This window comes from Gemmiger sp. An194 (assembly GCF_002160145.1).
Lineage (GTDB): Bacteria > Bacillota > Clostridia > Oscillospirales > Ruminococcaceae > Allofournierella.
The window spans coordinates 1-55,672 of the sequence record NZ_NFKA01000014.1 but is presented as its reverse complement, the minus strand read 5'-3'; the positions used below and the strand labels follow the sequence as shown (position 1 = coordinate 55,672).

The window sequence follows — 55,672 nt, the reverse complement described above, 5'->3', positions numbered from 1 at the left end:
GATCATGGGGATCTCGGTGAAGTCGATCTCAACGCCCATGTCGCCGCGGGCAACCATGACGCCGTCGGCAGCAGCCAGGATCTCGTCGATGTTGTCGATACCCTCACGGTTCTCGATCTTGGCGATGATGCGGATGTTGGACTTGTGCTCGTTCAGCAGGCGGCGGATATCCTGGATGTCCTGGGCGCTGCGGGTGAAGCTGGCGGCGATGAAGTCGTAGCCGTTCTGGATGCCGAACAGGATGTCCTCCTTGTCCTTCTGGCTCAGGTAGGGCATGGACAGGGAAACGCCGGGCACGTTAACGCCCTTGTTGTTGCTGATGGGGCCGCTGTTGTTTACCAGGCACTCGATGTCGGTGTTGGTCACAGCGGTAACGGTCATGCTGATCAGGCCGTCGGCCAGCAGCACGGTGCTGCCCACGGAAACATCGCTGGGCAGGTCCTGATAGGTGATGGAGCAGATGTCCTTGTTGCCTTCCACGTCACGGGTGGTCAGGGTGAACTTCTGGCCGGCTTCCAGCTTGGTCTTGCCGCCGGCGAACTGCTTCAGACGGATCTCGGGACCCTTGGTGTCCAGCAGAGCAGCCACGGGGCGGCCCAGCTCCTCACGCAGAGCCTTCAGCTTGTCCAGACGGCCCTTGTGCTCTTCGTAGTCGCCGTGGGAAAAGTTGAAACGGGCAATGTTCATGCCGGCCAGGATCAATTCGCGCATTACGCCCTCTTTATCGGTAGAGGGGCCTAAGGTGCAGATGATTTTCGTCTTACGCATTCGTAAAATCCTCCTAAATACTCTCTTCTCAAATATCTATCCACAACGTCTCCGAAGCGGAGACGGGGTCGCTTTTTTGCTCGCCGCCCCTATTATATAATAAAAAAACATTTCGTGAAAGGGGTCCCGGCAAGCTTTCGGAAAAGTATATGCAATCGTACCAATTAAATAAAAATTTAACAGAATATTTTAATGCATTTTTCAACAAAGCTGGTGGGATATACTTAACTTTTTGGGGCAAATACGCTATAATGAAACAACACCCTACAGCCAACGAAAAGGAGGCACGAACAATATGGCAAAACGAGTGTTTTTAGTAGTACTGGACAGCTTCGGCGTAGGCGCCGAGCCGGATGCGGATAAATTTGGTGATGTGGGCGCCAATACCCTGGCGTCCATCGCCGCCAGCAAGGCGTTCGATACCCCTAATATGAAGAAGATGGGCCTGTTCAATCTGGACGGCGTAAGCTGCGGCGAGCCCGTGGCCCAGGTACTGGGCACCTGCGCCCGCCTGCAGGAGGCAAGCAACGGCAAGGATACCACCATCGGTCACTGGGAGATCGCGGGCGTGGAGAGCGAACGCGCTCTGCCCACCTACCCCAACGGCTTCCCGCCGGAGGTCATCGAGGAGTTTGAAAAGCGCACCGGCCGCAAGGTGATCTGCAACGCCACCTATTCCGGCACCGAGGTGCTGAAGGATTACGGCGAGGAGCACATGCGCACCGGCGCACTGATCGTGTACACCTCGGCGGACAGCGTGTTCCAGGTGGCCGCTCACGAGGAGATCGTGCCGGTGGCGCAGCTGTATGAATACTGCCAGATCGCCCGGGATATGCTCAAGGGCGAGCACGGCGTGGGCCGCGTGATCGCCCGGCCCTTCGTGGGCACCTGCGCGGCGGACTTCCAGCGCACTCCCCGCCGCCACGACTACTCTCTCAAGCCCCCCAAGAAGACCATGCTGGACGCGCTCAGCGCTGCCGGCAAGGCTGTGATCGGCGTGGGCAAGATCTACGATATCTTTGACGGCGAAGGCGTCACCGAGACCATCCGAACCTCCGGCAACACCGAGGGCATCCGGGTGATGCTGGACCTGGCCGACCGGGACTTCGAGGGCCTGGCCTTCATCAACCTGGTGGACTTTGATATGGTCTACGGCCACCGCCGCAACATCGACGGCTATGCCGCCGCGGCCACCGAGTTTGACCAGGGCCTGGGCGAGATGCTCAAAAAGCTGCGTCCGGACGATCTGCTCATCATCACCGCCGACCACGGCTGTGACCCCGGCTTCACCAAGACCACCGACCACACCCGGGAATATGTTCCCATGCTGGCGGCGGGCAGCAGCGTGAAGGAGAACAACAACCTGGGCACCGTGCTGGGCTTCGGTGCCATCGGCAAGACCATCTGCGCCTATCTGGGTGTGGATGCCGAGCTGGCAGGTCAGGACCTGAGCGAGCGGATGTTTGTCTGATCAAAAATTGCGGTAAAGCAGAATTTTTCAAGTCTTTTTAAATTTTCTAAATTTTTTTGAAAAAATTGCAATAAAAAACCGCGTGATATCGTTTATATTATGGCGGCCGCGGAGCGTTGCTCCGCGGCCTGTTTGTTAACAGGGAAAGTATGAAGCAGTATGGAAAGGGCATTGTGAATATCAAGCTGATCGTTGTGTGGGTGCTGGCGGTATATTTTCTTGCAGACAGTATTGTCCGCTCGCTGCGCTCCAATTTCAATTTCGGCATGCTTATAATGTATGCCATCACGGCCGGGCTGTGGATCTATGGGCTGTTTCACCGGCAGATCGATGCATTTTGCGCCGCCGGTGTGGGCCGGGTGCTGCGCATCGGCTTTTTCTGCGGGGTGGGCGTGTTCTGTGCGCTGCTGGCCTTCGTGGCCCTCAGCGGCTATAGCGACCAGCCCCAGGGGGATGAGAAGGCGGTGGTGGTGCTGGGCGCCGGCCTGCGCAAGGATGTGCCCAGCAAGCTGCTGGTCCGGCGGCTGGAAAAGGCGCTGGAGTATCACGAGGAAAATCCGGACGCGGTGATCGTGGTCACCGGCGGCCAGGGACCGGGCGAGACCATCCCGGAAGGGGTGGCCATGGCCAGATGGCTGGCCGAGCGGGGTGTGCCGGAAGAGCAGATTATCGTGGAGGACAAAAGCACCTCCACCGAGGAGAATCTGCTGTTTGCCCGCCGTCTTCTGGAGGAGCGGGGCATTGCGGCCAGTGAGCCCATCGTGGTGGTGACCAATGCCTTCCATTGTTACCGGGGCGGAGAATACGCCCGTATGGTGGGCTTCACCGATGTGGATGCGCTGCCCGCGTCCATCGGGCTCAACTCCATTATGCCCTGCTATTTCCGCGAGGTATTCGCGGTGCTGTATTATTGGGTCTTCAAAAGCAGCCGCACCGGCTGGATGCTGCAGTTTGTGGGCATCTTCTGACGGTAAGCTGCAATCAGATAAAATGAAGAGGTGAAATCATGGCGCCAATTATCCGTGTGGAGCATCTGCGTAAGGTTTACCGGGTGGGCCACGAAAAGGTCATTGCGCTGAACGATGTGAACCTGGCCATAGAGCCGGGAGAGGTCTGCTGCATCGTGGGCCCCTCCGGCAGCGGCAAATCCACCCTGCTCAATCAGCTGGCAGGGCTGGAAAAGCCCACCAAGGGGCATGTGTTCATCGGCAAGCACGACATCAGCGAGATGACCGAAAACGAGCTGGCAAAATTCCGCCAGGAGCATCTGGGCTTTATCTTCCAGAGCTACAATCTGCTGCCAAATCTGACGGCGGCGGAAAATGTGGCCCTGCCGCTGATGTTCAAGGGTGTGGGGCGCAAGGAGCGGCTCAAGCTTGCCACCCAGGAGCTGAAAAAGATGGGCCTGGGCAAGCGGGCAGGCCACAAACCCACCGAGATGAGCGGCGGCCAGCAGCAGCGGGTGGGCATTGCCCGCGCCTTTGTGGCCAAGCCCAAGGTTATTTTTGCGGACGAACCCACCGGCAACCTGGACAGTCAGACCACCAAGCAGGTGCTGTACCGGATGCTGAACATGGCGAAGGAGAACAACATCACCTTTGTCATGGTTACTCACGAGCGGGACCTGGCGGCAGTGGCGGACCGGGTGGTCACCATCAAGGACGGCAAGGTGGAGAGCGACGTGGTGATGGATGCCGAGGCCAAGGCGGCAGCCATGGCCGAGATGTTCAGCGATATTATGGAACAGGAGGCTCCGGCGGAACCCAATACCACGGTGCCTCTGAATAGCGAAAAACAGTGAGGAGAAGAAAACCATGAAACAGAGCATCAAACGGATCAGCGCCGTTCTGGCCATGGCCATGGCACTGAGCGCATTCAGCGCCTTCGGCGTATTCGCCGAGGGCGAGAGCACCGCCCCGGCCAGCGCCCCCCAGAGCACCAGCACTTCGCAAATTGCAAATGTAGAGCAACAGACAGAAAGTGTCTCTCAGGGAAATGGCGATGGCTCTTCTAACGAAGAGTCGGAGGGAAACAGTGGTAGCAGTGAGGCGGAACCCACTCCGCTGCCTTCGCAGTTGGAAATCGGAAGCTACAATGTGGATTTTAAGGACTATGGAAGCCGGGACAGCATGTGGGAGTGGGGCGAAAAGGCCGATGTGTCGATCTCTCTGAACCTGCTGGAAGGCGAAAGCGTTCTGAGTTCCCGCTTTATCAATTCCGGTGCGTTCACTGCGGACAGCATGAACATCAACGGCAGTGTAAACGGCAACACCGTTACCTTCCCCCATGTGACCTACAATGGCGGCGGCAACGAGCTCTCGTTTGAGATCACCACCAATCTGCGTGGTGTGCTGACGGGCACACAGCTCATTGCACAGTGCCTGGATGTGAACCCCAATCCGCCGGAGGCCACCCCCACCCCGGCCCCCGCTCCCACCGAGAAGCCGGAATATGACTACCCGAAGATCCTGGTCAAGGACTTCTCCTTCGGCGGCAACAGCGTGGAGGCCGGCAAGGAGTTCACCCTGCAGCTGACCCTCTTCACCACCAGCGGCAATGCCAACCTGCAGGATGTGATGGTGGGCCTGAACTTCGGCGAGCTGAAGGGCGTTTCTCTGGCCAGCGGCAGCATGAATACTTATGTGGGCGAGATGGCCCCCAACACCACCAAGACCATCAGCTACAAGATCATCACCGATGCCACCATTGAGCCGGGCGCCATCAGCATCAATGTGAACCTGAGCAGCAAGAACGGCGAGGCTGCCACCTCTCCCATCTCCATTCCGGTGACCCAGCCCGAGCGGTTCGACATCACCAACATGGAGGCCCCCGAGACCATCATGATGGGCGAGGAGGGCTACCTGTCCGTCACCTTCGTGAACAAGGGCAAGAGCGCCATCAACAACCTTTCCGCCGAGATCCAGGGCGACAATCTGGCCAACCCCGGCCAGAGCCAGTTCCTGGGCAACATTGCCGCCGGCACCGAGAACTCGGTGGACTTCAGCGTTATGGCTGCGGCCGAGGGCACTATCAACGGCAAGGTCATCCTGAGCTATGAGGATGCCAAGGGCGAAGTGAAGACCCTGGAGAAGGAGTTCTCCTGCACCGTGGAGCCCATGCCGGAAATGGACTTTGATCCCATGGACCCGGGCATGATGGACCCCACCATGACGGATACCGCTCCCGGCATGCCCATCTGGGGCTGGGCGCTCATCGTTGTGGGCGTTGTGGCTGTGGTCGTTGTGGTCGTGGTTGTGGTCAAGAAGAAGCAGAAAGCAAAGAAACTGGCTCAGTTGGAGGATGAAGATGAAGATATCTGATCTGCTGCGTCTCAGCACGGATAATCTTCGCCGCCGCAAAGGCCGCACCGCACTGACGGTGATCGGCGTGGTGGTGGGCACCTTTTCCATCATCGTAATGATCAGCCTGGGCATTGCCAGCAATGCCCAGAACGAAGCCATGCTGCAAAGCTGGGGTGATCTGACCCAGATCACCATCAACAACTACCAGTGGGGCGCGGCCAGCGGTGATGTGCCGGTGCTGGACGATAAAATGCTGGATCAGCTGCGCAGCTATGAGCATGTGGTGGCAGTGACCCCCATGTATCAGGACAACAGCCTGAACGCCCAGATCTACGCGGGCAAAAACGACCGCTATGAAGCCTATGCCTGGAATATGTACGGCGTGGATATGGATGCCCTGCAGGCCATGGATTATCAGCTGATCAGCGGCAGCTTTGTGGCAAGTGATACCAATCTGGGCAAAAAGAAGATCCCGGTGCTGGTCGGCGAACATTTTGCTTACGAATTCCAGGATACCCGTAAGAGCCCAAACAGCGGTAAGCGTCAGCGTTACTGGGGCGAGACCGATGCCCTGGGCAATCCGGTGGAGCCCTTCTTTGACATTCAGAAGGAGAAGCTTACCCTGCGTCTGACCGCTTATGACAGCAACGGCAAAGAAAAGACCGAGGATTACCAGCTGGTGGTGATGGGCGTGTTCCAGCAGGACGACGCCAAGCAGTATTTCACCAATTCCGGCATCGCCATGCGCGTTTCGGATATGCAGATGCTGAGCAAGGCATATCAGAAGCTTTCCGGCAATAAGCAGAGCAGCGGCGGCAGCTATATGATCACCAGCAACGGCCAGCAGCTCAAGCAGAAAGACAACGGCTACGAGAACGTCTACGTGAAGGTGGACGATGTGGACAATGTAAGCGATGTGGAGCAGCAGATCAAGGACCTGGGCTACGAGACCTATTCCATGACTCAGATCCGTGAGGAGATGCAGGCCAATGTGGCCAAGAGCCAGATGATTCTGGGCGGCACCGCCGCTGTGGCCCTTCTGGTTGCAGCGCTGAACATCGCCAATACCATGATGATGTCCATCTACGAGCGGACCAAGGAGATCGGCGTGATGAAGGTGCTGGGCTGCGAGGTGCGCAAGATCCGCAACATGTTCCTGGTGGAGGCCGGTGCCATCGGCCTGCTGGGCGGCGTGATCGGTGTGGCACTCAGCTATGCGGCCAGCGCGATTCTGAACAACCTGACCATGATCGCGGCGCTGTTCGGCGGCTCGATCGATCTGAGCGGCCTGATGGGCAGCTTTGGCGGCGGTTATTATTATGGTATGGACGGCGGCAGTGCTGCCATCTCCATGATCCCGCCCTGGCTGGTGCTGCTGGGTCTGGGCTTCTCCACTCTGGTGGGTGTGCTCAGCGGCCTGTGGCCCGCCATCCGCGCCACCAAGATCAGCGCGCTGGAGGCCATCCGGCACGAGTGATTTTCCCAAAAGCGCAGAATACAAAACAAAAAGCTTCGGAGTGCTCATGCACCCCGAAGCTTTTTTATGTTCCGAGAGAAAATGTGGCTCAATAACGGGCTACCACCAGGGTGTCGCCCGCCTGTACGCCGGTGTCACCGGTGGGGATGATGGTCTGGCCATCCCGCTGCACCATTACCACAAGCGTGCCGGGGGCAGGAGGTGCGTCCCGCAATTGCTTGCCGCACAGCTTGTGAGAGGCGTCGATGCTTACCTCCTGCAGGGTCAGGTTTGCCCGGTTCTCAAATTCCCGGGCGGCAATGACCAGAAGATCGCCCGCCAGCATCCGGGTGGAGCCGCTGGGCACCAGAACGCCCTCGCCCCGGCGGATGATCAGGCTGACCAAAAAGTCCGGCGGGGTCACGATCTCCCGCAGAAGCTTACCCGCCCAGGGGTGGCCTTCGTCCAGATGAAGCTTGATGAAGCAGATGTCGTTTTCCTCCTGGTAGTCGTTGAAGGTGCGGCGCACGTCCGCGTTGTCGTCGATCATGGAAACGTGGTGGGCCATGTGGGGCAGCAGGGTGCCCTGAATGCCCATGGAGAGCAGCACGATGCAGAATACCAGATCAAACAGGTCGTAGGTGAGCGGCGCGTTGTGCAGCACCGCGTAGATGGCGAACACGATGGAGGCTGCGCCGCGCAGGCCTGCCCAGGAGACCAGCGCGATCTGCCCGGCCTTGGGCCGGAACGGGGCCAGCAGGGCCGCCACCGCCACCGGCCGCCCCACCAGGGTGAGAAAGGCCAGGATGCACAGCGCAGGCACAAAGACCCGGGGCAGCTGGGCCGGTGTGACCAGAAGGCCCAGCAGAAAGAAGATCATCATCTGGGTGATGCCGGTGACCGCGTCAAAAAAACGCACCAGATCCCGCTTCTGGGCAATGGGCGCGTTGCCCATCAAAATGCCGCACAGATACACGCTCAGGTAACCGTTGCCGCCCAGCATGGAGGGCAGTGCATAGGCGATGAGGGCGGCGGCAAACACGAATATGGTGTCGCCCTGGGCCATGGTGGCATGGGTACGCCGCAGCAGAAAAGCGGCCGCAAAGCCGATGCACACGCCGAACAGGATGCCGAACACCAGCTGCTTTGCCAGCACCAGCGGCACTGAGATGTCGCCGCCGGTCATCAGGGTCACCAGCACCACCGTGAGCATGTAGGACATGGGGTCGTTGGAGCCGGATTCCAGCTCCAGCAGGCTGGCCGTGTTGAATTTCAGGTTCAGGCTGCGGGAACGCAGAATATTGAACACCGAGGCCGCGTCGGTGGAGGCGATCACCGAGCCGATGAGCAGGCTCTCCAGCCAGGAAAGCCGCAGCACCAGATGGATGAACGAGCCGGTAAGCCCGGCGGTGAGCAGCACCCCCAGGGTGGACAGCAGCACCGACTGCACCGCCACCGGCCGGGCGGCCCTCCAGTTGGTGCCGAAGCCGCCGTAATACATGATGAAGATCAGACACACCGAGCAGACGGTTTCAGCCAGGGAATAGTCGTTGAATCGGATGCGAAACAACCCGTTCTCTCCGAACAGCATACCCAGGCCGATGAATACCAATAGAGTGGGGATGGGCAGCTTTTCAGTAAAGCGATGAGCCAGGATGCAGGCCAGGATTACCACCCCGGTCAGCAGAAGAATTCCGTTCAAGGGCATACCTCCTTTTCAGATGCAGGAAACAAAGCCGGCGCCATGAAATAATTTATGCACAGGCGGGCGGAAAGAGCCGCGAAAACAGGCCAAGTGAAGAAAAAGCGCGGGTCGTGTGGCTGGCCCGCGCAAAAGCCGTATGCTGTAATCAGAAGCCATAGGGGTAGCCGATGGCCTGACGCACCGCTTCGGCGGCATCCGCGCCGCAGAGCCGCCGCACCAGCGCCAGAGAGAAGGGGATAGCCGCGCCCAGGCCCCAGCCGGTGATGATGTCGCCGTCCTCCACCACAGGCTCCTTGACCACGGTGGCCCCGGCCAGCTGATCGGTGAAGGAGGGATAGGCGGTGGCCTTCTTGCCCTGCAGCAGGCCGAAGGCAGCCAGCGCGCTGGGAGCGGCGCAGATGGCGGCCACCAGCTTGCCGGCAGCGACTGCCTGCTGGCAGACGGCCTTCACAAATTCATTTTCCTTCAGATTAATGGTACCGGGCATGCCGCCGGGCAGCACGATCAGATCAAAGCTGTCCGCCTGGATGTCCGCCGCAATCGCGTCGGTGTCCATGCGCACATTGTGGCTGGAAAGAATCTCCGGCTTCTGGTTCACCGATGCGGTGACTACCTCTACCCCGGCACGGCGCAGAATGTCCACCGTGAGCAGGGCCTCACATTCCTCGGTTCCATTTGCCATAAATACACAGGCACGTTTCATTGCAAAAACCTCACTTTCCCGGGCCCGGAATCCGGGCCTGATGCTTTTTGTATGGTCAGCGGCTGGCGGGCTGCCCGTCTCTGGCCGGGGCGACCCGGCAGACGGTGAGCACACCATCGCTTACGGTGAATTTGACTTCCAGCCCGGCGAAGGTCAGGCCGTAGACCCGGTCCGGGTCATCCTGATAGGAGGGGCGGGGGTCCTGCGCCAGCACGCCCTGCAGGGCGCTGCGCTTGGCCTCAGGCACCCGGTCCAGCCATTGCTGGGGGAAGACCACCTCCAGATGATAATCCCGCACCGGACCCGCGAAGCCGCTCAGTGCCTCAGGATGGCAGTCCGCCGCGGGCAGATAGGGCTTGATGTCAAAGATGGGGGTGCCGTCCAGCAGGTCCGCACCCAGCACATGGATCACCGGCCCCAGCTCCGGGTGAAGCTCCACCCGGTCCAGCTTCACGCAGGAAAGGCCGATGGCATTGGGCCGGAAGGGGGAGCGGGTGGCGAATACGCCCATCCGGGTGTTGCCGCCCAGCCGGGGCGGGCGCACCGTGGGCGACCAGGTCTGGCGCACCGCCTGGGAGAACTGCCAGATGAGCCACAAGTGAGAAAAATCCTCCAGGCCGCGCAGGGCATTGGGGTCCCGGTATTCCGGCTCGAACACGATCACGGCCTGCAGGCTTTCCACCAGGCCGCTCTGGCGGGGAATACCGAATTTGCTGGTAAAATCACTGTGAATGCGGGCAATCACCCGCATGGGAATGGTATCACTCATAAAAGGTCCTTTCGGGCGTTGAATATTTCAAAGAAAACCGGGAGTATGGCCCGGGACTTTACTGCCTTATTATATCACAAAGAAGCCGGATGGAGCCAGAGCTTTCCGCGGGAAGTGCGGAAAATGGCTATTTGGCAAAACGTAAAAGGACCGAATTTAAAATGCAAAATGACAAAGATATAACTTGGAATGTGAAAAAAATTATTGCACATTTTGACGAATTATGGTATACTTTACTCAAACAAAGTCCATGGGCTCAGGCTGGTGGACATGAAGGAGGAATTAAGCTATGGCATATTGTAAAAACTGCGGAACACAAATCGATGATAAGGCTGTGGTATGCCCGGCATGCGGTGTGCCCCAGCAGGATAAGCCGACTGTGGTAGACAGCGGAAGCATCGGTTGGGCCATTCTGGGTTGCTGTATTCCTCTGGTTGGTCTGATTCTGTTCCTGGTCTGGAAGGACCAGAAGCCCAATACGGCGAAGAAGGCTGGTATCGGTGCGCTGGTTGGTGTGATCTGCATTGTGATTTACTATGTGGTTGTGGTCGCTGCCGGTGTAGGCATGGCCATGATGGGATGATCTCCTGGCTGTATGTCTGGCTGCCCCGTTTCTGCGGCTGCCATTGCAGGGATGACCGGTCGTTCCACTATCGCGGACGGCGCTTCCCGGTTTGCGCCCGCTGTACCGGCGAACTGGTGGGAATCCTGGCTGCGGCTCTATGTTATCCGTTTTTTCATTTGAGTGTGGCCTGGGCGGCTGCTTCCATGATCCCTATGGTTCTGGATGGCGGCATTCAGGCGCTGAGCAGCTATGAAAGCACGAATGGCCGCCGGTTCGTTACCGGTCTGCTGTTTGGCTGCGGATTGCTGTCCCTGTTTTTCACCAGCACGCTGTTTGCATTTCGCTGGGGCGTGCAGCTGGGAATGGGATTGTCCATCACCTGAAAAGAATATCCGAAATGAAAAGCCCGAATCCGTTTGGCTGCGCATGGCGCAGACGGATTCGGGCTTTTTGTGTGGTCTATGGTGACTGTTATTTGGACAAAAGAACGACCGTTTCCACATGCTCGGTGTGGGGGAACAGGTCTACCGGCTGGATGAAGCTTGCCTTCCAGCCCCGGGCGGTCAGATAGTCCAGGTCCCGGCGCTGGGTCTCGGGATTGCAGGAGATGTACACCACCCGCTTCGGATTCAGCTGGCAGACCGCCTGCAGAAATTCCGGGGTGCTGCCTGCTCGGGGCGGGTCCAGGAAGACCACATCCACACGCTCGCCCTGCTGGGCCATGCGCTGGATGGCGCTGGTGGCGTCCGCGCAGAGGAAGCGGGCGTTGGCAATGCCGTTGGACCTGGCGTTCTGGATGGCGCAGTTCACCGCGCTGCGGTTCAGCTCCACGCCCAGCACCGATTTTGCCCTGGCGGCACTGGCCAGGCCGATGGTGCCCACGCCGCAGTAGGCGTCCAGTACGGTCTGACTGCCGTCCAGCCCGGCGGCTTCGATGGCTGCCTGATACAGCCGCTCGGTCTGCACCGGGTTTACCTGATAAAAGCTTGCGGCAGAAAGCCGGAATTTTACTCCGCACAGGGTATCCTCAATGTACCCCCTGCCGTACAGCAGCTTTTCGGCGCTGCCCAGCACCGCGCTGGAATGGCGGGGGTTGATGTTTTGGACTACAGTGCTCACCGCCGGGCACAGCTGGCGCAGCTTTGTTACAAAAGCCTTGGAGCCGGGCAGAGCCGCCTGGGCGGTGACCAGGCAGACCAGCACCTGACCGGTGGCCCGGCTGTGGCGTACCAGCACGTGGCGGATCAGACCGGTGCGCCGGTCCTCGTTGAAGGGTTCATAACGGCAGGCGGCCGCGGCAGTGCGTACCGCTGCGATGGCCTCATCCAGAGCGGGGTTGTGCAGCAGGCATTCCTCCACCGGGATCACCCGGTGGGTACCCTGGGCGTAGATACCGCTTTGCAGGCTGCGTCCCGGTCCGGCGCAGAAGGTGGACACCGCCTTGTTCCGGTAGTGCCAGGGGTCCTCCATGCCCAGAATGGGCTGTACCGGGCCGAACTTGCCCAGCAGCTTTTCCACAGCCTTCTGCTTCTGGGCCAGCTGCTCCGGGTAGGGCAAAGCAAGCAGCGGGCAGCCGCCGCAGCCCTTTTTGCGGCAGGAACAGGTGTTTTTCATGGCATCAATTCCCCCCGGAGCACTTGGCTGCGTCGATGGCCAGCACGATCATCAGACAGAGCAGGGCATCCTCATCCCGCGCAATGTCCATCACATAGGTGTCGGTCCAGTTGAACAGCTCCTTGCTGGCGGTCATCACGGTACGGCCCTGGCTGTCGGTCACCTGATAGTCCCATTCCAGCCAGTCGCCGCTCACCTGCCAGTCCCGGAAGTCCAGCGTGAAGCTGGGCTTGAAAAAGGTGAACTCCTTTTTGATCTGGCCGATGTACTCCTCACCCAGATACAGCGCAAACCGGGGCAGGAAGGTGAGTACCTCCTCTTTTACGGTGCCCAGATGACGGCCGGCCGGGTCCAGAATTTCCAGCTTATGGCCCCAGGCCAGCTTGCCCTCCACGGTGAAGGCGGTCTCGCCGTGTTCGTTGTAAATATCGTAGCTGTCCAGCCAGGAGAACAGACGCTGTTTGAAAAGCAGTTTCATGGTTGGCGATCCCCTTTCGTTTGGTTTGCATCAGCCGATGCCGCCGTACACAAAGCCCAGCAGCAGCACCAGCACGGTGAGCGGAACATACACGTATTTTGCCACCCGGCCGAAGAGCTCGGGCAGCGGCTTGTCACGGCCGGTCTCCAGCTCCTGACGGATGCGGGGCCAGCCCAGCACGTAATAGATGGAGATGGCACCCAGCACCGCACCGATGGGCACGATCACGATGGTCACAAAGTCCAGCCAGCTGCCCACCACCGGCTCAGCCTCCAGGAAAACGCCCACACCGAAGGTGAGGCCGCCGCACAGGGCCACCGCGATGCGGCGGTCCAGCTTGAAGCGGTTCTGCCAGCTTTCGATCACGGCCTCAAACATATTGATCAGCGAGGTGATGCCCGCAAAAGCCACCGACACGAAGAAGAACACCGCGAACACCCGGCCCAGCGGCATGCGCTGGAACACGGTGGGCAGGGCGATGAACATGAGCGAGGGGCCGCGGGTCACATCCACCCCGAAAGCAAACACGGCGGGCATGATGGCGAGGCCGCTGAGCAGGGCGGCCAGGGTGTCGAAGAAGGCGGTGCGCAGCGAAGCCTGGGGAATATCCGCATCTTTGCCCAGATACGCACCGTATACGATCATGCCGGACCCGGTGATGGACAGCGAGAAGAAGGCCTGGCCCATGGCCATGACCCAGGTGTCCACATTCAGAAGGGCCTCCCATTTGGGCACGAACAGAAAACGGTAGCCCTCGGCCGCGCCGGGCAGGAAGGCCACCCAGGCAGCCAGTGCCAGAAAGAGCACGAAGAACAGGGGCATGAGCACCTTGCTCACCTTTTCAATGCCCCGGGCCACGCCCAGCAGCATCACCACAGAGACCAGAAGCACGATGGCCGCATGCCAGCCCACACTGCCGAAGCTGCCGGTGGCCTGGTGGAAGAAGGTCTCCGGATCAGAGCCCAGCAGTGTGCCGGTGACCGAGCCTGCCAGACTGCGCAGCACCCAGCCCAGAATGACCGCATAGCCGATGGCGATGCCCAGCGAACCCAGCAGGGGAATCCAGCTGAGGACAGAGCCGACCATCTTTTTGCCCCGGGAACCGAAGCAGTATTCATAGGCGCCGATGGTGCCGGTGCGGGCCAGACGGCCCACGCCGAACTCAGCGGAAAGACCCACCCAGCCGAACAGGAAGGTGAACAGCAGATAGGGAATCAGAAAGGCGGCGCCGCCGTACTGGCCCACCCGATAGGGGAACATCCAGATGTTGCCCAGGCCCACCGCGGAGCCCACGCAGGCGATCACGAAACCAATGGAAGAACTGAAGCCCCCGTTCTTGTGGCGGGGGGAGTTGTTTTGACGCATGATTGACCTCACTTTCCGGCCGAAGGGCCGGGGATACTGGGCTTTATTGTATCATATCGGCGCGCCGGAATCCAGCATGGCAGCAGCTTTTGTGAAAACGATATGCACAAAAATATCCAAACCTGGTGGGGAAAACCGTGCGAAGCGGTGGAATTCAAATACAGGTGGGCAAAAAGATTGCGCGCGCAAATGAATTTTTGTATAATATTGTTTGAGAAAATCAGATAAAAGGAGCGAAAGAGCGCCATGAAGCTTATCAAATGGATCTCGGTCACCGACCGGTACAACAAGATCCATCTGGACCGGATGCTTGCCCCCTTCGGGCTGAACAGCAGCCAGCACATGTATGTTCTGCGCATCTGCGAGGTGCCGGGCATCACCCAGGACAAGTTCAACACCCTGTTCTACATCAACCCCAGCAACATCACCCGCTCGGTGACGGCACTGGAGAAGATGGGCTATCTGGAGCGGCGGCCCAACGAAAAGGACAAGCGTACCTGCTGTTTGTACCCCACCGAAAAGGCGAAGGCGGCCTACCAACCGATTCGCAGCATCTGTGACGACTGGAACCAGCGCATTACCAGTGGTCTTACCGAGGAGGAGCGAGTCCAGTTCATGCGTCTGCTGGAGAAGGTGGGCGAAGCCGCGGTGGAACAGAACCGGCTGGAGCTGGAAGCAATGAACCGGGAACGGGAGGAGTAAATTTATATGGCAATGAAAACGGAGCAGGGGGCCAATCCCCTGGGCTATGAACCGCTGCCCAAGCTGCTGCGGGGTTATGCGATTCCCAGTGTGATTGCCATGCTGGTGAGCTCGCTGTACAACATCGTGGACCAGATCTTCATCGGCCAGGGTGTGGGCTATCTGGGAAACGCGGCCACCAACGTGGCCTATCCGCTCACCACCATCTGCATGGCGATCGCGCTGCTCATCGGCATCGGCAGCGCCTCCCGCTTTTCACTGGAGCTGGGGGCCGGGCATAAGGAAAACGCGGAAAAGGCGGTGGGTACCGCCATTACCATGATGTTCACCCTGGGTATTGTGTATGTGGTGGTCATCCAGCTGTTCCTGCATCCGCTGCTGCGGGCCTTCGGCGCCACCGCAGAGGTTATGCCCTATGCGGAAAGCTACACCCGCATCACCGCTCTGGGCATGCCGCTGCTGATTGTGACCAACGCCATGAGCAATCTGGCCCGGGCGGACGGCAGCCCCAAATATTCCATGACCTGTATGCTGGTGGGCGCCATCACCAACACCATTTTGGACCCCATCTTTATTTTCGTGTTCCAGATGGGCGTGGCAGGCGCGGCCTGGGCTACGGTGATCGGCCAGCTGCTTTCCTTCCTGATGGCCATCAACTATGCCCGGTGCTTCCGCCACATTCATCTGCAGCCCCATCACTTCGGCTACCGGCTGCGGGAGTGGGCCCAGATCGCCAGCCTGGGGATGAGCAACAGCCTGAACCAGGTGGCCATTACCTTTGTGCAGATCGTGCTGAACAACTCGCTGACCTATTATGGAGCCATGACGGAATACGGCAGCTCCATTCCGCTGGCGGCCTGCGGCATCGTGATCAAGACCAACGCCATTCTGCTGTCCATCATCATCGGCATTTCGCAGGGGTCTCAGCCCATTGTGGGCTTCAACTACGGCGCAAAGCAGTACGCCCGGGTGCGGGGTATTTACAAGCTGGCCATCAGCTGTAACCTGGTGGTGTCTGCCATCGGATTTATCCTGTTCCAGGTGTTCCCGCGGCAGATCATCTCCATTTTCGGTACCGGTGACGTGCTGTACTTTGAGTTTGCGGTACGCTTTATGCGCATCTTCCTGTTCATGGTACTGGTAAACGGTGTGCAGCTGATCTCCTCCAACTTCTTTGCGGCCATCGGTAAACCCATCAAGGGTGTGATTCTGTCGCTGACCCGTCAGGTGTTCTTCCTGGTGCCGCTGCTGCTGATCCTGCCCCTGTTCATGGGAATCGACGGCATTCTGTTTGCCGGACCCATTGCGGACACCGTAGCCTTTGTGACTACCGTGCTGCTGATCCGCCGGGAGATGAAGCACATCCGTCGGCTGGAGCAGCAGGCGGCGTAACAGGCGTTTCTTCTTAAAAAATCAAGGCCGCTGCCCTTCCCGCAAAAGGAGAAAGGGCAGCGGCCTTTTTATGCGATTTTACAGCGTTAATTCTTCGCCGGCCGTTCCGTTCTGGGCGGCCCGGGCGGCGGCAATTTCGCCCAGCAAGGCGTTTTCGGTGTCCGCGAAAAGCAGGTCCTTGTTGTGGGCAAAGTAGGCCTCGCAGCCGAAGGTCTCGATGTACCAGGAGGTATAGAAGCCGGTGGTCAGCTCGGTGGCGAAGATCACCAGCTCCTGGCTGCCGGGCAGGCTCTCGTCCAGGAAAGCGAAGGCGTTGGCCAGATAGCTGCCGGTTTCATCGGCGGCAGCGGCCCGCTGCTCGAGGGTTTCAGCGAACAGCTCCTTGAGCCGGTCGAAGGGCTCGGCGGGGGCCTCCAGCTCCAACGTGTGCAGGTAGCCCTCTAGGGTGCGGGCGGCCTGGTTCAGCAGCTGCATGCCCTGCCGGTCGGCGCTGCCTGCTTCCTTTTTGGCGGCAATCTGCCGGTCCAGTCCCGCCAGCTCGGCGGTCAGGATCTGGGCGGCGGGGGTCTGGCCCAGCGCGGCCTTCACCCGCAGCAGGCTCTCATGCACAAGCCCCGCCAGCTGATCCAGCTGCCAGGCGGCGCGGGCGCTCTCGTTCAGGCGGGAGAGCACCAGACCCAGTACGCTGAGCTTTTCGTCAAAGGGGGCGGCGGCCAGCTCCCGGGCCCGCAGGGCCTCCCAGCTGCCGTTCAAAATTTCCTCCACCCGGTAGACCCGGCGGTACTTGGCATACAGCTCCAGATAGTTGGCGAAGTCTTTGGCGATGGCGGGCATCTGTAAATACTGGCCCACCACCTCCCGGTCGGCGGTAAGGCCCAGGGCCTCGTAGGTGTGCAGGATCTCGGAAAGGTCCTCCCAGCCGCGAGCGGTGACGAACTGCATGCCCTCCGGCCCGGCCTCCACCTTGTAGAAATGGTCCTTGCGGATATCCAGATAGGAGAGGATGGCTCCATGGATGCCCCGGCGCAGGGCGTACTCCTTCCAGGCGGCGTAGTCCTCCTTCACATCGATGCGCTTGACCCGGTCCAGCGTCACCACATCGAACTCCCGCACCGACTTGTTGTACTCCGGCGGGTTGCCCGCGGCGGCGATGATCCAGCCCTCCGGCAGCCGCTGGTTGCCGAAGGTCTTGCACTGCAAAAATTGCAGCATCATGGGGGCCAGCGTCTCCGAGATGCAGTTCACCTCGTCCAGAAACAGAATGCCCTCCTTGCGGCCGCTGCGCTCCATGGCCTGCCAGACCGCCGCAAGAATCTCACTCATGGTGTACTCGGTCACGGCGTATTCTCTGCCGCCGAAGCTGCGGTGCTCGATGAAGGGCAGGCCCAGCGCGCTCTGGCGGGTGTGGTGGGTGATGGTGTAGGCCACCAGGTCGATGTCCAGTTCATTGGCGATCTGCTCCATGATCTGGGTCTTGCCGATGCCCGGAGGGCCCATCAGCAGAATGGGCCGCTGGCGCACGGCCGGAATGCGGTAGGCGCCGAATTCGTCCTTGGCCAGGTAGGCGCGCACCGTGTTGATGATTTCTTGTTTGGCTCGTTTGATGTTCATGGCGTTATGCTCCTTGTATGGGCTGGGATGCGGACTCAGTCAGCTCGTCCTCGTCGATCAGCAGGCGGATGCCCCAGGGCGGCACCCGTTCCGGGTTGCCCTGGCCTGCCAGCATCACAAACACTGCGTCGTAGGGCGGGCGCCTGGCGGGGTAGACGCCCAGGCCGTCGGTGAAATATAGAATTCCCTTCAGGTGGCGGAAGGCTCCCTCCTCTCGCAGCTTGTTCACATGCTCGAACACCGGGCGGAAGTCGGTGGCACTCTGGCCGATCAGCTCAAAATGCTCCATGTAATCCGCCAGCTCCTGGGCGCTGGTGATGGTTTTGTCCGCCCGCAGCTGGTCGTCGCATTGCAGGATGCGCAGCTGAAAGCGGCGGAAAAAGCTCTCGGTGTTCTTTAAAATGGCGTAAGTATAGGAAAGGAAGCTGCGCACCAGTGCACCGGAGGTGGACATGGAGGTGTCGATGGCGATGACCAGATCCTCGATGCGCCGGGCCTCCCGGGTCTCCAGCGGCTCGATCAGCGGCATGTTGCCGTAGCGGCGCAGGCCGTAGGTGTAGTAGCCGTAGTCGAAGGAATCCACATCCACGCTCATTTCCTCGCCCAGCACCGCGAACCGGTGCAGGAAGGTCTTGTAGTTGGCGGTGGGACGGTTTTCCACCCGAAGCCGCTCCAGCACTGCGTCGCCGCCCGCGCCCGCCTCGGTGTACATGGTCTCCAGCTGGGTCTGGATGCGCTCGGCGATGTTCTGCCACTGGCTGGAGGCGTTCTGCTCCTGCTCGTCGTTCTGTGCCCGCTCCCACAGCCGGTGATCGTCCTCCAGAAACTCCCGAGCCAGGGTGGCCTTGTCCATCTTCTCCAGCGGGTGGCGGCGGAAGTACCGGTAAACGGCCTCGGCGGTGATCACCTTCATCTCGGCCTGCAAAAGACCGTACCAGTGCGCCCGGCGGGGCCGGGGCACGGCAGGAACCAGGCAGCGCTGGGGCAGGGCATCCAGAATGGACTCCACCGCGATGTCGCAGGCCAGATCCCACAGCTCGCCGTCCCGCCCGGCCTTTTTGGGCGGGTGACGCAGCATGCAGTGCAACAGGCTGTGCAGGTAGGCTCGGCAGACCAGACTGCGGGCTCGCTCATACCGCTGGGCTAAATAAGCCCCGTTGTAATAAAGCGCGGTGCCGTCGGTGGCAAGGCTCTGGGTGGGCTCGCGGGTGCTCAGCGGCAGGCTGCACAGCGCCGCATCCAGAAAGGGCAGGTTCAGATACAGCTCGCTGCGGGCCGCGATCAGAATCTTCTGGCCAAGCTCCGGCCAGGGGTCGTGTCGTTGTTCTTGTTGCATCATAAGGTGCCTCACAGGTCAAAGGATCGGGCCCGGGGCGCGCCGAAGCGCCGATTCTGGTATTCCAGCAACAGGCCCAGAGCCTCGGTGCGGCGGGCGGCTCGGGCCAGCTCGCAGCCCTCGCCCAGCGCCTGCCGGTCCAGCAGGTCCAGCCCCAGCACAAAGGCCAGGGGAGCGGTGTCCGCTTCGGCCAGAACCAGCTCCAGCAGCTGGGCTGTGTGCCGGGAAAGGCAGGTCAGATACGCGGCGCGGGCGGCCTCGCTCAGCTGTACCGGAAAGCGCAGCCGGTCCAGTGCCATGTGCACTGCCAGTGAAAACTCGTGGGTGCGCAGCAAAAGGTCCAGCGAGGCGTCGTACTGGTCGTAGCGGAACCGGTGACCGTCAAAGCTTTGGCGGCACAGGTAACCCACGCCCCGGATGTTATAATGAAAGATATGGGGGGCTGCCATCTCCTCATAGTCCTCGTCGTAAGCGGGGAAGAAGAGGCGGCACTCCGGCCCGGCGGCAGGGGAAAAACGCAGCTCCAGCTCGCCGGAATATTCCTGCAGCAGGCTGCGCAGGCAGCGGCATTCCTCCGCCGGGGAGGCCAGGGTCACCCGCCGCAGGGAAAAGCAGTTCATAAAAGCGTCGGTTCCCACGCTCTGCAAACTGCCGCCAATTTCCAGTGCCTCCAGCCCGGTGCAGCCGTAAAAGACGTAGTTGCCCAGAGAAAGAGCCTTTTGGGGCAGGCGCACCAGCCGCAGGGCCGCCGCGTCGTGGGTGGGGATTTGCCCGCCGCCGCTGGTCAGCAGAAGCTGAAACGCCCCTTCAGGCAGCTGCCGGGGCTCCCGGGCGCTGAAGGCGTAATCCCCCAGACGGGTGATGGGCAGGCCGTCCAGCTCGTCGGGCAAAAGCAGCTGGGGGGCGCTGGTCTGGCAGCGCAGCAGGGCGATGCCGTTTTCCTCCTGAATGCAGGTGAGCAGCGCATCGCAGTCGGCGGGAAGGGAACGCATGGGCTTGTAACTCCTTTGTTTGCGGAATGCTCCCGGGCAAACTGCCCGGGAAATGACTGGTTATATTATACCACGACGGTGGAGAAAGACAACGGCTTTCGGGCGCAAAAAAGCCCCGCGTCCGGTGGATGCGGGGGGAAAATTCAGCGGGCAGGGCGCTTTGCCACATTTTTTTGCAGCCCCGGCACAGGGCGGCTCAGCTGCGGCGCGCAGAAGGTGGGCCGCAGCAGGGCAGCGGTGAACCGGTTGCCCAGCACCGCACAGAGCAGCAGAGCCACCAGAATGGCCAGTCTAATGCCCGCCAGCGGCGGCAGGGACGGGCGCAGCAGCCGCAGGCTGCGCACGAAAAAGCCGTGCACAAGGAACACCGGAAGGGTGTACTGCCCAAGGGCCGCAACCAAAGGCAGCGGCTGTTTTGGAACGATGAGCAAAAGCAGGGCGATCCAGGCGGCGCTGGTGGCCAGCAGCAGAACTCGCAGCTCCGGGTCATAGTGCGCGCCCTCATAGGAGCGGCTGGCATAAAACCACACGCTGCGCACCACGCCGCGCCGCAGCCAGAGCAGTGTGCCTGCAAGGGCAATCCAGCCGGAGAGCGCGGCAATCACCCCGCGCCGGGGAAGCTGGGGCAACAGGCCGCGCAGCCCACCGCCCGCGGCCAGATGCCCGGCGGCGAAGAAGGGCAGCAGCACCAGCGTGCGGGAAAGGCTCATGCTGTAACCGATGGAGGGATCAAATCCGGAGGCCAGCGCGGCGGCCAGGCAGGACAGAAGGGCGGCCTTCGGGCTTTTTGCCCCGTCGATCAGAGGCAAAAGCAGGGTCCAGAGCATCATCGAAAACAGGTACCACAGCAGCCAGTAGGGGGTGGTGTATTGCAGTGGAGCGTCGCCGTGCAGCACCAGCCGGTCAAACAGAAGGTACAGCGTTTGGTACACCAGGTACGGGTAGAGCAGCCGCCGGAAAAAGCGGGCTGCGTCGAACCGGGCAAACCAGCCGGAGCAGAACACGAACACGGGCATGTGGAAGGAATAGATCAGCCGGTACAGCCAGGCGGCGGCAGGGCCGCCCACCAGTTCCAGCAGGTGGCCGAACACCACCAGAAAAATCAGAATGCCTTTCAAATTATCAAACCGGGCATCCCGTCGGGAAGTTTCCATGAAAAACGCCTTCTTTGATGGTAAGTTATCATGTGGTCCACACCGGGTCCGGGCGAAACCGCATTCGATTGTAGCACATTCTGCCCTGCAATGCAAAGCGCTTTTTGTTCGCTGCCATTGTCTTTTGAACAGGTGGATGCTATAATGAGAAAAAACGGGCATTGACCCGTGCCGGAAAAGGAGATGTTGTTGATGATCATTACCACTACCCCTTCGGTGGAGGGGCGTTCCATTCGGGAATACAAGGGCATCGTATTCGGCGAGATCATCTCCGGTGTGGATATCTTTCAGGATATCGGTGCCGGGCTGCGAAACATCTTCGGCGGGCGCAGCTCCGGGTATGAAGAGGAACTGAAAAACGCCCGCATTCAGGCCCTGGAGGAGATGGGTACCCGTGCGGCCCATCTGGGCGCGGACGCAGTGGTCGGCGTGCGCGTGGATTACGAGGTGCTGGGCAGCAACAACGGCATGCTGATGGTGAATGTGTCCGGCACTGCGGTGGTGCTGGACTGAGCCGGCCGAAAGAAAAATACGGAAGGCCCGCTTCGGAGATTTCCCCGAGGCGGGCCTTTTTGTACGCTATAAAAGCACAATATCACAGCATCTTCATAAAGCGAGCCGATCTTTCACAGCCGTCACACGGTTTATTCAGCGGCAGTTAAAAATTGGCCGGTACAATAAAAACGTGTAAGGTTCACTGCTCTCAACCTAGTAAAAGGGCAGACAAAAAACAATCCGCTGCCGGTCCGGTCGAGCCGACGGGCGGCGGTTTGTATAGATAAAACGCCCGAGGCCAGAGCCCCGGGCGTTTTCCGTTTGCAAAATTACTTCTGCTGATTTTTCTGGTAAATGAGCAGCAGGCCCTTCAAAAGCAGTGCATCATCGATGATGATCTTGTGGCGGCAGTGGGGCACGATCACACTGGCCAGACCGCCGGTGGCAACCACGGTCACCGGCTCGCCCAGTTCCTCCTGGATGCGGTCGATCAGACCGTCCAGACAGGCGGCGTTGCCGTGGATGATGCCGCTCTTCATGCACTCGATGGTATTCTTGCCGATCAGGCGGCGGGGAGAATCCAGGCTGATTTTGGGCAGCTGGGAGGTGTGGCGCACCAGTGCCTCCAGCGAGGCGTTCACGCCCGGCAAAATCATGCCGCCGATGTAGCTCTTCTCCGCATCCAGCACCTCCACGGTGGTGGCGGTGCCCAGATCCACAATCACCAGAGGCACCGGGTAATCCCGGATGCCCGCCACGGCGCAAACCACACGGTCACTGCCCAGCTGGGCGGGGTTGTCCATCTTGATGTGCAGCCCGTTCTTCACGCCGGGGCCAACCACCATGGCCTCGTGGCCGGTAACGGTGCGCACCGCCTGGCAGATCAGATTGGTGATGGGCGGTACCACCGACGAGATGATCACACCCTCCAGCGTGTTCATGTCTACGTTATAAAGCTCCAGCACATTTTTGATGCTGATGGCGTATTCCAGCGAGGTCTTGCCCGGATCGGTGGAGAGCCGTTCCACAAACACGATGTTCTCCTCGGATTCCAGGTAGCCGATCACGATGTTGGTGTTGCCGATGTCCAGTGCAAGGATCATATGTCAAAACTCCTCGTTTGATGTATGGATGATTAGGTCTTGCTTTTGGCAAAACGCAGCAAGGGGCGGCCCACCAGAGCTACGATGATGGTGGCCACAATGGCCTCCGGCACGCCCTGAAGCCCGATGATGGACAGGATGAAGGGATAAACCGCGTCCGCCGCAATGCCCTTGGCTGCGCCGTAGCTTTCGCCGAAGAACACGAAGATCAGGTTCATCACCAGCAGGGTATTGGTCATGGAGCCCACAAACCCGGCAGCGCCCAAACTCACGGTGAGCTTGCCGGGGGCAGAGCCCAGCAGCCGCTTCAGACCTTTAAATACAAAATACGGAAGCACGCCAACCAGAATGCGGGGCACCAGAACGATTACCAGACTGGCCCAGCTGCCGTGCACATCGCCCAGGCTGTAGAAAGGGGTGAACACAAACGAGGTCACGTTGGGGGCCACGGTGTTGTTCACCAGGCTGGTGAGACCGAATACGCCGCCCAGTACCGCGCCCTTGCGGGGCCCTAAAAGCACCGAGCCCAGAATTACCGGGATGTGGATAATGGTCGCCCGCATGAAGCCAAGCGGGATGTAGCCCAGAAAGGGCACCATGGCCATTGCGATGATGATGGCCGAAAAAAGGGCAAGCTGAACCAGCCCGCGGGAGTTGTTCGCAGTTCCGTTTTTGTACATATTCAATTGTCCTCCTTGTTATTATTCCCGAAACCGGGATACAATACGCTGTTCAGTATAGCACCAAACCCGGCGCAAAACAAGGGCGATACTGCATAATTCCAGGTGGTGAAGCGCGCCCGAAAAATTTTTGTGATATGAACCAAAAAGCACAGAAAATTTTGGCGTGATACGCCGCCTGAGCCGTACGGCGTGAATTGTGCGGTGTTGACCAAGAAAAGAATGGAATTTTTTTGCACGGCAGCGGCTTTGGATGAACGCCTTTCGTCGGGGCGTTTTTGTGTTATAATAAAAGGCAGAGAAAACCGGCCTCCCGTGGCCGGGCAAAAAGGAGAAACGGCAACATGCTCAAGGGAAAACATGTGGTGCTGGCGGTCACCGGCGGCATCGCGGCATATAAAATGGCCACCATGGCCAGCCTTCTGGTCAAGCAGCACGCGGACGTTCAGGTGCTGATGACCCAAAACGCCACCAACTTTATCAACCCCATCACTTTCGAGACCCTCACCGGCCACAAATGCCTGGTGGATACCTTTGACCGGAACTTTGAATTTAATGTGGAGCATGTGTCGGTGGCCAAGCAGGCGGACATCGCCCTGGTGGCTCCTGCCACTGCCAACGTGATCGGCAAGCTGGCCAACGGTCTGGCAGACGATATGCTCACCACCACGCTGCTGGCCTGCAAGTGCAAAAAGCTGGTGGCCCCGGCCATGAATACCCAGATGTACGAAAACCCCATCGTGCAGGATAATCTGAAAAAGCTGGAGAATTACGGCATGGAGCTGATCCAGCCGGTGAGCGGCCATCTGGCCTGCGGTGACAGCGGTATGGGCAAGATGGTGGAGCCGGAGGTGATGCTCCAGTACATCCTGCGGAACTTGGCCCTGGAAAAGGATATGCAGGGATTGAAGGTGCTGGTCACCGCCGGGCCCACGCAGGAGGCCATCGACCCGGTGCGCTACATCACCAACCATTCCACCGGTACCATGGGCTATCAACTGGCCCGCAACTGCATGCTGCGGGGCGCTCAGGTCACCCTGGTCACCGGCCGTACCGCCCTGACTCCGCCGCCTTTCGTGGAGGTGGTGCCGGTGGTGAGCGCTCAGGAGATGTATGAGGCCGTGACCAGCCGCGCCGCCGGGCAGGACATCATCATCAAGGCCGCCGCCGTGGCCGACTACCGCCCCGCCACCGTGGCCACCGAGAAAATCAAGAAGGCGGAGGGCGGCTGGGCGATCCCGCTGGAGCGGACTCAGGACATCCTGCGCAGCCTGGGCGAAGAAAAGCCCGCCGGGCAGTTTTTGTGCGGCTTTGCCATGGAGACCCAGAACCTGGAGGAGAACGCCCGCAAAAAGCTGGAGGCAAAGAATCTGGATCTGGTGGTGGGCAACAACGTGAAGGTAGAGGGCGCGGGCTTCGGCGCGGGCACCAATGTGATCACCTTCATCACCAAAGAGGGCGCCGAGCCCCAGCCCCAGATGGACAAGGCCCAGGTGGCCGGCTGCATCATGGACAAAATTCTGGCCATGCGGGCCGAAAAGTGAGCCGTCCGGTTTCATTTTATAAGAGTATACAAAAAGAGTGCGCTGCCTCTCAGCTTGGGGGCGGCGCACTCTTTTTGTATGCTGTCCGGTACGGAACGGAAAAGGGACTCACCGCTCGCTGTAGATCTGCTGGCTGCCCCGGATGGCCTGGCCCAGATACCGGTCGATCCATTCCGCTGCGGCCTGCTCGTCCCGGGCACGGATGCAGTCGTACAGACGCTCGGTGTTGCGCAGCAGCGCCTCAATGCCGTACAGCCGGCAAAAGCGCATCCAGAGGGTGATGACCGGGGCCTTGAAGGAATAGTAGATCAGCGGCACGATACTGTTGCCGCCCACCAGCGCCAGCTCGTGCTGGAACTGGAACGCCGCCTCGGCGGCCTGGGCGATGTCCTCTGCCTGGGCGATGCGGGCCAGATGCTCCCCCAGACTGTCCAGCGCCTGGTCCGACGCATAGCGGATGGCGGAGGTCACCGCCAGATGCTCCAGCGCCTGACGTACCTCCAGCAGCGAGCGGATCTCGTCCTTGCCCAGCACGCCGTCCCGGTATTCCATGATGGCGATCAGGGTGGAAAGATTGCCCTTGCGGCGGTAGTCCGCCACACAGGTGCCCTGCCGGGGGCGCACCTCGAGAAAACCCTGCTGGGCCAGCTCGGTCAGACCGCCGTTCACCACCGCCCGGCTTACCTGCATCTGCCGGGCCAGTTCCCGCTCCGGGGGAAGTTGGCTGCCCATGGGCAATTCGCCGGAAAGGATCATGCCTTGCAGCTGGCGCACGAACAATTGTTTCAGACTGGGAGAATTCAGTTTTTCAAAGGGCATACAAATCACCTCGGCTTTAGTTGTGGCTATACCACATACCACAGACTTATTTTACCATGCAATTCGCTTAAGGAAAAGCCCTTCATTTGGGCTGTTCTCTGAAAAATCGGGATTTGATTGACGGTTTATAATGGGAATGTTAAGCTATTAACAGCTAAAAGGCGGGGAAGAGAGGAGAATTGTGGCTCTGGTTGGGCCACAAGACCCGCCCGGAAAACAAGGAGGGGGACCCATGGCGGATACCACCAGCAAGGTAAAAGTGATCGAGATCAAGCAGAGCGTGTTTGCATCCAACGACGAACAGGCCCGCAATCTGCGCGGGGAGCTGAAGGAGAAGGGCGTATTTCTTCTGAACCTGATGTCCTCGCCCGGCGCGGGCAAAACCACCACCCTGAAGCAGACGGTGAAGGCTCTGGAGGGCCAGCTGCGCATCGGCGTGATGGAGGCGGACATTGATTCGGATGTGGATGCCAAGGCGATGGCCGCCACCGGCGTGAAGGCCATCCAGCTGCACACCGGCGGTATGTGCCATCTGGACGCGGACATGACTCGTCAGGGTCTGGAGGCGCTGGGTACCGAAGATGTGGACCTGGCCATCCTGGAAAACGTGGGCAATCTGGTCTGCCCGGCGGAGTTCGATACCGGCGCGGTGAAGAACGCCATGATCCTGTCGGTGCCGGAAGGCCACGACAAGCCCCTGAAATACCCGCTGATGTTTTCGGTGTGTGATGTGGTGCTCATCAACAAGACCGATGTGATGCCCTATTTCGACTTTGACCTGGAAAAGTGCAAAGAGTACCTCCGCATGCGCAATCCGAATGCGGAGGTCATTCCCATCTGTGCCAAAACCGGCGAAGGCATCGAGGCCTGGGCCGATTGGCTGCGCACCCAGGTGAATGATTGGAAGAGCTGAGAGACGAAGGAAAGGACAATAAGGATATGAGTCAGACCCATTTTCCCCTGGATGAAGAAAAGCTGCCCTTTTCCATTCCGAAGGACGAAAAGCCCCGGGAGAAGATTTTAAAGCTGGGCCAGAAGATCACCGACCGTGTGCCCGCCAAGCTGCGCCCGCTCACCGCCGAGGACCCGGAATACTGGGGCCTTGCGGGCATCGTCACCGACGAGATGGCGGATGTGGCCCTGAAAATGAAGGTGCGCAAGCCCATGACCCTGCCCCAGCTGGTCAAGGTCACCGGTAAACCCGCCCAGGAGCTGGAGCCCCTGCTGCAGGAAATGAGCAACGTGGGCTTGCTGGAATACAACTGGGAAAACGAGCGGCGGGAGAAGCAGTATGTGCTGCCCATGTTCGTGCCCGGCAGCGCCGAGTTCTTCAACATGAAACAGCAGCAGATCGACGAGCACCCGGAGGTCACCGCCTTTTTCGAGCGTATGACCTTCCTGCCGCTGGAGCACATCACCGCCATGGTGCCCCCCGGCGGTGCGGGCATCGGCATGCATGTGATCCCGGTGGAACAGGCCATCCAGACCGAGAACCGCTCGGTGGGCATCGAGCACATCTCCCACTGGCTGGATAAGTACGACGGCAAATATGCCGCCAGTCCCTGCTCCTGCCGGATGTCCCGCGCCAAGCTGGGCGAGGGATGCGGCGACGATCCGGAGGACTGGTGCATCGGTGTGGGCGACATGGCGGACTACCTGGTGGAGACCAACAAGGGCCACTATGTGGACCGGGATGAGGTGCTGCGCATCCTGAAGCGCGCCGAGGACAACGGCTTCGTGCACCAGATCACCAACATCGACGGCGAGAACAAGATCTTCGCCATCTGCAATTGTAACGTGAACATCTGTAATGCCCTGCGTACCAGCCAGCTGTTCAACACCCCCAACATGAGCCGCTCGGCCTACGTGGCCAATGTGACCACCGAAAATTGTGTGGCCTGCGGCCGCTGCGTGGAATACTGCCCGGCGGGCGCGGTGCGTCTGGGCCAGAAGCTCTGCACCAAGGACGGCCCGGTGGAATACCCCCGGCAGGAGCTGCCGGACCGGGTAAAATGGGGCCCGGAAAAGTGGGACATCAACTACCGGGACACCAACCGCACCAACTGCCACGACACCGGCACCGCCCCCTGCAAGACCGCCTGCCCGGCCCACATCGCGGTGCAGGGCTACCTGAAGATGGCAGCCCAGGGCCGTTACACCGAGGCGCTGGCCCTCATCAAGCAGGAGAACCCCTTCCCGGCGGTGTGCGGCCGGGTGTGCAACCGCCGCTGTGAGGACGCCTGCACCCGCGGCAAGATCGACCAGGCGGTGGCCATCGACGAGGTGAAGAAGTTCATCGCCCAGAAGGATCTGGACGCGGCCACCCGTTATGTGCCGCCCATCCAGCCCCCCTCCAACCGGGGCGGTTTCGACGACAAGATCGCCATTGTGGGCGCGGGCCCGGCGGGCCTGTCCTGTGCCTTCTTCCTGGCGAAGAAGGGCTACAAGCCCACCGTGTTTGAGAAAAACGCCCGCCCCGGCGGCATGCTGGTCTATGGCATCCCCTCCTACAAGCTGGAGAAGGATGTTGTGGACGCGGAGATCGAGGTGCTGCGCCAGATGGGTGTGGAGATCCGCTGCAATGTGGAGGTTGGCCGGGATGTGACGCTGGATGACCTGCGCGCTCAGGGCTACAAGGCCTTCTATCTGGCCATCGGCTGCCAGGGCGGCCGGCTGGCGGGTATTCCCGGCGAAAACGCCGAGGGCGTGACCACCGCGGTGGAGTTCCTCCGTCGGGTCAGCGAGGACGAGACCACCCCGGTCAAGGGCCGGGCGGTGGTGATCGGCGGCGGCAACGTGGCCATCGATGTGGCCCGCTCCTGCCTGCGCTGCGGCGCGGAGGAAGTGGCCATGTACTGTCTGGAGCAGGAAAATCAGATGCCCGCCTCCCCCGAGGAGATCGCCGAGGCCCGTCAGGAGGGCGCGGTCATCCACTGCGGATGGGGCCCCAGCCGCATCCTGGAGGAAAACGGCAAGGTCACCGGTGTGGAGTTCAAGCGCTGCGTGTCGGTCACCGACGCAAACGGCCGTTTCGCTCCGATCTACGACGAGAAGGATACCATGACCGTGCCCTGTGACCGGGTGTTTATGAGCATCGGCCAGAGCATCCAGTGGGGCGGACTGCTTACCGGCAGCACCGTGCAGCTGGGTGGCGGCGGTCGAGCCCAGGCGGACCCGCTGACCTACCAGACCGCCCAGCCGGACGTGTTTGTGGGCGGCGATGTGTACACCGGCCCCAGCTTCGCCATTGACGCCATTGCCGCGGGCAAGCAGGGCGCAGTGTCCATCCACCGGTTCGTACAGCCCAACACCAGCATGACCATCGGCCGGGACCGCCGCCAGTTCATCGAGCTGGACAAGGACAACGCGGTCCTCACCGGCTACGACACCGCCGCCCGCCAGTATCCCGCTATGGATGGCCGCATCGACCACGCCCGCTCCTTCCGGGATGCCCAAGGCACCCTGACTGAAGAGCAGGTGAAGACCGAGACCGCCCGCTGCCTTGGCTGCGGCGCTTCGGTGGTGGACCCCAACAAGTGTATCGGCTGCGGTATCTGCACCACTAAATGTGAGTTCGACGCCATCCACCTTTCCCGCGAGCTGCCCGATTGCAGCAACATGGTGCGCAGCGAGGACAAGTTCAAGGCCATCCTGCCCTATATGCTCAAGCGGGAGATGAAGATCCGCTTCGGCAAAAAGGAGAAATGAGCCATGCATGAACTGGGCATTGTGTTCCACATCATCCGCGGCGTGGAAGAGGTGGGCCGCAAAAACCGGGTGAAACGGGTCAGCGCGGTGACGCTCCAGCTGGGCGAGGTGTCCGGCGTGGTGGAGCACTACCTGCAGGACTGCTGGTGCTGGGCGGCGGACCGTTCCCAGCTGCTGAAAGGCGCGCAGCTGCGGGTGGAGACCATTCCTGCCCAGACCCTGTGCGAGAGCTGCGGCGAGATCTATCCCACCGTGGCCCATGGCAAGACCTGCCCGGCCTGCGGTTCTGCGTATACCCACCTTTTGCAGGGCAGCGAGATGCTCATCAAGGAGATCGAGGTGCCCGAAGAAACCGACATCCCCCCCGAACCCAAAGGACCGGGGGAGACACCGGGCCCGGTTTGCGGCCGGGCCTAATCAAGCCAATTGGAAAAAGCCGGCACAAAAACGTGCCGGCAAAGGAGGAAATTTATCATGTTGTTCCAGATTTATGGAGAAAACGCCGGCTTCCAGCTGTTGGGCTGGCTGCTGGTCTTTGCGGGCCTGGTGGTGCTGAACGAGCTTTCCCGTCGCACCAAACAGGGAGGGGTGTTTTTCTTTTTGATTCTGCCCGCGGCACTCACCGTGTATTTCGTGTCCATCTATGTGGGCGCGGCCATGGGAGCCGAGTGGGCGTTGAATAATCCCACGTATGTCCACATGAACAGCTGGTTCCATTACGCCAAGCTCTACGCCGCCACCGCCGGATGCATCGGCTTCATGATGATCAAGTATAAGTGGGGCATCGGCAAGCAGCCCTGGTTCCGGGTGTTCCCCTTCGCCATCGTGGCCATCAACATCCTGATCGCCGTGTGCAGCGATTTCGAGTCCGGCATCCGGGGCGCCATGGCCCTGGCCGCCACTGGCGACCGGTGGTGGCTGTCCAGCGAGAACGTGTGGCTGTACGGCGGCTGGTGGAACTGGGTCAACGGCATCGCGGGCATTTTGAACATCCTGTGCATGACCGGCTGGTGGGGAATCTACTCTTCCAAGAAGCACGACGACATGCTCTGGCCGGATATGACCATCTACTTCATCATTGCCTACGACCTGTGGAACTTTGAGTACACCTACAACAACCTGCCCACCCATGCCTGGTACTGCGGCCTGGCTCTGCTGCTGGCTCCCACCTTTGCCAACGCGCTGTGGAACAAGGGCGGCTGGATTCAGAACCGCGCCAACACCCTGGCTTTGTGGTGCATGTTCGCCCAGGTGTTCCCCGCCTTCCAGGATTACAGCGTGTTCAGCACCCTGCCGGTGCTCTATTCCGACGGTGTGATGGATGCCTCCGTGCGGCCCGCCACTGCCAATCCCACCATGCAGGGCGTGATCGCCATTCTGGCGCTGGCGGCCAACGTGATCGTGCTGGCCATTATTATCAAGCGGTCGGTGGAGCAGAAGAAGAATCCCTATAAGAACGAGATCTTCACCGATCACCGGGATTACCGTCAGGCCATGGCCCGGGCGGAAGTTACCCGATAAACCTGAGCAAAATCTTGCAAACACTTAACAGAATTTAACAAAACCGATCCATTCTCCTCTTTCCTTGCCCCGGCGGCGCAGATTTCCCCCTCTGCGCTGCCGGGGCCTTATTTTTGCGGCATTTGACTGGCAGAATTTCCGGTAAGTTTTGGAAGATTTTGGGCGAATTTGCTTTTCTTGCTTTTTACAAACGATTTACCGGAAAGCGGCGGAAGGGGACGGAAAAATCCGTTATCATACCCAGTGTACCGGGCAGTGTGGCCCCCGAAAGTGCGGGCGCCCGGTGAAAGACAAGGGGGAAGAGAAAAGCTTTATGGCAGAAATCGTTTTGAAGAATATCAGCAAAATATACGACAAGGGCCAGCGGGCGGTGAGCGATTTCTCGCTGCACATCCACGATGGCGAGTTCATCGTATTTGTGGGCCCTTCCGGCTGCGGCAAGTCCACCACCCTGCGCATGATTGCCGGGCTGGAGGAGATCAGCGAAGGCGAACTGTGGATAGGCGACGAGTTGTGCAATTACGCCGAGCCCGGTGAGCGGGATCTGTCCATGGTGTTCCAGAACTACGCACTGTATCCGCAGATGAGCGTGTACGACAACATGGCCTTTTCGCTGTCGGTGCGCAAGGTGCCCAAGGACCAGATTGCCCGGCGGGTGGACAAGGCCGCCGAAATGCTGGACATCAAGCACCTTTTGAACCGCCGTCCGGGCCAGCTGTCCGGCGGTCAGAAGCAGCGTGTGGCCATCGGCAGCGCCATCATGCGTGAGCCCCGGGCTTTTTTGATGGACGAGCCGCTGTCCAACCTGGATGCGAAGCTGCGGGCCCACATGCGGGTGGAGCTGGCGGCGCTGCATCAGAAGCTGGGCGCCACCATGATTTATGTAACCCATGACCAGACCGAGGCCATGACACTGGCGGACCGCATTGTAGTGATGAAGGAGGGACGCATCCAGCAGGTGGCAAGCCCGGCGGAGTTGTACAGCCGCCCCACCAACCTGTTTGTGGCGGGCTTCATCGGCTCTCCGGCCATGAACTTTGTCCGCGGCACCGTGGAGGAAGGGGAGCAGAACATTGTGTTCCGCAGCCGGAACGGGCTGTGCCTGCCCCTGACCTTTGACCAGGCGGCAGGCCTGTGGCCCCGCTGTAAGGGCCGCGAGGTGGTGTTGGGTATCCGCCCCGAGGACATTCTGCCCACGCAGGCAGTAAATCGGGTGCTGGGCCGGATGGACGGCCGCCTCACCGCCTGTGAGGGCCTGGGTCACGAGACCATCCTGCATCTGGAAACCGCCGACGGTGAGTTTGCCGCCCGGGTAAAGGAACGCACCGGCGCACGCGCAGGCGATGCGGCCTCCCTGTGGGTGGATATGGAAAAGGCTCACTTTTTCGATGGTGAGACCGAACAAAATCTTTTTTATCAGTGGAGCGATTGCGAATGAACCAGTTACGTCAACGGCTCGCCGAGGTGAGCCCCTATTGTTACCTGATCCCCTGCTTTGCAGTGTTCGGCATGTTCCTGTTTTACCCCTTTTTCAAGACCATTTATCTGAGCCTGTTCCTCACCGATAAGCTGGGCAAGGCAAAGATTTTTGTGGGGCTGAAAAACTACAGCGACCTGCTCACCTCCGAAAGCTTTTACAACAGCATCCTGGTTACCCTGATCTTTGTGGTGATTGTGGTGTTCGGCAGCATGCTGCTGGGCCTTGCCACTGCTGTGCTGTGCAGCAAGACCTTCCCGGGCATTCGGGCCTTCAGCACCGCCTATGCGCTGCCCATGGCCATTGCCTCCAGCGGCGCGGCCATGATTTTCAAGGTGATTCTGAACCCCACCATCGGCGTGTTCAACAAGCTCACCGGTCTGGACATCAACTGGATCAGCGACCCCCGCTACGCCCTCATCTGCGTGGCGGTGCTCACTGCCTGGCTGAACAGCGGCATCAACTTCCTGTACTTCTCCGCGGGGCTGGGCAACATCGACGAATCCATCTATGAGCGCGCCTCGGTGGACGGCGCCAGCGGCGTTCAGAAGTTCTTCCGGCTCACCCTGCCGGGCCTGAGCCCCATCATCTTCTATACCTTGGTGGTCAACATCATCCAGGCCTTCCAGTCCTTCGGCCAGGTGAAGATCCTGACTCAGGGCGGCCCCGGCGAGTCCACCAACCTGATTGTTTACTCCATCTACCGCGACGCCTTCTTCAACTACAAGTTCGGCAGCGCGGCTGCCCAGTCCGTCATTTTGTTCCTCATCATCATGGCGCTGACCCTGGTTATGTTCAAGGTGGAAAAGAAGGGAGTCAAGTATTAAATGGATATGCCTGTGAATCAAAAGGCCCCTCTGAACGGCGTGCTGCGCCGGGGCCAGTATACCGAAGAGCAGCTGGCGGCCCTGCACCGCCGCATGAGCGCTGCCGCCCTGCGCCGCCGCCGCATTAAGACCAGCGTGCTGGTTGCGCTGAATGTGGTGGTAGCCCTGTTCATCCTCTTTCCGCTGCTGTATGCGGTCAGTGTTTCTCTGATGACCGGCAGCGAGCTGTTCACCATGGATATGAATTTAATCCCCAGCGCTCCCACGCTGGAAAACTATCTGCGCGCCTGGGCGCAGGTGCCCCTGCTGCGCTTTATCCTGAACTCCTTCCTGGTGGCCGGGTGCATCACCCTGGGCCAGATTCTCACCTGCTCGCTGGCGGCCTTTGCCTTCTCGTTTTTGAACTTCAAGGGCAAGAATGTGCTGTTCATGCTGGTGATGGCCACCATGATGGTGCCCGGCGAGGCCACCATCATCTCCAATTACCTGACCGTGAGCCAGCTGGGGATTCTGGACACCTACCTGGTGCTGATTCTGCCCTCGCTCACCTCCGCCATGGGGATTTTCCTGTTCCGTCAGTTCTATATGACCTTCCCCATCTCGCTGTATGAGTCCGCCAAGCTGGACGGCTGCGGCAACCTGCGCTTCATCGTGCGCATTCTGCTGCCGCTCACCAAGTCTGCCATCGGCGCCATGTCGGTTTACACCTTCATCAACGCCTGGAACATGTACATGTGGCCCCTGCTGGTCACCGGCTCCCAGGAGATGCGCACCGTGCAGATCGGTATCAGTATGCTGGACAACACCGATGCCCAGTCCATTACCCTGATGATGGCCGGTGTGGTGTCGGTGATCATCCCCAGCATGATCATCTTCGTGGTGGGGCAGAAGCAGCTGATCCGGGGGATGTTCTCCGGCGCGGTGAAGGGTTAAATAAACGCTGCAACCGGCGAAAATACGCCGTTTGTAAATAGAAAAAGGATAAACAACGAAGTATAATAAGTATTTGAGGAGAGAAAAGAAATGCAGAAAAAGAAGATCCTGGCGGGCGTTCTGGCCGCCGCAATGGCAATGACCACCCTGGCCGGCTGTGGCGCGGGCGCGTCCGGCAGCTCTGCCGCGGCGGGCGGCACCGCTGAGAACACCGCCGTGCAGACCGAGGCTCAGAGCTCCGGCCTGATCAGCGAGAACTTTGCCAATGTGGACACCAATGGAACCAAGATCACCTTCTGGCATTCCATGGGCGGCGTGAACGGCGAGGCCATGACCTATCTGGTGGATAAGTTCAACTCCGAAAATGAGTACGGCATCACCGTGGAGGCCGTGTACCAGGGCAGCTACGACGACGCCATCAACAAGCTCAAGAGCGCCCAGATCGGCAACATGGGTGCGGATCTGGTTCAGATCTACGACATCGGCACTCGATTCATGATCGACTCCGGCTGGGTCATTCCCATGCAGGAAATGATCGATGCCTCTGGCTACGATATCTCCCAGATCGAGCCCAACATCGCCGCCTACTACACCACCGGCGACGGCCTGTACTCTATGCCCTTCAACTCCTCCACCCCTCTGCTGTACTACAACAAGGACATGTTCGAGGCTGCAGGCATTGAGCAGGTTCCCACCAGCTTCTCCGAGATCGCCGAGGCCGGCGAAAAGCTGAAGGCCGCCGGCTGCACCGAGCCCATTGCCATCAGTGTGTACGGCTGGTGGTTCGAGCAGTTCATGAGCAAGCAGGGCCTGGACCTGGTGGACAACGGCAACGGCCGTGACGCGGCTGCCACCAGTGTGGTGTTCGATTCCAACGGCGGCGCGCTGAACATTCTGAACGGCTGGAAGCAGCTGTACGATGCGGGCGTTGCTCCCAACGTGGGCCGTTCCGGCAGCGACACCGCCACCACCGACTTCACCTCCGGCAAGGCTGCCATGATGTTCGGCAGCACCGCTTCCCTGAAGCAGGTCCTGCAGGACAGCGGCGATTCCTTTGAGGTGGGCACCGCCTACTTCCCCAAGGTAAATGACAGCGACGAGGGCGGCGTGTCCATCGGCGGCGGCTCCCTGTGGGCGCTGAACAACAACGATGAAACCAAGGCTGCTGCCACCTGGCGCTTCATCGAGTTTTTGATCTCTCCCGAGTCCCAGGCTTACTGGAATGCTCAGACCGGCTACTTCCCGGTGACCACCGCTGCCGCCGAGCAGGATACCTACAAGCAGAACATGGAGCAGTATCCCCAGTTCCAGACCGCCATCGACCAGCTGCATGACTCCGCTCCCCAGTACGCGGGCGCTCTGTTGAGCGTATTCCCCGAGTCCCGCCAGATTGTGGAGACCGAGATCGAGGAGATGCTCAGCGGTGGCCAGACCCCCGAGGAGGCGGTGCAGTCCATTGCCGACCAGATGAACGAGACCATCGAAACCTACAACCTGATCAACGGCTGATCTTCCCATCGCCGGAAGCACGACCGGGAAAAGACTCATCTTTTCCCGGTCTTTCGGCTTGATTGCAGACAACAAAGGAGAAAAAACCATGAAACAGAGCAAAGTATTCGCCCACCGGGGCGCAAGCCAGTACGCCCCCGAAAATACGCTGGAGGCCTTTTGTCTGGCCATGGAGCAGGGGGCCGAGGGCATCGAGCTGGATGTACACCTGAGCGCGGACGGTGAGCTGGTGGTCATCCACGACGAGACTCTGGAGCGCACCACAAACGGCACAGGCCTGGTGAAGGAGCATACCCTGGCCCAGCTGCAGGCTCTGCGGGCAGACAATCACATGGAAGGCTTTGAGGCGGCCCGTATCCCCACCCTGCGCCAGGTGCTGGAGCTGGTGCGCCCCGGCGATATGCAGGTGAACATCGAGCTGAAGACCGGCATTTTGTGGTACGAGGGCATCGAGAAAAAGACTCTGGAGCTGGTGAAGGAGCTGGGCATGCAGGACCGGGTGGTCTACTCCTCCTTCAACCATTACAGCATCGAGGAGGTCCGCCGCCTGGACCCCACCGCCGAGACCGCGTATCTTTTCAGTGATGTGATCTTCGAGGTGGAAAAATACGCCGCCCGCCGGGGTGTGAAGGGCCTGCATCCGGCTCTGTGGCACGTGAAGATGGCAGATTTCCTCACCGATTACCTGCAGAGCGGCCTGGCTGTGCGGGTGTGGACCGTGAACCGCCCGGAGGATATGCGCCTGCTGATGGAGCGCGGAGTGGATGCGGTGATCACCAACGATCCCGCCCTGGCGCTGCAGGTGCGGGCGGAACTGGAAGAAAAGGAGTAAGCCGACGGTGAAACAGCTGCGTCAGAAAAAACTCTTTTTGCTGGACATCGACGGCACCATCTGCAAGGGTGAGGGCCTGATCGACGGTGCCAAAGCCTTTCTGGAGACCATTCGTCAAAGTGGCGGGCAATTCATCTTCATCACCAACAACGCCACCCGCGGTACCCGGGATTACATCCGCTTTTTTCGGCGGCTGGGGGTGGAGACCGGCCCGGACCAGTACATTACCGCTGCTTATGCCACCATTCAGTACCTGAAAAAACACTGCTCGGATAGGCTGATCTACGGTCTCGCCACCGATTCTTTTTTGCAGGAATGCCGCGAAAACGGCCTGCGCATCACCACCAGCCTGCAGAGTGGCATTGACTGTGTGCTGGTGTCCTACGACAACCAGCTCAACTACGACAAGATCAAGGATGTATGCCGTCTGCTCACCGAGGGCGAGCCGGAATACATCGCCACCAACCCGGATCTGGTCTGCCCGGTGGAGTTTGGTTACCTGCCGGACTGTGGGGCCATCTGCAACATGATCGAGACCGCCACCGGCAAGCGCCCCCGCTTCATCGGCAAGCCGGAGCCGGCCATGGTGGAGTACGCCCTGGCGCTCACCGGCTGCAGCCCGGAACAGACGCTTGTGGTGGGCGACCGGCTGTATACCGACATTCTGTGCGGCGTGCATGCGGGGGTGGATACCGCCCTGGTGCTGAGCGGCGAGGCTACCCTGCAGGATGCGGCGGCCTTTGCCCATTCGCCCCGGTATCTGTTCCCCTCGGTGAAGGAGCTGGCCGCAGCCATTGCTCCGGCCCGAGCAGCGGCACATGCCGCGCCGCAGGCCGTTTCGGCACAGGTGAAAGCGGTCTGAAAACGGAAAGGGCAAACAAAAAGCTGTTCCCGGATGAAAAGGGAACAGCTTTTTTGCTTTTAAAAATCTTATTCGGTCTGCCCGCCGGGGCCGGGCTCTCGTACCCGGCTCACCACCAGCGCAGCCACAGCGAACAGCACCATACTGAACGCAAAGGGCAGGCGGCGGTCCAGGCTGGAAAGCCAGCCCGCGAAGTAGCCGAAGGGGCAGGAGAGCGCCACCGTGGAGGCGATGATCAGCGCGTTCATCCGGGCCCGCTCCTGGGAGTCCAGATTCAGCTGGAGCAGCGCGTCCTTGCGGGGGTTCACCAGAGCGGCACCCACCGCGCAGAGCAGCACGTAGGCCAGCACTGCGCCAATACCATTCAACGGCGCCAGGATCAGCACCAGTGTGCCCGCCCCGTAGAGGGCCAGACCCAGCCACAAGGGCAGACGGAACTGGGAAAAGCGCAGTCGGTGCTGCACGCCCACCATGAACACCAGCATGACCACCGCATTCAGGATGGGGAACACAGCCAGAAAATTCTCCGAAAGGCCCAGCCGCTGGGTCACATACAGGCTGAAAAAGGTGTTGTTCACCATATTGGTGATGTAAAAGATAACGGACACCGCTACTGCCTTCAGAAGGCCGGGGCTGCGCAGCAGGCTGGGAATCAGCTGGCGATATTCCGCCAGCATCTGCAGCGGCGAAACGCCCTTGGTCTGCTGGCGTCGGATACGGCCCTGGCCGGTCTCATGGCAGAACCGGAAGGTGATGAGGGTCTTGGCGGTCATGGTGAGAGCGAACAGGAAATACAGCACCCGCACCACCGGCACCATGGAATAGGCGCTCACGAACAGGCCGGAAAGAGGGGCGAAGAATACCGCCACCAGCCCGCCGATGGTCACCCAGGTGTAGATCTCCACCAGATCGCCGGGGTCGGCGTCCTCGATCAGCAGGCAGAACCAGGCCGTCTGGTTCACTTGTTCAAAGCAGTTGAGCACCGCCGCAATAAGGAACATCCAGAAATTCTGCGACACCGCCCACACCAGGCAGGCGATGGCCCAGCCGAAAAAGTCACCCAGCATGGTGGTGAACTTGCGGCCCAGCTTGTCGGTGAGGATGCCGCCCCAGAAGGCGATGACCACCTGTACCGCCATGGTGACCGAAAGGATCAGACCGATCTGCACATCGGTCACGCCCAGGGTATACATGTAAAGGGTAGCGAAGGGGGTGATCAGGTTGTAGGGGATGCCCCACAACGGCTCGATCAAAATCAGGGTTCGGGGGTTGCCGTGGTTGTTTGCCAGCACCCGGATCAGGGCGTGCTGCTTCCATTTTGCATTCTGTTTCATGGTTTTTCTTCCGCCTGTCGTTTGTTACTCCGCCACATTCTATCACAGAACGCAGCAAATGGGAAGAGGCTTTTTCAGCCTGCGGAGTCAAAACAAAAAATGCACAGCCGGGAAGCCCCGGCTGTGCATTTGATACGGGTAAGAATCAGTTGTGCTTGTAGTAGTTGATCAGGCAGCCGTCCAGCAGGATCTGGCGCTCGTCTGCGGTCAGGGGAGCCAGGCTCATGTGGAACTCCCGCGGGCCATCCAGGCTCAGCACGTAGGCCTTTACGCAGGAGAGGTCGCCGGCCAGCGCCTCGCGCACATTGGGCACCAGGATGTAGTCGCCCAGACCGAAGGGAGTGGGCCCGGCCAGCTGGAAGGGCAGCATGCCCCAGTTGATCAGGTTGGAGCGGTAGCGCTTGGTGGCGTATTCCACAGCGATGTTGGCGCCCGCACCCAGCACACGCTGGCAGCTGGCGGCCTGCTCACGGGCGGAGCCATCGCCGGGCTTCACCGCGTAGATGCTGGAGGCGATGCCCAGCTGCTCCCAGGTCAGCTCGCCGCAGCCGGGAACCAGATGGATGCGGTCCAGCAGGCTGGCGCTGCCCTTGCCCGCGGCACGTTCGGCCTCCTCGGCCTGAATGGCCTTGGCGCGGCCCACGTACTCCGGGTCCTTGCGGCTGAGGGTGAACTCGGCCAGGCCCAGGGGGTTGGAGCGGTAGGAGCTGGTCTCGCCGCTGGGAATCAGCTCGTCGGTGGTGGTCACCGGGTCGGTGATGTAGCTGCTGATCTTCAGCAGCAGGTTTTCGGGCAGGGGCTGAATGGCGGGCCAGTCCTTGATGTTGGGGCCAAGGCGCAGCAGCTCGTCGTAGTTGCCCTTGCCATAGCCCGAGTAAACGCGGCTGCGGTAGCTGGAATCATCGAATTCGTAGGCCGGAATGGTGGGGTCGTAGTCGATGTCGGTGGCGGGGGTCAGGATACCGCCATTGCGGGTGGTGGCCGCAATGGAGCGGGCGTCCATCAGGGCCACACCGGCGATCTGGCCGTTGCCCGGCTTGGAGCCTTCCCGGCTGGGGAAGTTGCGGGTGGTGTGACGGATGCTCAGCGAGCCGTTGGCGGGCACATCGCCCGCACCGAAGCAGGGACCGCAGAAGGCGGTGCGGATGGTGGCGCCGCCGGCCATCAGCTCGCCCAGCGCGCCGTTCTTCATCAGCGCCATCATGGTGGGCTGGCTGGAGGGGTAAACGCTGAGGGCATATTCTCCGTTGCCGCCGGTGTAGCCCTTCAGAATGGTGGCCGCCTCGCAGATGTTGGAGTACATGCCGCCCGCGCAGCCCGCGATCACGCCCTGGTCCACACGCAGCTTACCGTTCTCGATCTTGCTCATCAGATCCAGACGGGCCTTGCCGCCCATCAGAGCCGCGCAGTCCTCCTCGGTCTTGTGCAGGATGTCTTCCGGGTTGGCGTTCAGCTCTTCGATGCTGTATACGTTGGAGGGGTGCATGGGCAGAGCGATCATGGGCCGCACCTTGGACAGATCCACCTCCACCAGACCGTCGTAGTAGGCCAGATCCGCCGGGGCCAGGGGCTTGTAATCGCCGCCGCGGCCGTGCAGAGTCAGGTACTCATAGGTGACCTCGTCAGTGCACCAGATGCTGGACAGACAGGTGGTCTCGGTGGTCATCACATCGATGCCGCTGCGGTATTCCAGAGGCAGCTCAGCAATGCCGGGGCCCACGAACTCCATCACCTTGTTCTTCACATAGCCGTTCTTGAACACGGCGCCGATGATGGCCAGAGCCACGTCCTGAGGGCCGACACCCACCACGGGCTTGCCGGTCAGGTACACTGCCACCACGCCGGGGCGGGCCACATCGTAAGTACGGCCCAGCAGCTGCTTTGCCAGCTCGCCGCCGCCCTCGCCGATGGCCATGGTGCCCAGCGCACCGTAACGGGTGTGGCTGTCCGATCCGAGAATCATCTTGCCGCAGCCTGCATACATCTCGCGCATGTACTGGTGAATGACCGCCAGGTGAGGGGGCACGAAGATGCCGCCGTACTTCTTGGCGGCGGACAGGCCGAACAGGTGGTCGTCCTCATTGATGGTGCCGCCCACTGCGCACAGGCTGTTGTGGCAGTTGGTGAGCACGTAGGGCATGGGGAACTTCTCCAGACCGGAGGCCCGGGCGGTCTGCACGATGCCCACGAAGGTGATATCGTGGCTGGCCATGGCGTCGAATTTCAGCTTTAGAGCCTCGGTGTCGCCGCTGTGATTGTGGGCCTGCAAGATGCCGTAGGCGATGGTGCCGGTGTGGGCACCCTTCACCGCGTTTTCGTCAAAGCCCAGAGCTGCCAGCTTGGCGGGGGCTTCGTCGTCCGCCTGCACCCACTGGCCGCGGGCGTAATACATGCCGGTTTTGCTGCAAGTTACCATTGAATAAACCTCCTTGAAACAGGGTTTCGGGGTCTGCGCGGTGGCCGGTGCTCAGTTTCCCACCCGATTAATCTCGAGCTGGCCTGTAACGCGCACACTTCACTGGGCCAAAGCCCGTATAAATCGATTATAACACAAAGGACCCGGCAGCGCCAACTGCCTGCCGGGTCCTTTGAACTGTTTTTTCGATTTTTTGCGTTTTTTGTCGGTCAGACTGGTCCTCGGTGCTGTGGCACAGGCTCACAGATAGAGATTCATCAGCAGAAAATCCACCCACTTGCCGTCGAGCTTGAAAAAGCCGGGGAAGCGGCCGATCTCTTCAAAGCCGTATTTGCGGTAGAGCGCCTGGGCGCGGGTGTTGTCCGCCCGCACCTCCAGCGAGATGATCTCCACACCTGCGTTGTTCTTTGCAAAGTCGATGGCCGCCTCCATCAAACGGCTTCCCACGCCCTTGCCCCAGCATTCCTGCAGCACCGAAATGCCCATCTCGGCCCGGTGGCTGGCCCGTGCCAGAGTCATGGCCCGGAAGCTGAGCGAGCCCACCATGCGCCCGTCCAGCCGGGCTACAAAAAAGGCACTGGTGGGGTTTTCGGCCATGGCGCGCAGATATTCCCTCTCCTGCTCAATGGTGAAGGCGGGACCCTCGGCCCCGAAGGTAAGATTGTCGGTCTCCGAGCCCACCTGCCGCAGCAAAGCCAGCAGCTCTTCTGCATCCTCCGGGCGGCCCTGCTCGATGCAAAGCCGCTCACAGTATGCTTCGTTCATGGTTGGTCCCTCCTTACGCTGTTTGCTTGCAAAGAATTCCGTTTTCGTCAAAATAGCCGCTTTCCATCACGGCGTTCAGGCTGTCCAGCACCCGCTGCCTGTCTGCGCCCTCCTCCAGCAGGCTCACCCGGCCGCCGGTCTGGATGCAGGGCAGCAGCTGCACCGTGGCCCCCGCCGCACCCGGCTCGGTCACGGTCACCTTCAACAGGGCTGAGTCCAGAGTCTCCATATTGAACCAGAAGTTGCCCAGGCTGTAGAGCACCGGGGTATCCTGACGCCAGCCTGCGCCCTGCAGGATGTGAGGGTGCGCCCCCACGATCAGATCCGCTCCGGCATCGGTGAAGCGGGTGGCCAGATCGGTTTGGGCCAGCTCCAGCACGGTGGAGCCCTCGGTGCCCCAGTGGACGTATACCACCAGGTAGTCGCACTGCTCACTGGCCGCCTGGATGGCCTGCACCGCCAGCTCCGGGTCGTAGCAGCGCAGCACGCCGGGACTGTCCTCCCCGGCCTCCGGGGTGAGAATGTACTTTTCCGCCCGGGTGCAGGCAATGTAGCCGATTTTCATGCCGCCCGCCAGGAAGAACTGGGGCTGCATGGCCTCCTCCAGATTTTTGCCCGCGCCCACATAGGGGATGCCTGCACTTTGCAGGGTGGACAGAGTGTCCAGAAAAGCCTCCTCGCCGTAGTCAAAGCAGTGGTTGTTGGCGAGGCCCACAATGTCTGCCCCCAGCTCCTGCCACATGCTCACGTTGGCGGTCTTGGCCCGGAAGGTGAACTGCTTGCCGGGCATGGGGCTGCCCCGGTCGGAAAAGGCGAATTCATTGTTGCATAACAGTATGCCTGCTGCACGCATCTCGGCCAGCAGGCTTTCGCCGAAGGAGTCCTCGATGCCCGAAGTCTTTGCGTAGTGGAGCATGTTGTACCAGTCGTCGGCAAAGTTCACATCACCGGTGAAGGCCAGCACCGCCGGGCCGTCCGTCACGCCGGTGTCGTGCACGTTTTCCGCCATGGGCTGGGCGTAGAGCGCCTGATAATAAAGATAGCTCTTGCCGCTTGCCTGCCAGAACAGGTCCGTGCTGTAGCCTTCGGCTTTGGCAGCGCCGGTCAGAGCGTCGCAGATGCCGGGGGACTGCTCCTCACAAAATTGCAGAAAATCGGCGGTCAGCTCCTCCGGCGCATCGGCGGCACGCAGAGCGGTCAGGGTGTCTTCGGCCTTCTGCTGCGGGTCGGGGGTTGCGGCGGGAGCAGAGGAAGCGGAAACGGCGCTCTGGGGCGGCTGCACCACCCGAACACCGGTGTTCATTAAGTAATAGGGAACGCCCCAGCTGATCACAAGCAGCGCAGCGGCGCACAGCAGCACGGCCAGAACGCGGGCAGGGGTTTTCATGGATTCAGCCCTCCTTGACTGGATGATGAATGGTGCTTTTAGTATACGTGTTTTCGGCCCGCCCGGCAAGCTTCGACCGAAAAAACCGATTGACTTTTGCAAGGGCATGCTGTATACTGAATCTTGTTCCATAAAAGAGAATCATGTGCAGATGTAGTTTAGTGGTAGAACTCCAGCTTCCCAAGCTGGCTGTGTGGGTTCGATTCCCATCATCTGCTCCAAAGAAACCCCGCAAGGCACAAGGCTTTGTGGGGCTTTTGTTTTGCTCAATGACACACTTTTGAACACACTTCCGTTCAGAACGATCCGCCGGGCCGGACCTCTGGCAAGAGGGTTGCCGAAAAATTCGGCAACGTGCCGACAGGTAGTTGTCCAACTGTTTGACAACCTGCTGTATAGTCTAATTTTACGGATAGTAAACCCGGCGGCCCGCGGTGCTTTCCTGGGCCGTGATGCAGCATGCCGTTAAATCCGCAAGCCTTGCGGATTTAAATAGTCCACGTTGGCCGATTTAACCCGCCGGGCTTTTGCCGCTTGTGGCAAAGCGGCGAGGAAGCGGTGAGACTGGAGAGCCTGAGCATTCCCCCCGCTTCTGGGGAAGCGTCGCCACAAGTGGCTACGGAGTATCCGCCGGGACTATGCCCACAAGTGGGTACGCTCTTCCCCGGCTCGTTGGGAAACCGTTGCAGCCAACTGCAAAGAGCTGATTCTTTGTGCGAAATGCCAGAGCCCGCCCACACTACCGGCTCCGATCGGGGCCGCTGCGGCGCTCCTGGTTCAACAAAATGCACAAGGCAGCCCCGGCGGCTGGATGATCTAAGATATACAGAAAGCCCCCACCGGAGCCACACAGGCAACGGCGGGGGCTTCTCTATTTCATTGCTTTTCAGGGTCGGAGCTGTCCCGCTCCATAGCCTCGTTTATGGCCCGATTGATGAACGCATTGACACTTTCGCCGTGCGCTTCCGCATAGGCCTGAATTTCGGCTTTGCGCCCTTTCGGAACTCGGATTTTGATTTCGTCCTGTTTGTCGATGTACGCTTGATTGGCGCGCTTTCTGGCATCACTTATGGGCATTTTCCACACCTGCCTTTCCCCCTTTATTATACCATAACTGAATGTATGTGTACATGTAGAAAATGGATAAATACATGGGGACATGTTTGTGCGGTATGCCAATTGTAATGTATGGGTACATGTAGTATAATATAATCACAGCAAGGGAGCCGGAAAGGAGGCCGGCATGACGAGCAAGCAGTTTGAACAGCTTCCCAGAAGCCAACAGCTTGAACGGTTCGACAGATACAAAAAAGCGGCTATCTGCTCCAACAGATAACCGCATAGCAGAAACCACTTAGCAACCAACTAAACAGGCTCCCTTGCTGCTTTCATTGTATCAGAACCGCACACGAAATGCAAGATGAACACCCAGCCGCCGGGCAGCCGAAAGCGCCCGCAAGCGGCGGCCCATATCCCTGTGAACCTACGGGCAATAGTCAGGAAGATGACCGCCGGGCGGCTCCACAATGAAAGGAAGTTCCCCATGAAAAAGACCGAACTGCGCAAAGCAATGAACGAATATCAGCAAATCGCCGCCCAGATCGCCCAGCTGGAGAAGCAGAAGGCCGCCGTGGCCGACCGGATCAAGGCCCACATGGATGCCGCCGGGGTGGATGAAATGCAGATCGACGATACCACGGCCCGCTACAAGGAAGTGACCAGCAACCGCTTTGACAGCAAGGCATTTGCGGCCGCCCACAAGCGCCTGTATGCCATGTTCTGCAAACCCCAGACCGTCCGCCGGTTCACAATCGCATAATGCAAGCAGAAGGCCCGCTAGGACAAACCCGGCGGGCCTTGTGCGTGTATCTTAGATACCGAAGGCAGTCCTCAGCTGCTCAGTGTAGAACTGGCTGTAATCCTCTGCGTTCAAATACTGGATAAAGGGGTTGTCCAGCTCCACGCCCTCCAGCTCGCAGAACTTTTCAAGTTTCCGGCCGAAGGCGACAGTCTGGTTCAAATTGGTGCCGGGCTGGATCTTGAAGTCGAGGGCCGAGGACTCCAGGTCATTGCACTGGTCCTCGGCGTTGAAGATGTACTTTTCCATCTCCTTGGTGTACATCCCTTTGCTCTCAAACAGTGCCTTGAGGGAGCGCAGGGCGTTGTTGTCGCCAATGAACTGCTTCCACATCCGATCACGCGCGGAAGTGTCCAGCTTTTCCCCTGCTGCGCTGGTCAGAGTAATGGCCGCCTGAAGCTCCGGGGAGATAACGAAACTCTCTTCCATGGCCATGGCTGCCTTGCGGATCGTCGCCAGGCTCAGCGAAATACTGGAGCTAAGCTCGACAGCCCGCTTGACCAGGTACGCCTTGGCCTCGTTTGTTTTGGCTTCGATGCCCTCATTGGTCAAGTACTCTTCCTTCGAAATTTCCCGGGCCTTCTTCTGAAAGTCCGTCACCGCGTTGGAAAAGAGCGCAAGCTCCGAAAAAATGCTCTGTGCGCTGTCCTTGATGGCCTTCTGATTGCTGTTCATAATTCAATCCTCCATAAGTAAAATATATCGCAAGGGGCCGTGTGCCCCCTGTTTCGTGGTTGTGGTTGCCCGGCGGTTATTGCTGCACATCATCGAAAAAGCCGTACAGCTCCTTTGCATCCAGGCCCAGCAGCTCGGCCAGGTGTTTTGTGCTGGATGCAGCAAGGCGGCGTTCCTTCTCTTCCTGGCGTTCCACAAGGCGCTCCTGCACGCTGCCGCCGCTCTTCCAGGCTCCGAAGCCGGTTCCCTGATAGGCCCGGGAAAGAAGATCCTCGCCGTAGAACCGGCGCAGCTCCTGATTTTGGCGCAGCGCCCGCAAGGCAGCATCTTCAATGGCCCTGATCCGCTCCTTTGCTACCCCGTCAAGCGCGGCGGCCTGCTGAAGGGTAAGCCCCTCGTAGAAGCGCCAGGCGATTACGTTTCGCTGCCGATCGGGCAGCAGGGACAGCGCCTTGTCCAGCACCGCCCGCAGCTCCTGCAGGTAGCTGTTCTGCTCTGCATCCTCAAAGGCTTGGGCAGCTGCCGGGTCTGGGGTTACATCGGCCCGGGTGACTTCTCCGTCATCGTCCCATGGAACAGGCTCGTCCAGGCTCTGGGCGCTGTCCAACGGTTCCGCCGAGACTCTCACTCGGCGGCCGTCCTCTGTGACCACATACCGCCCCCGGCCCTGCAAGATGGCCTTCTGGATTCGATGCTGCACAAAATATTGCAGCGCCGTCAGAAAAGCGCCTTTCTCCGGGTTGTGGTACTCTGCCGCCTCTTTCACGGCAAAATAGCCTTCCTGGTCGAAGTCCTCCAGGGTAACCCCGGCGGATTCGGCCACGCCCTGATTCCGGCTGTACCAACGCCAGAACATTGTACGGATCACAGGTCGGTTAATCTCCCACAGCTGAGTCAGGGCCGCACTGTTGCCCTGACGGGCCAGCTGGGCGAGCATGCTGTTCAGCTCCTGGCGCTGATCGAGCGGCGGTGCGGCCTGCTGTGCGCCCGTTCCGCCGGGGGTTCTGGTTTCTTCCATTGTGCTGCCCTCCCGTTCATGCTATACTGGTGATAAGGTTGTGGGCCGTCCGGGAGGGCGGCTCTTTTTTTATTGCCCTGATTCCGGCCAGATGGTGGCCAGATAAGAAATAGCCCTTTCCAAGTGGCGCTGGGCAGATTTCTGCCCAGATTTGCCGCCATCCCCATACACTATGCGGCCAATTTCTTTCCAGGTGATATGCCGGACGCTCTTCTTGCCGGTCCGCGGGTCTTTGGAGAATTCCAGGTATCGCAGCCGCAGTACCTCTCGTTCCAACGGATCAGGAAGGGCAGCCACGGCCGCCTCAATCTCTGCCATCTCCCGGCGGTTCGCTTGCACGATGGGAGCAATTGCCCGGGCGTACTCCTCCGACCGGCTGCCGCATGGGGAAGGCCGCTCCCGGTCCATCTGCTGAAGCGTGGCCAACCGCTCCAGCCGGATGCGCACTTCCAGCCGAAGCCCGGTGTATCGCTCCAGCCGGGTTTTGGCCTCGTCTCTTGTCATGTTTTCACCAACCTTTTCCGACCAACCGCCGGGGAAGCCTCGTAGCCGCCCCGGCGGGGCTATCAAATATTCAGCTCGGCCAGCAGCCGAGCGGCCTTTTCTTCGGGGATGGTGAGCGCCTGGGTAACCAGAGCCGACCGATCGGGCGAAAGGGCCCCGCCCAAAAGATGCTGCAGGAATGTCAGTACCACCTGTACTTGTGCGAAAGTCGCCATTGTGATTCCTCCTGTCATATTGTTTTCTGGTCAGGGAAGAAGCCGAATTTGCCGGTCTCAATGCACCACTTTGCGAACTCCAGCCCTTGCCGCTCACTCATATTCCGCCCCAACACAAGGCCGATAGTTCTGCCGCTGGGGTCCGTGTCATAAGGCATGCACAGCCCGTGCCCAGTCCCTCGCGTAACTTCCACCATGAAACCGTGGATATTGTATACAGTTCGCAGGAGTTTAGGTGTCCGGGTACTGTTCGCCCTTTCCGCAGTCGCAGCCGCAAGCGCCTCGTTTCGGGCCAGCTCTGCAGTGATTTCGGTTTCTGTGGGCTGGCGGTGAAGTGCCCGCAAAAGGTCGCGTTCCGCCAGTTCGTGGCGAAGCAGATTCCAACCTTCCAGCGTGTTGATACTCGGCCTTCCGTTTGTGGGTTCCTTCGGTGCATACACCGGCAAAGACTGGCCATGAAAGCGGTTAAATTCGCCGGTGAAGGTCATTCCGGGAATCTCTTTGACTTGAGGAGCATTCACAGCGCCTCACCTCCTTCCAGAACCGGCCCGGCGGCCAGGTAGCAGCCAGCGGCGCCGAAGCCCCACAGGATGCACAGCACGAGGCCGGGCACGATGCCCGTCAGCCCCTCTACAATGGCCCCCAGCTGGCCCACGGTCAGCAGGGCATAGAACACAGTGGCGATGAGAAAAGCCGTCTGGCGGGCCTTTCCGGCGGCCCGCTGCTTGCGGTATGTACGGTTCACTTCATCTCACCTCCGCGATCGTCTTCCACGTCCTGCTGCTTCAGAAGGGATTGAGCTGCCAGAATCACCCGTTTTCTGTTTTCGGGTGTAAGGGTACGTCCGATCTGGCACACTTGCTCAATCACCTTGTCGTTTTCGGGTACACTCGTTTGCGGTTGTTTCATTCCGCTGTGCCCCCTTCCTGCTGCTCGGCGATCTGGGCGGCGGTGCGCTGCCACAGCTCGGACAAGTCCACATCTACGCCCAGGCTCTCGCCTTTGCGCACGGTGGTAACGGTGTAGCCCTGGGCGGCGAACTGCTGGGAGATCCAGCCCGCCGGGCGGATTCCAAGGCGACCGAGCGCGCTGATCCGGCCGCCGTCCAGCACCACGGCCTCACGCTTTACGGTGCGGGGCTTCGGCTCCCGCTGGTCGATGTACTCCACTTCGTAGGCGGTCAGATTGATGGTCTTGAAAAATTTCATTGCTCATTCCTCCGTTTTCTGATAAACTGGGAGGGAAACAGGGGTTGTCAATCTGTTTCCCATTTTGCCGGTTGAGAAGTTGGCGCTTCTCAGCCGGCTTTTTTGTTGCCCGGGGCACGATCGAAAAAGTAGTGGTGCCACTCCTCCGGCGGGATCTGCAGCACATCGGCAATGGATTCGATCTGCCAGGCCGTGAAAGGTTGTCGGCCCTGCATCCGGCTGCTCAGGGTGCTTTCTGCCATCCCGGCCCGCCGGGCCACCTCTGCCTGAAGGATCTCCTTCTCCACCATTCTCACGCGCAGTGCTTTGAATAACATCGTTCATTCCTCCTGTCCGGCTTCGATCATGTCCAGCGCCCGGCGGTCGATGCAGAGCACCGGCCCATGGTCGGGGTGCGTTCTGCAAAATTCCACCATGCGGGCCGTGGCCTGCTCCGGGGTGTCGCCGGTCATGGCTGAAATCTGCTCGGCGTTGAAATACTCCTCTTCTCCGAACTCATTGCCCAAGGTGAGCCGCAGCCAGGCAAGCGCCCCGCTGTGGGGCAGGCCCCGGGCTTCGGCGCTGGCCAACAGATCCAGCAGCTTGTCCAGGCTCACGCCGTATTTGCGGTACCGCCGGGCGATAAGTTCCAGTTCACTGTGTGCTTTCATGTTTTCACCTTCCTTGCGTTTATCCGGTCCAGCGATCTTGCAACGGCCAGAAGCTTTCTCAGCGTGGCGGAATCGCTGCGCCGAATGATATAGAGAAGATCGCAAACGTGCTGCACATCGGCAGGCCGCGTCGTCTCTATTCCATTCAGAATACCGGCCATAACATCGTTGTAAGCCTTGCTCACTTTCCATTCTCCTCTCTCAGGCTGCGCGCGATACTGAGCAGGGCGCAGCTCTTGTTATCGTAGTCGTACCAGGCGCACGAATGGCGGAGGCACTGTCCCCACTGGGGGCCGCTCAGAGCGGCGACGATAAGCAGCAGGGGACAATAATTGTCGGTCGGGTTCATGGTAGTTCACTCGCTTTCAATATGGATTTTTGTTTCTCGGTTGCGGGATTCGCCCGGCTTTCGGTCCGTGGGGCAGATACTCACGGCCCTATAGAGTGATGGTGATGAGCATCTGGGTCTAAGAATGGCTTCACAGCACCGAAAAACGGCAGAAGCTCAGGATGAGCACCTGGGGGTGGGGTGAGCATCTGGGGGTCAGATGCTCAGATGGGGTCAGATGCTCACATTGAGCATCTGCCAAATAATGGCTTCACAAGGCCATTTATTGACCCAGATGCTCATTTACAGCACCACGGTATACGACATACCATTTATTCACCCCATCCTTTAGCCGTATTTGTTTTATCTCAATGTTGCCATCGGCTTTAAGGTCGTCCCTTGCGCGCCTAAATGTCGTATCGCTGCACCCGGTATCTTCCCTGACTGCAAGTCGGAGTTTGTCGCTCTCCATGCTGCCCGTCTGGCTTTCATTGAGGATGGAAAGAATAGCCTCTTTGGCTTCATCCTTGGAACCCGCCGGGCGTGTGGGTTTGTCCATGATGAAGTCATAGTCCTTTTTATCGGTGGCGCCCTGGTACACGGCCACAGCGGTTTTGACCCCTTCCACGGTTGCCCCTTCGATGGTGAAAAGCGTCGTTCGGCACTCGGGGGCGTAGCTGTTCTTCTCGTTGCTGACATAGACTTGTTTTGTCACCCGATCCCGACCCATCATAACAACGCACCGGGATGCGTCCCAGAGGTCTGCAGAATCGGCCAGACGCTGACGGCCTGCAACGGAGCCTTTCTTGTTGGAGTGGGCCACAAGCAGCCCGGCGGAATTGGTTTCACGCAGGACGGCCCTGAGTGGCGTTGTGACACCGCGCATCTGGTTGCGCTCGGCCATTTTCACATCCATGGGGAGAAATGCCTGATACGGGTCTACTATAACCAGATCGGGCGCGGTGTTGCGGATGATCTCGGCCATTAACTCGCTGTCGATCGACAACAAGCAGCCGTTCTTGCGAAAGAAGCCGTCCGAAGTTTCCACGAACACCTTTTCCACATCTGCTCCGGCGGCCAGAAGTCGGGGCCGCAGCACCTTTGCGGGGTCATCCTCTCCGGAGAAGATCAGCGCCCGGCAGGGCTTTGAAATACTCCCGGGGAAAAAGTCGCTTTCCCGGGCTGTGGTCGCGTGGGCAATCAGCTGCGCTTGCCAGAGCCCCTTGCCGGTGCCGCCGTCTGCGCCCAGCACAGACAGTTCACCGCGCGGGAATAGCCCGGGGATAAGCCATTCAACGGCGGCCGTCTGAATCTGGCTCAGGCCGATGGGCGCAAGCTGTGGTACGATGATGCCGCCTTTGCCGGTATGTTCCGCCCTGCCGAACACATCGCCCCCGGCGGAAATGCGGGCAGCTCGGGCGGCCTGCTCAAAATCTTCATCGGAGATCCCAAGCACGACAGCTCGCCGGTAGATAATGTCCAGGTAGCTTTTCCGTGAAATTGGGGTGGGCTGCTGGAAGGCCGGTAGAAAAGATTCGGGCCGCAGCAGCTCCGCCGGGGTGTCGATTGCATCCAGCATGGTTTGATATTCCTGTCCGGTCAATGAATCACCCCCAGTGCGTTCTTCTTGTTGTTCATTGCATCATCTCCGTTTCGGTGGTGTCCTGAGGCAAGTCCAGAATCTTCCTGATGCTGGCCACGATACGGGGGGTAGCCAGCTCGCCAGTCTGGATTTTATGCAGGTAGGACCGGTCGAAATAGCGGCCCGTATCAATCTGCACTTGCTCAATCAGCCATTCCTTGGGCTGGTTAATATCAACAAGTGCATGACCGATTTCTTTACCGAACGGACAAAGTTCTTTTCGTGCCAACGCCTTTCATCTCCCTTCTATTGACTTTTACGCGCAAGTGTAATATATTGAGATTGCCAAGTGATGACGTATTACGCTTTCACGCCATGTGCTTAGTATATTATGCGTTCGCGTAAAATTCAAGCATATTTTAAGCGTTAGCGTAATTTTGGCACATCCTACAAGAATGAGGCTGAAATTATGTCTGGATTATACGAAACAATTGCGCAACTTTGCGCTAATAAGGGGATTACCATAACGGAACTCTGCAGACAAAGCGGCGCAAGTCGTGGTTCTCTTTCTGACTTGAAGATGGGGCGAAAGCAGTCCTTGTCAGCTGATACGCTTTCCAAAATTGCCGATTACTTCGGCGTATCTGTAGACTACCTGCTTGGGAAAGCGGAATCCTCTGCAACAAACACGAATAACGAAGTAGGGTTTCATGTCGGCGACACTTTTGCAGATGGGTTGGTAACAATTTCCGATGTGGAGCAACAAAATGATGGAAGTATAAAGGTGACATACAGCATCGATGAAACTGGATTGTCAGCGGATGATTTGAAGAAGGTTTTCTTGTTTTTAAAAAAAATGTACAAGAATGGGGGCATTTCCACAGGGCAGGTGCTTGATTTAACTGAACAACTTCTAATTCTGTCTGAGGCAGTCAAAAACGCCTCTCAGAAGCCGCTTAAACCAGCAAAAAATGAAGACAACACCCCCAAAGAGTAAAACCCGCCACAGGCCCAGCCAGGGGCCGTAGAGAGGGCGGGAAGTTGCCCACAATCCGGGCAACTGGCTATGTTGCCGAAATTATCGGCAATATACGGAGCCTGTCGCACCGGTGCGAAAACCTGAAAAACCTTAAATCCCGGAGCCTCTGCCTATGCTGGAATATGAAGAAACCGTACATCCGTGCGCGTATGGAACGGGACAAGAACGGCGGCGCGGCATTTTGTAACACGATAACGCCCGCGGGAAGTTGTCCAAAATGTGGACAACTGGATGTTAAGATTTGTTAAGGTTTTCAAGAGATGCGAGCGGGGCATTGCCTGATTTTGGGGGTGGCCAATGCTGAGAATTGCTAAGGTTTGTCAAGGTTTCGCGGAAGTCCGAATTTCGGACTCCGGCCAGCCGATCGGCCGCTGCACCGTTGTCGCACGGTGCGACAGTGGCACCGTTATCGCAAATTGCGAACACGGCACCGGTGCGACAAATTGTCGCATCGGTGGGGTAGCTTAAAGCGACCCCATCCCAGAGCACAAAGGGGGGGGAGTTTAAAGCGACCCCCTTGAACGCATGATGGAGTAACGAAACGGAAACCCCTTTAGGGCATCGCAAATTGCGAAGGGCAGAAGGGGGGCGGTAAATCGCCGCCCCCCTTGCCGCATCGATGGCAGCAAAGAAGTTGCGACAAGATGTCGCAACCATGCAGCCAGATCAAGGCAGAGATAAGCCAGGCTTATACCAGCCGCCGGGCCGGAGCTGATCGGCAAGCAATGTTTTCTTGGCCAAGTCCTGCGAAAACGGCGCTTGCTGGGAGCTTCCCAGACCCTTGGATCATCACATTGTGATGGCAGCGCGTTTCTCCGAAACGCTATGGCAGATAGGCCCGGCGGGGCCCCGGCCTTTGCAGCTGGGGACGGCTCATTCCTGGAAAGGTAGCGAAAGCCGGTGGTTTTCCCGCTGAGTTCTACTTTTCGCCGCACAGAACTGCAACTCGCTGGATTTCCGGCCAGGTAAAAAAAGAAAAGCCCCCGGCGGCTGCCGGAGGCGGGAAAGGAAAAAGCTATGAAGATCTTCACCATAATCGGCGGCGTGAACGGCTGCGGAAAATCCAGCCTTACCGGCTCTTTGAAGGCCGAGCGCACCGATCTTGGCATTATCGTAGACCCGGACAAGCTCACCGCTGAGCTGGGCGGGGATGAATACGAGGGCGGCAAGCTGGCCGTGGATAAGCTGGAGAAGGCTCTCGCCGAGGGGGTCAGCTTCACCCAGGAAACCACCCTCTCCGGCGGCTACACCCGCAAGCTGGCCCGCCGGGCTAAAGAGGCCGGATACTACATCCGCCTGTATTACATCGGGCTGGACACCGTGCAGGAGAGCCTCCAGCGCATCGAGAACCGCGTTCGCAAGGGCGGGCATGATATTCCTCGGAAGGATGTGGAAAGCCGTTTTGCCCGCCGTTTTGCCGATGTGGCGAAGGTGCTGCCCTACTGCGACGAGGCCCGCTTCTTCGACAATGACAACGGCTTTGTGCTGGTGGCCGAGTACCGGAACGGCGAGATCCTGCCCATTGGCAGCCGCCGGCCGGAATGGCTGGTGCGGCTGATGGCAGGAATGGAATAACCCGCAACAACGAAAAAAAGCCGCCCTCTGCGCCAACAGAGAACGGCCTTTTGATAGACAGCTTACCCCAAAGGGATAATGCAGCCCGAACACCTGTATTATAACCTCTTTGCGGTGGGCTTGTCAAAGTGTGCCTGAATGTCACCCTCTTTGTGGGAGGGTGCGGGTAGAAACAAGGAGGTTTATTTTTATGGAAAAACGCACAAACACCGCGTCTTGGGACGAGAAGAACCGCCGCTGGCGGATCAGTGTGCAGCGAGACGGCCAGCGCCGCAGCTTCTACAGCTCCACGCCTGGGCGCACCGGTCAGAGGGAGGCCAACGCCAAGGCAGACCGATGGCTGGAATCCGGGGTGAATGCTGCTGGCGCCACGGTGGCCAGCGTCTACCCGGAATGGATCAAGCGGCTGCAAACCACCACCAGCGCATCCAACTGGCGGCCCATCGACAGCCGGTGGCGGAAGTGGATCGATCCGGCCATCGGGGGCAAAAAGCTGGATCGGATCACGGAGCAAAACCTGCAGGATATTGTAGACGCTGCCTTCGCCGCGGGTCTTTCCAAGAAGACGCTCACTTCCATGTGTTGCGATCTGCGGGCCTTCTTCAAATTCTGCCGCAGATCCAAGCTGACCACCTTCAGTCCCGAAGATCTCACCATCCCCGCCGGGGCCAGAAACAAGGGCAAAGAGATCCTTCAGCCCGCCGACCTGGTGAAGCTTTTCAACATCGACACCACCACCCGCTGGGGCAAGCGTGTGCCGGAGGAATATATCCACGCATACCGGGTGCAGGTCCTTACCGGCCTTCGTCCCGGGGAGCTGCTGGGGCTGGAATGGTCAGACCTGAAGGGTCAAACCCTCCATGTGCAGCGGTCGATTAACTGCCGGGGCGAGGTGACCAAAGGCAAAAATGAGAATGCCGTGCGCAGTGTGCAGCTGCCCGACCTGGCCTTTGCCGAGATTCAGGCGCAGCGGGCCATGACCGGCCACAGCAAGCAGATCTTCGGGATCAGCAACCAGCAGAACTACGCCAAACGCTGGGCCGTGTACTGCGCGGCCAACGGCCTCACCCCGGTTTCCCCGTATGAGCTGCGCCACACCTTCGTTTCCATCGCCCAGGTTCTGCCGGAGGGACAGGTAAAACGCCTGGTTGGCCACAGTCGAAGCATGGACACCTTCGGCATTTACGGCCATAGCGTGAATGGCCAGGATGAGCAGGCCGCCGACACTCTGGGTAGCGTCTTTTCTTCGCTGCTGAGCCGTCAGGCGTAACACACCCGGTAACACACTCTCGCTTTTTCTTCTGTGAAGAGAATCTCCCGGCGACCTTGATTCTTCGTGAAAAGTGGGCTAAGACGTGGCTTGCCACACCTCTATTTTCCCTGATAAAAGGCCGCTTTCTGGTTCGATTCCCATCATCTGCTCCA

At 59.6% G+C, this 55,672-nt stretch carries 58 protein-coding genes and 1 tRNA gene (1 of these 59 cut by a window edge); 26 read left to right on the top strand and 33 right to left on the bottom strand.

From position 1 onward, the window contains the following. On the bottom strand, window positions 1–768 hold the 5' portion of the coding sequence (gene pyk, locus B5F28_RS09885; RefSeq protein WP_087295731.1) for a pyruvate kinase. The gene continues 975 nt to the left of window position 1, outside the view; only the first 768 of its 1,743 coding nucleotides appear in the window; it begins with the start codon at window positions 766–768; the stop codon falls past the left edge of the window. A 295-nt stretch (window positions 769–1,063) separates the two neighbouring features. On the opposite strand from pyk, the gene B5F28_RS09880 reads away from it, so the two are divergent. The 5 genes from B5F28_RS09880 to B5F28_RS09860 all read left to right on the top strand — a co-directional run bounded on the left by B5F28_RS09880 (window position 1,064) and on the right by B5F28_RS09860 (window position 7,018). Further along, a complete protein-coding gene (locus B5F28_RS09880; protein WP_087295730.1) occupies window positions 1,064–2,239 on the top strand; it encodes a phosphopentomutase in 1,176 nt (391 codons plus the stop codon). Window positions 2,240–2,388: 149 nt separating this feature from the next. Continuing rightward, window positions 2,389–3,207 carry a YdcF family protein gene (locus tag B5F28_RS09875; protein WP_087295729.1) on the top strand — a complete coding sequence of 273 codons (819 nt, stop codon included), beginning with the start codon at window positions 2,389–2,391 and terminating at the stop codon, window positions 3,205–3,207. A gap of 38 nt (window positions 3,208–3,245) precedes the next feature. After that, a complete protein-coding gene (locus B5F28_RS09870) occupies window positions 3,246–4,040 on the top strand; it encodes an ABC transporter ATP-binding protein (protein ID WP_087295728.1) in 795 nt (264 codons plus the stop codon). 13 nt (window positions 4,041–4,053) lie between these two features. After that, complete coding sequence (locus B5F28_RS09865; protein ID WP_087295727.1) at window positions 4,054–5,559, top strand: COG1361 S-layer family protein; 1,506 nt, start codon at window positions 4,054–4,056, stop codon at window positions 5,557–5,559. Further along, a complete protein-coding gene (locus tag B5F28_RS09860; protein ID WP_158097576.1) occupies window positions 5,546–7,018 on the top strand; it encodes an ABC transporter permease in 1,473 nt (490 codons plus the stop codon). Before B5F28_RS09865 ends, B5F28_RS09860 begins: the two co-directional genes overlap by 14 nt. A gap of 88 nt (window positions 7,019–7,106) precedes the next feature. Here the strand turns inward: B5F28_RS09860 and B5F28_RS09855 are convergent, their stop codons facing one another. From B5F28_RS09855 to tsaA, 3 genes are all read right to left on the bottom strand, one after another. After that, a complete protein-coding gene (locus B5F28_RS09855) occupies window positions 7,107–8,705 on the bottom strand; it encodes a potassium/proton antiporter (protein ID WP_343212757.1) in 1,599 nt (532 codons plus the stop codon). Between the two features lie 142 nt (window positions 8,706–8,847). Then, complete coding sequence (locus tag B5F28_RS09850; protein WP_087295722.1) at window positions 8,848–9,405, bottom strand: DJ-1 family glyoxalase III; 558 nt, start codon at window positions 9,403–9,405, stop codon at window positions 8,848–8,850. Between the two features lie 55 nt (window positions 9,406–9,460). Next, window positions 9,461–10,174, bottom strand: a complete 714-nt coding sequence (tsaA, locus tag B5F28_RS09845; RefSeq protein ID WP_087295720.1) for a tRNA (N6-threonylcarbamoyladenosine(37)-N6)-methyltransferase TrmO — start codon at window positions 10,172–10,174, stop codon at window positions 9,461–9,463. A gap of 289 nt (window positions 10,175–10,463) precedes the next feature. Here tsaA and B5F28_RS09840 point away from each other — a divergent pair, with 289 nt between their 5' ends. Both B5F28_RS09840 and B5F28_RS09835 read left to right on the top strand, forming a co-directional pair. Then, window positions 10,464–10,757 (top strand): zinc-ribbon domain-containing protein, encoded by a 294-nt coding sequence (locus B5F28_RS09840; protein WP_087295718.1) that lies wholly within the window; start codon window positions 10,464–10,466, stop codon window positions 10,755–10,757. Further along, window positions 10,754–11,122, top strand: coding sequence for a DUF2085 domain-containing protein (locus B5F28_RS09835; RefSeq protein ID WP_087295716.1), 369 nt, complete (start codon window positions 10,754–10,756; stop codon window positions 11,120–11,122). Before B5F28_RS09840 ends, B5F28_RS09835 begins: the two co-directional genes overlap by 4 nt. 88 nt (window positions 11,123–11,210) lie before the next feature. On the opposite strand, the gene rlmD is transcribed toward B5F28_RS09835, so the two are convergent. Genes rlmD through B5F28_RS09820 form a run of 3 tightly spaced genes read right to left on the bottom strand, consistent with a single transcriptional unit; the run spans window position 11,211 to window position 14,196 of the window. Continuing rightward, window positions 11,211–12,353: a 23S rRNA (uracil(1939)-C(5))-methyltransferase RlmD gene (rlmD, locus tag B5F28_RS09830; protein ID WP_206423075.1), complete on the bottom strand. Its 1,143-nt coding sequence runs from the start codon at window positions 12,351–12,353 to the stop codon at window positions 11,211–11,213. A 4-nt stretch (window positions 12,354–12,357) separates the two neighbouring features. Beyond that, on the bottom strand, window positions 12,358–12,831 hold the full coding sequence (locus B5F28_RS09825) for an LURP-one-related/scramblase family protein (protein ID WP_087295712.1): 474 nt from the start codon (window positions 12,829–12,831) through the stop codon (window positions 12,358–12,360). Between the two features lie 30 nt (window positions 12,832–12,861). Then, complete coding sequence (locus B5F28_RS09820; RefSeq protein WP_087295710.1) at window positions 12,862–14,196, bottom strand: sodium-dependent transporter; 1,335 nt, start codon at window positions 14,194–14,196, stop codon at window positions 12,862–12,864. Window positions 14,197–14,442: 246 nt separating this feature from the next. Between B5F28_RS09820 and B5F28_RS09815 the strand changes: the two genes are divergently transcribed. Together B5F28_RS09815 and B5F28_RS09810 are read left to right on the top strand one after the other, a co-directional pair. Further along, window positions 14,443–14,898, top strand: coding sequence for a MarR family winged helix-turn-helix transcriptional regulator (locus tag B5F28_RS09815; protein ID WP_087295708.1), 456 nt, complete (start codon window positions 14,443–14,445; stop codon window positions 14,896–14,898). Between the two features lie 6 nt (window positions 14,899–14,904). Then, a complete protein-coding gene (locus B5F28_RS09810; protein WP_343212756.1) occupies window positions 14,905–16,290 on the top strand; it encodes an MATE family efflux transporter in 1,386 nt (461 codons plus the stop codon). Window positions 16,291–16,368: 78 nt separating this feature from the next. Here the strand turns inward: B5F28_RS09810 and B5F28_RS09805 are convergent, their stop codons facing one another. The 5 genes from B5F28_RS09805 to B5F28_RS14765 form a co-directional block, all read right to left on the bottom strand. Continuing rightward, complete coding sequence (locus B5F28_RS09805; protein ID WP_087295706.1) at window positions 16,369–17,901, bottom strand: ATP-binding protein; 1,533 nt, start codon at window positions 17,899–17,901, stop codon at window positions 16,369–16,371. Between the two features lie 4 nt (window positions 17,902–17,905). Beyond that, complete coding sequence (locus B5F28_RS09800) at window positions 17,906–19,240, bottom strand: vWA domain-containing protein (RefSeq protein ID WP_247643463.1); 1,335 nt, start codon at window positions 19,238–19,240, stop codon at window positions 17,906–17,908. Between the two features lie 8 nt (window positions 19,241–19,248). Further along, the gene (locus B5F28_RS09795; protein ID WP_087295702.1) at window positions 19,249–20,229 is read right to left on the bottom strand and encodes a leucine-rich repeat protein; all 981 of its coding nucleotides are present in this window, start codon (window positions 20,227–20,229) and stop codon (window positions 19,249–19,251) included. A 143-nt stretch (window positions 20,230–20,372) separates the two neighbouring features. Then, window positions 20,373–21,383 (bottom strand): acyltransferase family protein, encoded by a 1,011-nt coding sequence (locus B5F28_RS09790; protein WP_158097575.1) that lies wholly within the window; start codon window positions 21,381–21,383, stop codon window positions 20,373–20,375. Beyond that, a complete protein-coding gene (locus tag B5F28_RS14765) occupies window positions 21,344–21,583 on the bottom strand; it encodes a hypothetical protein (protein WP_158097574.1) in 240 nt (79 codons plus the stop codon). The genes B5F28_RS09790 and B5F28_RS14765 overlap by 40 nt, the downstream gene beginning before the upstream one ends. On the opposite strand from B5F28_RS14765, the gene B5F28_RS09785 reads away from it, so the two are divergent. Beyond that, entirely contained in the window at window positions 21,576–21,896 is a 321-nt protein-coding gene (locus tag B5F28_RS09785; RefSeq protein WP_087295698.1) for a heavy metal-binding domain-containing protein, read from the top strand. The two genes, B5F28_RS14765 and B5F28_RS09785, sit on opposite strands and share 8 nt — an antisense overlap. Window positions 21,897–22,207: 311 nt before the next feature. Here B5F28_RS09785 and B5F28_RS09780 read toward each other — a convergent pair whose 3' ends face one another. After that, entirely contained in the window at window positions 22,208–22,981 is a 774-nt protein-coding gene (locus B5F28_RS09780; RefSeq protein ID WP_087295697.1) for a type III pantothenate kinase, read from the bottom strand. Between the two features lie 32 nt (window positions 22,982–23,013). Further along, window positions 23,014–23,661 carry an ECF transporter S component gene (locus B5F28_RS09775; RefSeq protein WP_087295695.1) on the bottom strand — a complete coding sequence of 216 codons (648 nt, stop codon included), beginning with the start codon at window positions 23,659–23,661 and terminating at the stop codon, window positions 23,014–23,016. A gap of 344 nt (window positions 23,662–24,005) precedes the next feature. Between B5F28_RS09775 and coaBC the strand changes: the two genes are divergently transcribed. Continuing rightward, entirely contained in the window at window positions 24,006–25,205 is a 1,200-nt protein-coding gene (gene coaBC, locus B5F28_RS09770) for a bifunctional phosphopantothenoylcysteine decarboxylase/phosphopantothenate--cysteine ligase CoaBC (RefSeq protein ID WP_087295693.1), read from the top strand. Between the two features lie 108 nt (window positions 25,206–25,313). On the opposite strand, the gene B5F28_RS09765 is transcribed toward coaBC, so the two are convergent. Continuing rightward, a complete protein-coding gene (locus B5F28_RS09765) occupies window positions 25,314–26,024 on the bottom strand; it encodes a FadR/GntR family transcriptional regulator (protein ID WP_087295691.1) in 711 nt (236 codons plus the stop codon). A gap of 232 nt (window positions 26,025–26,256) precedes the next feature. Here B5F28_RS09765 and hypB point away from each other — a divergent pair, with 232 nt between their 5' ends. The 10 genes from hypB to B5F28_RS09715 all read left to right on the top strand — a co-directional run bounded on the left by hypB (window position 26,257) and on the right by B5F28_RS09715 (window position 37,693). After that, complete coding sequence (gene hypB, locus B5F28_RS09760) at window positions 26,257–26,937, top strand: hydrogenase nickel incorporation protein HypB (RefSeq protein ID WP_087295688.1); 681 nt, start codon at window positions 26,257–26,259, stop codon at window positions 26,935–26,937. A gap of 26 nt (window positions 26,938–26,963) precedes the next feature. Then, entirely contained in the window at window positions 26,964–29,732 is a 2,769-nt protein-coding gene (locus B5F28_RS09755) for an FAD-dependent oxidoreductase (RefSeq protein WP_087295685.1), read from the top strand. A gap of 3 nt (window positions 29,733–29,735) precedes the next feature. Then, the gene (locus B5F28_RS09750) at window positions 29,736–30,149 is read left to right on the top strand and encodes a hydrogenase maturation nickel metallochaperone HypA (RefSeq protein WP_087295683.1); all 414 of its coding nucleotides are present in this window, start codon (window positions 29,736–29,738) and stop codon (window positions 30,147–30,149) included. A gap of 57 nt (window positions 30,150–30,206) precedes the next feature. Then, window positions 30,207–31,253 (top strand): DUF5692 family protein, encoded by a 1,047-nt coding sequence (locus B5F28_RS09745; RefSeq protein WP_087295681.1) that lies wholly within the window; start codon window positions 30,207–30,209, stop codon window positions 31,251–31,253. A gap of 313 nt (window positions 31,254–31,566) precedes the next feature. Further along, window positions 31,567–32,691: an ABC transporter ATP-binding protein gene (locus B5F28_RS09740; RefSeq protein WP_087295679.1), complete on the top strand. Its 1,125-nt coding sequence runs from the start codon at window positions 31,567–31,569 to the stop codon at window positions 32,689–32,691. Continuing rightward, complete coding sequence (locus B5F28_RS09735; RefSeq protein ID WP_087295677.1) at window positions 32,688–33,557, top strand: carbohydrate ABC transporter permease; 870 nt, start codon at window positions 32,688–32,690, stop codon at window positions 33,555–33,557. Before B5F28_RS09740 ends, B5F28_RS09735 begins: the two co-directional genes overlap by 4 nt. After that, window positions 33,558–34,490 (top strand): carbohydrate ABC transporter permease, encoded by a 933-nt coding sequence (locus B5F28_RS09730; RefSeq protein ID WP_481808394.1) that lies wholly within the window; start codon window positions 33,558–33,560, stop codon window positions 34,488–34,490. A gap of 90 nt (window positions 34,491–34,580) precedes the next feature. Next, complete coding sequence (locus B5F28_RS09725; protein WP_087295675.1) at window positions 34,581–35,999, top strand: ABC transporter substrate-binding protein; 1,419 nt, start codon at window positions 34,581–34,583, stop codon at window positions 35,997–35,999. A gap of 88 nt (window positions 36,000–36,087) precedes the next feature. Beyond that, entirely contained in the window at window positions 36,088–36,831 is a 744-nt protein-coding gene (locus tag B5F28_RS09720; protein ID WP_087295673.1) for a glycerophosphodiester phosphodiesterase, read from the top strand. Window positions 36,832–36,838: 7 nt separating this feature from the next. After that, window positions 36,839–37,693, top strand: a complete 855-nt coding sequence (locus tag B5F28_RS09715) for an HAD-IIA family hydrolase (RefSeq protein WP_247643462.1) — start codon at window positions 36,839–36,841, stop codon at window positions 37,691–37,693. Between the two features lie 68 nt (window positions 37,694–37,761). Here B5F28_RS09715 and B5F28_RS09710 read toward each other — a convergent pair whose 3' ends face one another. From B5F28_RS09710 to B5F28_RS09695, 4 genes are all read right to left on the bottom strand, one after another. Further along, a complete protein-coding gene (locus B5F28_RS09710) occupies window positions 37,762–39,027 on the bottom strand; it encodes an MFS transporter (RefSeq protein WP_087295671.1) in 1,266 nt (421 codons plus the stop codon). Window positions 39,028–39,172: 145 nt separating this feature from the next. Beyond that, window positions 39,173–41,443 carry a hydratase gene (locus B5F28_RS09705; RefSeq protein ID WP_087295669.1) on the bottom strand — a complete coding sequence of 757 codons (2,271 nt, stop codon included), beginning with the start codon at window positions 41,441–41,443 and terminating at the stop codon, window positions 39,173–39,175. Window positions 41,444–41,683: 240 nt separating this feature from the next. Beyond that, a complete protein-coding gene (locus tag B5F28_RS09700; protein ID WP_087295668.1) occupies window positions 41,684–42,208 on the bottom strand; it encodes a GNAT family N-acetyltransferase in 525 nt (174 codons plus the stop codon). 13 nt (window positions 42,209–42,221) lie between these two features. Continuing rightward, entirely contained in the window at window positions 42,222–43,595 is a 1,374-nt protein-coding gene (locus B5F28_RS09695) for a CapA family protein (protein ID WP_158097573.1), read from the bottom strand. A gap of 147 nt (window positions 43,596–43,742) precedes the next feature. Between B5F28_RS09695 and B5F28_RS09690 the strand changes: the two genes are divergently transcribed. After that, window positions 43,743–43,816: transfer RNA gene (locus B5F28_RS09690), tRNA-Gly, on the top strand. A gap of 655 nt (window positions 43,817–44,471) precedes the next feature. Here B5F28_RS09690 and B5F28_RS09685 read toward each other — a convergent pair. Continuing rightward, window positions 44,472–44,672: an Arc family DNA-binding protein gene (locus B5F28_RS09685; RefSeq protein ID WP_087295758.1), complete on the bottom strand. Its 201-nt coding sequence runs from the start codon at window positions 44,670–44,672 to the stop codon at window positions 44,472–44,474. 466 nt (window positions 44,673–45,138) lie between these two features. Here B5F28_RS09685 and B5F28_RS09680 point away from each other — a divergent pair, with 466 nt between their 5' ends. Beyond that, window positions 45,139–45,414, top strand: a complete 276-nt coding sequence (locus B5F28_RS09680) for a hypothetical protein (RefSeq protein WP_087295664.1) — start codon at window positions 45,139–45,141, stop codon at window positions 45,412–45,414. A 51-nt stretch (window positions 45,415–45,465) separates the two neighbouring features. On the opposite strand, the gene B5F28_RS09675 is transcribed toward B5F28_RS09680, so the two are convergent. The 13 genes from B5F28_RS09675 to B5F28_RS09625 form a co-directional block, all read right to left on the bottom strand. Then, window positions 45,466–46,128 (bottom strand): hypothetical protein, encoded by a 663-nt coding sequence (locus B5F28_RS09675; protein WP_087295662.1) that lies wholly within the window; start codon window positions 46,126–46,128, stop codon window positions 45,466–45,468. Between the two features lie 76 nt (window positions 46,129–46,204). Next, the gene (locus B5F28_RS09670; RefSeq protein ID WP_087295660.1) at window positions 46,205–47,146 is read right to left on the bottom strand and encodes a sigma-70 family RNA polymerase sigma factor; all 942 of its coding nucleotides are present in this window, start codon (window positions 47,144–47,146) and stop codon (window positions 46,205–46,207) included. Between the two features lie 69 nt (window positions 47,147–47,215). Next, window positions 47,216–47,650 (bottom strand): hypothetical protein, encoded by a 435-nt coding sequence (locus B5F28_RS09665; RefSeq protein WP_087295658.1) that lies wholly within the window; start codon window positions 47,648–47,650, stop codon window positions 47,216–47,218. Between the two features lie 62 nt (window positions 47,651–47,712). Next, complete coding sequence (locus B5F28_RS14760; protein WP_158097572.1) at window positions 47,713–47,865, bottom strand: hypothetical protein; 153 nt, start codon at window positions 47,863–47,865, stop codon at window positions 47,713–47,715. Window positions 47,866–47,879: 14 nt separating this feature from the next. After that, window positions 47,880–48,386, bottom strand: a complete 507-nt coding sequence (locus tag B5F28_RS09660) for a hypothetical protein (protein WP_087295656.1) — start codon at window positions 48,384–48,386, stop codon at window positions 47,880–47,882. After that, the gene (locus B5F28_RS09655) at window positions 48,383–48,610 is read right to left on the bottom strand and encodes a hypothetical protein (protein WP_087295654.1); all 228 of its coding nucleotides are present in this window, start codon (window positions 48,608–48,610) and stop codon (window positions 48,383–48,385) included. The genes B5F28_RS09660 and B5F28_RS09655 overlap by 4 nt, the downstream gene beginning before the upstream one ends. Next, window positions 48,607–48,774 (bottom strand): hypothetical protein, encoded by a 168-nt coding sequence (locus tag B5F28_RS14755; protein ID WP_158097571.1) that lies wholly within the window; start codon window positions 48,772–48,774, stop codon window positions 48,607–48,609. The genes B5F28_RS09655 and B5F28_RS14755 overlap by 4 nt, the downstream gene beginning before the upstream one ends. Beyond that, window positions 48,771–49,073, bottom strand: a complete 303-nt coding sequence (locus tag B5F28_RS09650; RefSeq protein ID WP_087295652.1) for a hypothetical protein — start codon at window positions 49,071–49,073, stop codon at window positions 48,771–48,773. Before B5F28_RS09650 ends, B5F28_RS14755 begins: the two co-directional genes overlap by 4 nt. Before the next feature lie 89 nt (window positions 49,074–49,162). Next, entirely contained in the window at window positions 49,163–49,390 is a 228-nt protein-coding gene (locus B5F28_RS09645; protein ID WP_087295650.1) for a helix-turn-helix domain-containing protein, read from the bottom strand. Between the two features lie 3 nt (window positions 49,391–49,393). Further along, window positions 49,394–49,723, bottom strand: coding sequence for a hypothetical protein (locus tag B5F28_RS09640; protein WP_087295648.1), 330 nt, complete (start codon window positions 49,721–49,723; stop codon window positions 49,394–49,396). Further along, on the bottom strand, window positions 49,720–49,908 hold the full coding sequence (locus B5F28_RS09635) for a hypothetical protein (RefSeq protein ID WP_087295646.1): 189 nt from the start codon (window positions 49,906–49,908) through the stop codon (window positions 49,720–49,722). The genes B5F28_RS09640 and B5F28_RS09635 overlap by 4 nt, the downstream gene beginning before the upstream one ends. Before the next feature lie 426 nt (window positions 49,909–50,334). Further along, a complete protein-coding gene (locus tag B5F28_RS09630; protein WP_087295644.1) occupies window positions 50,335–51,630 on the bottom strand; it encodes an AAA family ATPase in 1,296 nt (431 codons plus the stop codon). Window positions 51,631–51,685: 55 nt separating this feature from the next. After that, a complete protein-coding gene (locus B5F28_RS09625; RefSeq protein ID WP_087295642.1) occupies window positions 51,686–51,922 on the bottom strand; it encodes an XRE family transcriptional regulator in 237 nt (78 codons plus the stop codon). A 180-nt stretch (window positions 51,923–52,102) separates the two neighbouring features. Between B5F28_RS09625 and B5F28_RS09620 the strand changes: the two genes are divergently transcribed. From B5F28_RS09620 to B5F28_RS09610, 3 genes are all read left to right on the top strand, one after another. Then, window positions 52,103–52,630 carry a helix-turn-helix domain-containing protein gene (locus B5F28_RS09620; RefSeq protein ID WP_087295640.1) on the top strand — a complete coding sequence of 176 codons (528 nt, stop codon included), beginning with the start codon at window positions 52,103–52,105 and terminating at the stop codon, window positions 52,628–52,630. 1,059 nt (window positions 52,631–53,689) lie between these two features. Next, complete coding sequence (locus B5F28_RS09615; RefSeq protein WP_087295638.1) at window positions 53,690–54,247, top strand: ATPase; 558 nt, start codon at window positions 53,690–53,692, stop codon at window positions 54,245–54,247. Between the two features lie 190 nt (window positions 54,248–54,437). After that, window positions 54,438–55,517, top strand: a complete 1,080-nt coding sequence (locus B5F28_RS09610; RefSeq protein ID WP_087295636.1) for a site-specific integrase — start codon at window positions 54,438–54,440, stop codon at window positions 55,515–55,517. Window positions 55,518–55,672: the final 155 nt, after the last annotated feature.

Bases quoted from the DNA above. Each gene is read 5' to 3' on its own strand.
- B5F28_RS09880 (WP_087295730.1), top strand. From the start codon at position 1,064: ATGGCAAAACGAGTGTTTTTAGTAGTACTGGACAGCTTCGGCGTAGGC.
- B5F28_RS09875 (WP_087295729.1), top strand. From the start codon at position 2,389: ATGAAGCAGTATGGAAAGGGCATTGTGAATATCAAGCTGATCGTTGTG.
- B5F28_RS09870 (WP_087295728.1), top strand. From the start codon at position 3,246: ATGGCGCCAATTATCCGTGTGGAGCATCTGCGTAAGGTTTACCGGGTG.
- B5F28_RS09865 (WP_087295727.1), top strand. From the start codon at position 4,054: ATGAAACAGAGCATCAAACGGATCAGCGCCGTTCTGGCCATGGCCATG.
- B5F28_RS09860 (WP_158097576.1), top strand. From the start codon at position 5,546: ATGAAGATATCTGATCTGCTGCGTCTCAGCACGGATAATCTTCGCCGC.
- B5F28_RS09855 (WP_343212757.1), bottom strand. From the start codon at position 8,705: ATGCCCTTGAACGGAATTCTTCTGCTGACCGGGGTGGTAATCCTGGCC.
- B5F28_RS09850 (WP_087295722.1), bottom strand. From the start codon at position 9,405: ATGAAACGTGCCTGTGTATTTATGGCAAATGGAACCGAGGAATGTGAG.
- tsaA (WP_087295720.1), bottom strand. From the start codon at position 10,174: ATGAGTGATACCATTCCCATGCGGGTGATTGCCCGCATTCACAGTGAT.
- B5F28_RS09840 (WP_087295718.1), top strand. From the start codon at position 10,464: ATGGCATATTGTAAAAACTGCGGAACACAAATCGATGATAAGGCTGTG.
- B5F28_RS09835 (WP_087295716.1), top strand. From the start codon at position 10,754: ATGATCTCCTGGCTGTATGTCTGGCTGCCCCGTTTCTGCGGCTGCCAT.
- rlmD (WP_206423075.1), bottom strand. From the start codon at position 12,353: ATGAAAAACACCTGTTCCTGCCGCAAAAAGGGCTGCGGCGGCTGCCCG.
- B5F28_RS09825 (WP_087295712.1), bottom strand. From the start codon at position 12,831: ATGAAACTGCTTTTCAAACAGCGTCTGTTCTCCTGGCTGGACAGCTAC.
- B5F28_RS09820 (WP_087295710.1), bottom strand. From the start codon at position 14,196: ATGCGTCAAAACAACTCCCCCCGCCACAAGAACGGGGGCTTCAGTTCT.
- B5F28_RS09815 (WP_087295708.1), top strand. From the start codon at position 14,443: ATGAAGCTTATCAAATGGATCTCGGTCACCGACCGGTACAACAAGATC.
- B5F28_RS09810 (WP_343212756.1), top strand. From the start codon at position 14,905: ATGGCAATGAAAACGGAGCAGGGGGCCAATCCCCTGGGCTATGAACCG.
- B5F28_RS09805 (WP_087295706.1), bottom strand. From the start codon at position 17,901: ATGAACATCAAACGAGCCAAACAAGAAATCATCAACACGGTGCGCGCC.
- B5F28_RS09800 (WP_247643463.1), bottom strand. From the start codon at position 19,240: ATGATGCAACAAGAACAACGACACGACCCCTGGCCGGAGCTTGGCCAG.
- B5F28_RS09795 (WP_087295702.1), bottom strand. From the start codon at position 20,229: ATGCGTTCCCTTCCCGCCGACTGCGATGCGCTGCTCACCTGCATTCAG.
- B5F28_RS09790 (WP_158097575.1), bottom strand. From the start codon at position 21,383: ATGGAAACTTCCCGACGGGATGCCCGGTTTGATAATTTGAAAGGCATT.
- B5F28_RS09785 (WP_087295698.1), top strand. From the start codon at position 21,576: ATGATCATTACCACTACCCCTTCGGTGGAGGGGCGTTCCATTCGGGAA.
- B5F28_RS14765 (WP_158097574.1), bottom strand. From the start codon at position 21,583: ATGATCATCAACAACATCTCCTTTTCCGGCACGGGTCAATGCCCGTTT.
- B5F28_RS09780 (WP_087295697.1), bottom strand. From the start codon at position 22,981: ATGATCCTTGCACTGGACATCGGCAACACCAACATCGTGATCGGCTAC.
- B5F28_RS09775 (WP_087295695.1), bottom strand. From the start codon at position 23,661: ATGTACAAAAACGGAACTGCGAACAACTCCCGCGGGCTGGTTCAGCTT.
- coaBC (WP_087295693.1), top strand. From the start codon at position 24,006: ATGCTCAAGGGAAAACATGTGGTGCTGGCGGTCACCGGCGGCATCGCG.
- B5F28_RS09765 (WP_087295691.1), bottom strand. From the start codon at position 26,024: ATGCCCTTTGAAAAACTGAATTCTCCCAGTCTGAAACAATTGTTCGTG.
- hypB (WP_087295688.1), top strand. From the start codon at position 26,257: ATGGCGGATACCACCAGCAAGGTAAAAGTGATCGAGATCAAGCAGAGC.
- B5F28_RS09755 (WP_087295685.1), top strand. From the start codon at position 26,964: ATGAGTCAGACCCATTTTCCCCTGGATGAAGAAAAGCTGCCCTTTTCC.
- B5F28_RS09750 (WP_087295683.1), top strand. From the start codon at position 29,736: ATGCATGAACTGGGCATTGTGTTCCACATCATCCGCGGCGTGGAAGAG.
- B5F28_RS09745 (WP_087295681.1), top strand. From the start codon at position 30,207: ATGTTGTTCCAGATTTATGGAGAAAACGCCGGCTTCCAGCTGTTGGGC.
- B5F28_RS09740 (WP_087295679.1), top strand. From the start codon at position 31,567: ATGGCAGAAATCGTTTTGAAGAATATCAGCAAAATATACGACAAGGGC.
- B5F28_RS09735 (WP_087295677.1), top strand. From the start codon at position 32,688: ATGAACCAGTTACGTCAACGGCTCGCCGAGGTGAGCCCCTATTGTTAC.
- B5F28_RS09730 (WP_481808394.1), top strand. From the start codon at position 33,558: ATGGATATGCCTGTGAATCAAAAGGCCCCTCTGAACGGCGTGCTGCGC.
- B5F28_RS09725 (WP_087295675.1), top strand. From the start codon at position 34,581: ATGCAGAAAAAGAAGATCCTGGCGGGCGTTCTGGCCGCCGCAATGGCA.
- B5F28_RS09720 (WP_087295673.1), top strand. From the start codon at position 36,088: ATGAAACAGAGCAAAGTATTCGCCCACCGGGGCGCAAGCCAGTACGCC.
- B5F28_RS09710 (WP_087295671.1), bottom strand. From the start codon at position 39,027: ATGAAACAGAATGCAAAATGGAAGCAGCACGCCCTGATCCGGGTGCTG.
- B5F28_RS09705 (WP_087295669.1), bottom strand. From the start codon at position 41,443: ATGGTAACTTGCAGCAAAACCGGCATGTATTACGCCCGCGGCCAGTGG.
- B5F28_RS09700 (WP_087295668.1), bottom strand. From the start codon at position 42,208: ATGAACGAAGCATACTGTGAGCGGCTTTGCATCGAGCAGGGCCGCCCG.
- B5F28_RS09695 (WP_158097573.1), bottom strand. From the start codon at position 43,595: ATGAAAACCCCTGCCCGCGTTCTGGCCGTGCTGCTGTGCGCCGCTGCG.
- B5F28_RS09685 (WP_087295758.1), bottom strand. From the start codon at position 44,672: ATGCCCATAAGTGATGCCAGAAAGCGCGCCAATCAAGCGTACATCGAC.
- B5F28_RS09680 (WP_087295664.1), top strand. From the start codon at position 45,139: ATGAAAAAGACCGAACTGCGCAAAGCAATGAACGAATATCAGCAAATC.
- B5F28_RS09675 (WP_087295662.1), bottom strand. From the start codon at position 46,128: ATGAACAGCAATCAGAAGGCCATCAAGGACAGCGCACAGAGCATTTTT.
- B5F28_RS09670 (WP_087295660.1), bottom strand. From the start codon at position 47,146: ATGGAAGAAACCAGAACCCCCGGCGGAACGGGCGCACAGCAGGCCGCA.
- B5F28_RS09665 (WP_087295658.1), bottom strand. From the start codon at position 47,650: ATGACAAGAGACGAGGCCAAAACCCGGCTGGAGCGATACACCGGGCTT.
- B5F28_RS14760 (WP_158097572.1), bottom strand. From the start codon at position 47,865: ATGGCGACTTTCGCACAAGTACAGGTGGTACTGACATTCCTGCAGCAT.
- B5F28_RS14755 (WP_158097571.1), bottom strand. From the start codon at position 48,774: ATGAAACAACCGCAAACGAGTGTACCCGAAAACGACAAGGTGATTGAG.
- B5F28_RS09650 (WP_087295652.1), bottom strand. From the start codon at position 49,073: ATGAAATTTTTCAAGACCATCAATCTGACCGCCTACGAAGTGGAGTAC.
- B5F28_RS09645 (WP_087295650.1), bottom strand. From the start codon at position 49,390: ATGTTATTCAAAGCACTGCGCGTGAGAATGGTGGAGAAGGAGATCCTT.
- B5F28_RS09640 (WP_087295648.1), bottom strand. From the start codon at position 49,723: ATGAAAGCACACAGTGAACTGGAACTTATCGCCCGGCGGTACCGCAAA.
- B5F28_RS09630 (WP_087295644.1), bottom strand. From the start codon at position 51,630: ATGCTGGATGCAATCGACACCCCGGCGGAGCTGCTGCGGCCCGAATCT.
- B5F28_RS09620 (WP_087295640.1), top strand. From the start codon at position 52,103: ATGTCTGGATTATACGAAACAATTGCGCAACTTTGCGCTAATAAGGGG.
- B5F28_RS09615 (WP_087295638.1), top strand. From the start codon at position 53,690: ATGAAGATCTTCACCATAATCGGCGGCGTGAACGGCTGCGGAAAATCC.
- B5F28_RS09610 (WP_087295636.1), top strand. From the start codon at position 54,438: ATGGAAAAACGCACAAACACCGCGTCTTGGGACGAGAAGAACCGCCGC.